Source organism: Streptomyces sp. NPDC037273, assembly GCF_055603625.1.
In genome coordinates this window covers 55,391-112,938 of record NZ_JBVJVO010000013.1, presented here as the reverse complement: position 1 = coordinate 112,938, position 57,548 = coordinate 55,391, and the positions used below count along the sequence as shown (strand labels likewise).

Annotated in this window: 45 protein-coding genes (2 of these 45 running past the window's edge); 30 read left to right on the top strand and 15 right to left on the bottom strand. The window is 72.0% G+C overall.

The features are described from left to right. From ACZ7G1_RS29200 to ACZ7G1_RS29190, 3 genes are all read left to right on the top strand, one after another. A protein-coding gene (locus ACZ7G1_RS29200) for a TetR/AcrR family transcriptional regulator (protein WP_470871876.1) crosses the window boundary here: on the top strand, positions 1–417 show its 3' portion. 162 nt of this gene lie to the left of the window's left edge; 417 of the gene's 579 nt are visible here — the last part of the coding sequence; the start codon falls outside the window, past its left edge; it ends in the stop codon at positions 415–417. 107 nt (positions 418–524) lie between these two features. Beyond that, positions 525–2,756, top strand: a complete 2,232-nt coding sequence (locus ACZ7G1_RS29195; RefSeq protein ID WP_470871874.1) for a hypothetical protein — start codon at positions 525–527, stop codon at positions 2,754–2,756. A gap of 193 nt (positions 2,757–2,949) precedes the next feature. Continuing rightward, the gene (locus ACZ7G1_RS29190; protein WP_470871872.1) at positions 2,950–3,246 is read left to right on the top strand and encodes a hypothetical protein; all 297 of its coding nucleotides are present in this window, start codon (positions 2,950–2,952) and stop codon (positions 3,244–3,246) included. Between the two features lie 65 nt (positions 3,247–3,311). On the opposite strand, the gene ACZ7G1_RS29185 is transcribed toward ACZ7G1_RS29190, so the two are convergent. After that, on the bottom strand, positions 3,312–3,524 hold the full coding sequence (locus ACZ7G1_RS29185; RefSeq protein WP_470871871.1) for a ferredoxin: 213 nt from the start codon (positions 3,522–3,524) through the stop codon (positions 3,312–3,314). Positions 3,525–3,537: 13 nt separating this feature from the next. Continuing rightward, positions 3,538–4,728 carry a cytochrome P450 gene (locus ACZ7G1_RS29180; protein ID WP_470871869.1) on the bottom strand — a complete coding sequence of 397 codons (1,191 nt, stop codon included), beginning with the start codon at positions 4,726–4,728 and terminating at the stop codon, positions 3,538–3,540. 496 nt (positions 4,729–5,224) lie between these two features. Between ACZ7G1_RS29180 and ACZ7G1_RS29175 the strand changes: the two genes are divergently transcribed. From ACZ7G1_RS29175 to ACZ7G1_RS29165, 3 genes are all read left to right on the top strand, one after another. Then, positions 5,225–6,637 (top strand): family 2B encapsulin nanocompartment shell protein, encoded by a 1,413-nt coding sequence (locus ACZ7G1_RS29175; RefSeq protein ID WP_470871867.1) that lies wholly within the window; start codon positions 5,225–5,227, stop codon positions 6,635–6,637. A gap of 72 nt (positions 6,638–6,709) precedes the next feature. Further along, positions 6,710–8,044 carry a family 2 encapsulin nanocompartment cargo protein terpene cyclase gene (locus ACZ7G1_RS29170; RefSeq protein WP_470871865.1) on the top strand — a complete coding sequence of 445 codons (1,335 nt, stop codon included), beginning with the start codon at positions 6,710–6,712 and terminating at the stop codon, positions 8,042–8,044. 14 nt (positions 8,045–8,058) lie between these two features. Then, positions 8,059–8,943, top strand: a complete 885-nt coding sequence (locus ACZ7G1_RS29165; RefSeq protein ID WP_470871863.1) for a geranyl diphosphate 2-C-methyltransferase — start codon at positions 8,059–8,061, stop codon at positions 8,941–8,943. A gap of 60 nt (positions 8,944–9,003) precedes the next feature. On the opposite strand, the gene ACZ7G1_RS29160 is transcribed toward ACZ7G1_RS29165, so the two are convergent. After that, the gene (locus ACZ7G1_RS29160) at positions 9,004–10,503 is read right to left on the bottom strand and encodes an MFS transporter (protein WP_470871861.1); all 1,500 of its coding nucleotides are present in this window, start codon (positions 10,501–10,503) and stop codon (positions 9,004–9,006) included. 136 nt (positions 10,504–10,639) lie between these two features. Here ACZ7G1_RS29160 and ACZ7G1_RS29155 point away from each other — a divergent pair, with 136 nt between their 5' ends. Continuing rightward, on the top strand, positions 10,640–11,080 hold the full coding sequence (locus ACZ7G1_RS29155) for a MarR family winged helix-turn-helix transcriptional regulator (RefSeq protein WP_470871859.1): 441 nt from the start codon (positions 10,640–10,642) through the stop codon (positions 11,078–11,080). Between the two features lie 52 nt (positions 11,081–11,132). On the opposite strand, the gene meaB is transcribed toward ACZ7G1_RS29155, so the two are convergent. From meaB to ACZ7G1_RS29140, 3 genes are read right to left on the bottom strand one after another with little or no spacing between them, the layout of a single operon-like run. Then, positions 11,133–12,116 (bottom strand): methylmalonyl Co-A mutase-associated GTPase MeaB, encoded by a 984-nt coding sequence (gene meaB / locus ACZ7G1_RS29150; protein ID WP_470871857.1) that lies wholly within the window; start codon positions 12,114–12,116, stop codon positions 11,133–11,135. Then, positions 12,113–14,287, bottom strand: a complete 2,175-nt coding sequence (gene scpA, locus ACZ7G1_RS29145) for a methylmalonyl-CoA mutase (RefSeq protein WP_470871855.1) — start codon at positions 14,285–14,287, stop codon at positions 12,113–12,115. Before scpA ends, meaB begins: the two co-directional genes overlap by 4 nt. Then, complete coding sequence (locus tag ACZ7G1_RS29140; protein ID WP_470871853.1) at positions 14,287–16,098, bottom strand: methylmalonyl-CoA mutase family protein; 1,812 nt, start codon at positions 16,096–16,098, stop codon at positions 14,287–14,289. The genes scpA and ACZ7G1_RS29140 overlap by 1 nt, the downstream gene beginning before the upstream one ends. A 139-nt stretch (positions 16,099–16,237) precedes the next feature. On the opposite strand from ACZ7G1_RS29140, the gene ACZ7G1_RS29135 reads away from it, so the two are divergent. Together ACZ7G1_RS29135 and ACZ7G1_RS29130 are read left to right on the top strand one after the other, a co-directional pair. After that, positions 16,238–16,942, top strand: coding sequence for a DUF2470 domain-containing protein (locus tag ACZ7G1_RS29135; protein WP_470871851.1), 705 nt, complete (start codon positions 16,238–16,240; stop codon positions 16,940–16,942). Positions 16,943–17,058: 116 nt separating this feature from the next. Further along, positions 17,059–19,329, top strand: coding sequence for an MMPL family transporter (locus ACZ7G1_RS29130; protein WP_470871849.1), 2,271 nt, complete (start codon positions 17,059–17,061; stop codon positions 19,327–19,329). Between the two features lie 2 nt (positions 19,330–19,331). Here the strand turns inward: ACZ7G1_RS29130 and ACZ7G1_RS29125 are convergent, their stop codons facing one another. Continuing rightward, positions 19,332–20,258 (bottom strand): TIGR03564 family F420-dependent LLM class oxidoreductase, encoded by a 927-nt coding sequence (locus ACZ7G1_RS29125; RefSeq protein ID WP_470871847.1) that lies wholly within the window; start codon positions 20,256–20,258, stop codon positions 19,332–19,334. Positions 20,259–20,339: 81 nt separating this feature from the next. On the opposite strand from ACZ7G1_RS29125, the gene ACZ7G1_RS29120 reads away from it, so the two are divergent. From ACZ7G1_RS29120 to ACZ7G1_RS29110, 3 genes are read left to right on the top strand one after another with little or no spacing between them, the layout of a single operon-like run. Then, positions 20,340–20,840 (top strand): HD domain-containing protein, encoded by a 501-nt coding sequence (locus ACZ7G1_RS29120; protein WP_470871845.1) that lies wholly within the window; start codon positions 20,340–20,342, stop codon positions 20,838–20,840. 50 nt (positions 20,841–20,890) lie between these two features. Beyond that, positions 20,891–21,535 carry an RNA polymerase sigma factor gene (locus ACZ7G1_RS29115; protein ID WP_470871843.1) on the top strand — a complete coding sequence of 215 codons (645 nt, stop codon included), beginning with the start codon at positions 20,891–20,893 and terminating at the stop codon, positions 21,533–21,535. After that, entirely contained in the window at positions 21,532–22,599 is a 1,068-nt protein-coding gene (locus ACZ7G1_RS29110; protein ID WP_470871841.1) for a CU044_5270 family protein, read from the top strand. Before ACZ7G1_RS29115 ends, ACZ7G1_RS29110 begins: the two co-directional genes overlap by 4 nt. Before the next feature lie 4 nt (positions 22,600–22,603). On the opposite strand, the gene ACZ7G1_RS29105 is transcribed toward ACZ7G1_RS29110, so the two are convergent. Beyond that, positions 22,604–23,527, bottom strand: a complete 924-nt coding sequence (locus ACZ7G1_RS29105) for a glycerophosphodiester phosphodiesterase (protein WP_470871839.1) — start codon at positions 23,525–23,527, stop codon at positions 22,604–22,606. A 170-nt stretch (positions 23,528–23,697) separates the two neighbouring features. Here ACZ7G1_RS29105 and ACZ7G1_RS29100 point away from each other — a divergent pair, with 170 nt between their 5' ends. Both ACZ7G1_RS29100 and ACZ7G1_RS29095 read left to right on the top strand, forming a co-directional pair. Further along, on the top strand, positions 23,698–24,453 hold the full coding sequence (locus ACZ7G1_RS29100; RefSeq protein WP_470871837.1) for an IclR family transcriptional regulator: 756 nt from the start codon (positions 23,698–23,700) through the stop codon (positions 24,451–24,453). 164 nt (positions 24,454–24,617) lie between these two features. Next, entirely contained in the window at positions 24,618–25,088 is a 471-nt protein-coding gene (locus ACZ7G1_RS29095; protein WP_470871835.1) for a hypothetical protein, read from the top strand. 77 nt (positions 25,089–25,165) lie between these two features. Here ACZ7G1_RS29095 and ACZ7G1_RS29090 read toward each other — a convergent pair whose 3' ends face one another. From ACZ7G1_RS29090 to ACZ7G1_RS29075, 4 genes are all read right to left on the bottom strand, one after another. Then, complete coding sequence (locus ACZ7G1_RS29090; RefSeq protein ID WP_470871833.1) at positions 25,166–26,608, bottom strand: GH1 family beta-glucosidase; 1,443 nt, start codon at positions 26,606–26,608, stop codon at positions 25,166–25,168. A 67-nt stretch (positions 26,609–26,675) separates the two neighbouring features. Then, entirely contained in the window at positions 26,676–27,593 is a 918-nt protein-coding gene (locus tag ACZ7G1_RS29085; protein ID WP_470871831.1) for a carbohydrate ABC transporter permease, read from the bottom strand. 4 nt (positions 27,594–27,597) lie between these two features. Further along, positions 27,598–28,602 (bottom strand): carbohydrate ABC transporter permease, encoded by a 1,005-nt coding sequence (locus ACZ7G1_RS29080; protein ID WP_470871829.1) that lies wholly within the window; start codon positions 28,600–28,602, stop codon positions 27,598–27,600. Between the two features lie 91 nt (positions 28,603–28,693). Next, positions 28,694–30,043, bottom strand: a complete 1,350-nt coding sequence (locus tag ACZ7G1_RS29075; protein WP_470871827.1) for an ABC transporter substrate-binding protein — start codon at positions 30,041–30,043, stop codon at positions 28,694–28,696. 356 nt (positions 30,044–30,399) lie between these two features. Between ACZ7G1_RS29075 and ACZ7G1_RS29070 the strand changes: the two genes are divergently transcribed. Next, on the top strand, positions 30,400–31,422 hold the full coding sequence (locus ACZ7G1_RS29070) for a LacI family DNA-binding transcriptional regulator (RefSeq protein WP_470871825.1): 1,023 nt from the start codon (positions 30,400–30,402) through the stop codon (positions 31,420–31,422). Positions 31,423–31,502: 80 nt separating this feature from the next. Here ACZ7G1_RS29070 and ACZ7G1_RS29065 read toward each other — a convergent pair whose 3' ends face one another. Next, positions 31,503–33,281, bottom strand: coding sequence for a glycoside hydrolase family 6 protein (locus ACZ7G1_RS29065; protein ID WP_470871823.1), 1,779 nt, complete (start codon positions 33,279–33,281; stop codon positions 31,503–31,505). A gap of 17 nt (positions 33,282–33,298) precedes the next feature. After that, on the bottom strand, positions 33,299–34,873 hold the full coding sequence (locus ACZ7G1_RS29060; protein WP_470871821.1) for a cellulase family glycosylhydrolase: 1,575 nt from the start codon (positions 34,871–34,873) through the stop codon (positions 33,299–33,301). A gap of 277 nt (positions 34,874–35,150) precedes the next feature. Here ACZ7G1_RS29060 and ACZ7G1_RS29055 point away from each other — a divergent pair, with 277 nt between their 5' ends. The 10 genes from ACZ7G1_RS29055 to ACZ7G1_RS29010 all read left to right on the top strand — a co-directional run bounded on the left by ACZ7G1_RS29055 (position 35,151) and on the right by ACZ7G1_RS29010 (position 50,375). Then, positions 35,151–38,060: a glycoside hydrolase family 48 protein gene (locus ACZ7G1_RS29055; protein ID WP_470871819.1), complete on the top strand. Its 2,910-nt coding sequence runs from the start codon at positions 35,151–35,153 to the stop codon at positions 38,058–38,060. A gap of 178 nt (positions 38,061–38,238) precedes the next feature. Continuing rightward, positions 38,239–40,047, top strand: a complete 1,809-nt coding sequence (locus tag ACZ7G1_RS29050; RefSeq protein WP_470871817.1) for an aminotransferase class I/II-fold pyridoxal phosphate-dependent enzyme — start codon at positions 38,239–38,241, stop codon at positions 40,045–40,047. Further along, positions 40,044–40,847, top strand: a complete 804-nt coding sequence (locus tag ACZ7G1_RS29045; RefSeq protein WP_470871815.1) for a phosphatidate cytidylyltransferase — start codon at positions 40,044–40,046, stop codon at positions 40,845–40,847. Before ACZ7G1_RS29050 ends, ACZ7G1_RS29045 begins: the two co-directional genes overlap by 4 nt. A gap of 95 nt (positions 40,848–40,942) precedes the next feature. Continuing rightward, positions 40,943–42,466, top strand: a complete 1,524-nt coding sequence (arfA, locus tag ACZ7G1_RS29040) for an arabinosylfuranosidase ArfA (protein WP_470871813.1) — start codon at positions 40,943–40,945, stop codon at positions 42,464–42,466. 160 nt (positions 42,467–42,626) lie between these two features. Continuing rightward, positions 42,627–43,910, top strand: a complete 1,284-nt coding sequence (locus ACZ7G1_RS29035; protein ID WP_470871811.1) for an ABC transporter substrate-binding protein — start codon at positions 42,627–42,629, stop codon at positions 43,908–43,910. Further along, entirely contained in the window at positions 43,910–44,920 is a 1,011-nt protein-coding gene (locus ACZ7G1_RS29030; protein ID WP_470871809.1) for a carbohydrate ABC transporter permease, read from the top strand. The genes ACZ7G1_RS29035 and ACZ7G1_RS29030 overlap by 1 nt, the downstream gene beginning before the upstream one ends. Next, complete coding sequence (locus ACZ7G1_RS29025) at positions 44,917–45,777, top strand: carbohydrate ABC transporter permease (protein ID WP_470871807.1); 861 nt, start codon at positions 44,917–44,919, stop codon at positions 45,775–45,777. The genes ACZ7G1_RS29030 and ACZ7G1_RS29025 overlap by 4 nt, the downstream gene beginning before the upstream one ends. Further along, entirely contained in the window at positions 45,774–46,379 is a 606-nt protein-coding gene (locus ACZ7G1_RS29020) for a hypothetical protein (protein ID WP_470871805.1), read from the top strand. The genes ACZ7G1_RS29025 and ACZ7G1_RS29020 overlap by 4 nt, the downstream gene beginning before the upstream one ends. Positions 46,380–46,492: 113 nt before the next feature. Next, complete coding sequence (locus ACZ7G1_RS29015) at positions 46,493–49,225, top strand: exo-rhamnogalacturonan lyase family protein (RefSeq protein ID WP_470871803.1); 2,733 nt, start codon at positions 46,493–46,495, stop codon at positions 49,223–49,225. A 100-nt stretch (positions 49,226–49,325) separates the two neighbouring features. Beyond that, complete coding sequence (locus tag ACZ7G1_RS29010) at positions 49,326–50,375, top strand: rhamnogalacturonan acetylesterase (RefSeq protein ID WP_470871801.1); 1,050 nt, start codon at positions 49,326–49,328, stop codon at positions 50,373–50,375. 42 nt (positions 50,376–50,417) lie between these two features. On the opposite strand, the gene ACZ7G1_RS29005 is transcribed toward ACZ7G1_RS29010, so the two are convergent. Next, positions 50,418–53,318: a glycoside hydrolase family 2 TIM barrel-domain containing protein gene (locus tag ACZ7G1_RS29005; protein ID WP_470871800.1), complete on the bottom strand. Its 2,901-nt coding sequence runs from the start codon at positions 53,316–53,318 to the stop codon at positions 50,418–50,420. Positions 53,319–53,549: 231 nt separating this feature from the next. Between ACZ7G1_RS29005 and ACZ7G1_RS29000 the strand changes: the two genes are divergently transcribed. The 5 genes from ACZ7G1_RS29000 to ACZ7G1_RS28980 all read left to right on the top strand — a co-directional run. Beyond that, the gene (locus ACZ7G1_RS29000; protein WP_470871798.1) at positions 53,550–54,608 is read left to right on the top strand and encodes a LacI family DNA-binding transcriptional regulator; all 1,059 of its coding nucleotides are present in this window, start codon (positions 53,550–53,552) and stop codon (positions 54,606–54,608) included. Further along, positions 54,589–55,128, top strand: coding sequence for a SigE family RNA polymerase sigma factor (locus ACZ7G1_RS28995; RefSeq protein ID WP_470871796.1), 540 nt, complete (start codon positions 54,589–54,591; stop codon positions 55,126–55,128). The genes ACZ7G1_RS29000 and ACZ7G1_RS28995 overlap by 20 nt, the downstream gene beginning before the upstream one ends. Then, the gene (locus ACZ7G1_RS28990) at positions 55,128–55,799 is read left to right on the top strand and encodes a hypothetical protein (protein WP_470871794.1); all 672 of its coding nucleotides are present in this window, start codon (positions 55,128–55,130) and stop codon (positions 55,797–55,799) included. The genes ACZ7G1_RS28995 and ACZ7G1_RS28990 overlap by 1 nt, the downstream gene beginning before the upstream one ends. Positions 55,800–56,025: 226 nt before the next feature. Continuing rightward, positions 56,026–56,787 (top strand): MerR family transcriptional regulator, encoded by a 762-nt coding sequence (locus tag ACZ7G1_RS28985; RefSeq protein ID WP_470871792.1) that lies wholly within the window; start codon positions 56,026–56,028, stop codon positions 56,785–56,787. Between the two features lie 97 nt (positions 56,788–56,884). Further along, positions 56,885–57,548: the 5' portion of a rhamnogalacturonan lyase B N-terminal domain-containing protein gene (locus ACZ7G1_RS28980; RefSeq protein ID WP_470871790.1), read on the top strand. The gene runs 1,016 nt beyond the window's last position; only the first 664 of its 1,680 coding nucleotides appear in the window; the start codon lies at positions 56,885–56,887; the stop codon falls past the right edge of the window.

Below are 57,548 nucleotides of genomic sequence, written 5' to 3'. Positions count from 1 at the left end.
ATCGCCGAGGTGCTCCGGCGCAGCACCGTCGAGGACGAGGAGGAGTACCGCGCGACCATGGCCGCCGCGGGCGAGGACCCGCGCGCCCGGCTGCTCGCCGTCGTCGACCGGCTCGGCGTCATCGTCTCCGCCCCCGACTTCCACGGCTGCCGGTACCTCGCCGCCGACCTGGCCCTCACGGACCCCGAGCACCCCGCCCACGAGGTCACCCGCGCCTACCGGCGCACCATCCACGGCCTCATCGGCGCCGAACTCGCCGCCCTGGGCCACGCGCGGCCGGAGCTCGCCGCCGACCAGTTCCTCCTCCTCGTCGACGGCCTCCTCGCCGCCGGTGCGACCCGCCGCGACATCCGGCCCGCCCCCGCCGCCCGTGAACTCGCCGAGCACATCATCGACTCCGGCCTGAACCCGGCCTGAGCCCGGCCTGAGCCCGGCCTGAACCCGGTTCGGCCCCGGTCTGATCCGAGGACGCCCGCCCCGAAATCCGCATGCACGCGCGCGTGCGGGCCTGGCAGCATGCCCGGATGGTCCACGCTCTCGAACGTCTGGTCGTCCGACACGCCCTCCGCCTCCCCCTCCCGCTCCCGACCGAAGGCGCAGGAGCCGCAGGAGCCGCCGGAGCCGCGGCCGGGGAAGGAGCCGTCGCGGCGCGGCAGTTCGACGCCGCGCTCCTGTCCGTCGGCTTCAAGCTGTCGGCAGAGCTGCTCGGAGAGCTCTCGGAGCGGTCGCCCGAGACGGTCGTGGCGATCGCGGCCCGGACGCTCGACACCGTCCGCGAGATGGCCGGCGACCACGTGCGGCACAACGTCTACTTCGTGGACTTCCCGGCCAACGTGCCCGACACCTTCGACTTCTGGCGGCGCTGCGTCGCCGAGGCTCTCGACGACCCGAAGTCCCGCGCCGGAACGCTCGAACAGCTGGAAGCCGGCGTGCTCGACCTCCTGACCCTCCCCACGTACGGCAACTACCGCCACACCTACGCCGAGATGCTCGCCGCGCACGACGAGCTGATCGCGGCGGCGGGCGACCGGATGACGGTCCTGCACCTCGGCCGCGCGCCGGGTGACGAGATCACCGCCCTCTACCTGGCGCTGGCCGGCAGCCCGACCCCGCTGGGTGAGGACGACCTGAAGGACCTCGCCGCGCTGGCCGGGCACTGCGTCGACGGCCCCCAGCCCGAGACGATCCCGGTCCGCGAAAGCCGCGCGGTCGTCAACCGGGCCCGGCTCGCGGCGGGCGCCGACCTGCTCCTCGACACCGTCACCGACGTACTCCGACTGGCGTGCGCGCTCTCCGACGGCGACGTCACGCTGCGGGAGCCGACCCGCTTCCGTGCTCTGTCCCGCCCGGTCCGCCGCGCCCTCATCGCCGGCCTCGACGCCGTGGTGGCCGCCGCGCCCGCCAAGCTCGCCGACGTCGCGGCGCACCGCGAACCGTGGAAGCGCCTCGGCGAGCGCCTGCACCCGCATGAGTACCCGCGCCGGCCGCACGCCGCCGAGGTGTTCGCCGTCGCCCGGGGCGAGCGGCGGGTGCGGTCCTTCGACGGCCTCGTCGAGGAACGGCTCGGGCGGAACGACGTCACCGGGGCGGCGGAGCTGCTGACCGCGGCCCCCGGCCGGCTCTTCCGCGCCCTCGACCGGTTGCTGCGCGCCGCGGACGGACCCGAGGAGCGGGAGGCCGTGGTGGCCGCGGCCGAGCGGGTCGCGCCCCGGGTCGCGGGCCGTGTCGTGCTGTCCCTGCGCGAGCACCTCCAGAACCGGGCCGGGGAAGGCGAGCCGCAGCGGGTGTTCGTCAACCCGGTCGGCGCCGCCTGGGTCACCACCGACACCCGGCCGCCGCTGCCGACGGCGGAACGCGAGCGTCTGATCGCCCTCCTGGACGACGAGACGCGCCGCCGGCTGCCCGCCCCGGGGCACCTCGTCGTCGACCCGGCCGTGCTCGACGTGGCCCTCCCGCTGAGCGGCCGGGCGACCGCCGCGGGCCTCGGCGTCCTGCCGCGCGGCTCCGTCTCGGCGGTGGAGGGCGAACTGCTGCGCTTCTTCACGTACTGGAAGCAGGACCGCCACACCACGGACTACGACCTGTCGGCGCTGGTCCTCGACGCCGATCACGCCCAGGTCACCTGGCTGTCCTACACGAACCTCGCCACCGTCGAGGGCAGCCACTCCGGCGACATCACCGAAGCGCCCGACGGCGCCTCGGAGTTCATCGACCTGCGGCTCGGCGCCGTGCGGGGCACGTACATCGTCCCGCAGGTCAACCTCTTCGAGGGGGAGGGCTTCGAGCAGGTGAAGGAGTCGTTCTTCGGCTTCATGCTGCGGGACGCCGACCAGGGAGGCCGCCCGTTCGAGCCGCGTACCGTCCGCATGAAGTCGGACCTGCGCGGGCCGGGGCGGGTCGCGCTGCCACTCGCCTTCCAGCGCGACGAGGACGGCCGCTGGCACGCGCGCTGGCTGCACCTGTACCTGCGGGGCACCCCGTCCGCGAACCGGGTCGAGGAGAACCGGGTGTCGGTCGCGGCGCTGCTGCGCGGACTGCTCTCCCGCACCCCGCTGACGGTCCGCCACCTCACGGAGCTGATGGCGGACACCGCCACGACGACGCGCCTGTGGGACGGCGGCACGGCGAGCCCGTGGGACGACGGGACCGCGCCCGAGGGCCCGGTCACGTACATCGGCCTGGAGCGCCCCGCCGGGCTTCCCGAAGGCGCGCGCGTGCTCACCCCCGAAAATCTGCGCGACCTGATCCCGTCCTGACTGCTACGGTCGTCCCGGGCGAGGCCATGAAGGGGCTTCCTTCTCAAAACCCTTTGAAATAGCCTCTTCGCCTTCCTCGCCCTCCCACGGAGAACCCCGGCCCGCGCGGCCGGGGTTCTCCGTGCGACCCCCGTTCGGAGGGTGCGGGCGGGGCGGGACCGTGTCCACCGTCGCGCCGGTCCGTTGTGTGGGTGTGATCTCAACCCGACGCATTTCCTCCGTCCTGGCCCTCGCCGCCGCCTTCTCGGCCCTCGGCGGGGCCGCGACCACCGCTGTCGCCGCCACCAGCCCGCTCGGCCCGCCGATCAACCCGGTCACCGAACTCGACGCCCTGACCACGACCGGCATCCCCGAGGAGTCCCGCGACCAGTTCCCGGGCATCTCCGGCCAGCTGGGCGGACTCAACCGGCTCCACGACCTCCAGCAGATCCACCAGCTCACCGACCTCGCCGCACCGGCCATGGGAGTGCTCCCCGAGATCTCCACCTGAGCCCTGCGGGACGACGACCACCCCCGAACCGGCACCGCGCGGCAGCGCACGGTGCCGGTTCGCCGTCATGTACGGGGTCCCCCGGCGGGCTCGTGGACGGTGATGGCCCGGACGGGGCAGGCGCCGGCGGCCATCAGGACCAGAGGCCCGGCGGCCGCGTCCTCGTGGCCCGGGAGCACCGTCCCGAACCCGTCGTCGTCCTGGGTGAAGACGGCGGGGGAGGTCAGGGCGCACTGCCCGGCGCCGATGCAGACGTCGCGGTCGATCGAGACACGCATGCGGTTTTTCCTCTCACCAGGTGACGGGGAGTTCGAGCATCCCCTGGATCGTGTCGCCCGGCTTGAAGGGGATGTCCTCGGCGGGTACGGCGAGCCGCAGGCCGGGCAGCCGCCGCAGCAGGGTCCCGAGGGCGATCTCCAGCTCGGCGCGGGCGAGGTTCTGCCCGAGGCACTGGTGGATGCCGAAGCCGAAGGCGATGTGGTGGCGGGCCGGACGGGCCCAGTCGAGGGTGTCCGGATCGGGGTAGGCGCCGGTGTCCCGGTTGATGACGGAGGTCGGGAAGACGACGCCCTCGCCCGCGCGGATCAGGGTCCCGGCCACCTCGATGTCCTCGCGGGCGACCCGCATGAGCCCGTCGGCGATCGACAGGAACCTGAGCAGCTCCTCCACGGCCGTGGGCACGAGCCCGGGGTCGGCCCGGAGTTCGGCGAGCCGCTCGGGGTGGCGGAGCAGGGTGTAGGTGCCGAGGGAGATCATGTTGGCCGTGGTCTCGTGCCCGGCGACCAGCAGGATCGTGGCGAGTTCCACCAGCTCCTGGCGACCGGGGCCGTCCTGCGCGTTCCCGCGGGCCACGAGGTCGTCGAGGACGCCTTCGCCCGGATTCCGCCGCTTGCGGTCGATGAGGTCCCCGAGGTAGCCCTCCAGGCGGCCGAGCGCCTCCTCGGTGTCGGCGCCGGTCGGGCCGCGCAGCAGCCGCCTGGACTGTTCCTCGAAGAAGTCGTGGTCGGCGTACGGCACTCCCAGCAGGTCGCAGATGACGATGGACGGCACCGGCAGGGCGAACGAGCCGACGAGTTCGGCGGGCGGTCCCTGGGCCTCGACCGCGTCGAGGAGCCGGTCGACGGTCTCCTGGATGCGGGGCCGGAGGCCCTCGGCGCGTTTGAGGGTGAAGCTCGGGATCAGCAGCCTGCGCTGGACGTTGTGCTCGGGGTCGTCCCAGCCGAGGAGCGCGGGGCGGCGGCGCCGGCGGAGGGTGGCGGACCGTTCGGTCGGCAGCGGGAAGTCGTCGCGGGTGGTGTCGGTGGAGAGGCGCTGGTCGGCGAGGAGCGTCCGGGCGGCCGCGTGGCCGGTGACGAACCACACCGCCCGCCCGTCCCAGAGCGTCGCCCGCGAGAGCGGACGCTCCTCGTGCTCGCGGGGGTAGGCGGCGGGCGGGTGGTAGGGGCAGGTCCGGTCCTGAGGGAATGTCACGGCTTTCGGCATGGGGGGCCTCACTGGCGTGCATCGATGGCTCTGACGTGGATTGCCGTCTCTACTACATGCCTCAGGCACCTATCCGGTCTACACGGAGTTCGGCCAATCCACCGGAACGGGCTCGTCCATTCGAAGGGGCCTTCGGAGCACGCGCACGTGTCGCCCACCCGGCGCCGCATCTCACCTCTGCTACTGGGGATTTCGCGCCGGTCGGCCCCTCCCGGCGCGACCTCCGCGAGGGGTTGCGCGGCTCACTCTCGCTTGCGCCGGGGTGCGCTCGGCCAGGTGGCTCGAATGTCGCTGGTCGCCCGGATAAACCACGTACCCGACAAGATCACTGCATCGAGGTAATGCCCTCGGGCTCTTGGCGCGAGCCCGCCTTACCGGCCGTTACTGTTCCCCGGGATCTGGACGAATTCCCAGAGAATGACCCTCTTTCATTCCTCTTCAACTGGTTGGCGTGCATACGCCTGCCCGCACGCATGTGTAAGGAGAGCTCGCCCCCATGACCGTTGAGACCGGCCCGGACGTACAGGTGGAGCCGCCGCGGCAGTCCAGCCTGAGCACCGCGGCCGCCCGCAACCTCGCCACCACCACCAAGTCCGCCCCGCAGATGCAGGAGATCAGCTCCCGCTGGCTGCTGCGGATGCTCCCGTGGGTGGAGACCAAGGGTGGTGCCTACCGCGTCAACCGCCGGCTGAGCTACACCGTCGGCGACGGGCGCATCGAGTTCGTCCAGGACGGCAGCCACGTCCGGGTCATCCCCCGTGAGCTCGGCGAACTCGCCCTGCTGCGCGGCTTCGAGGACGACGCGGTGCTCGGCGCGCTCGCCGACCGGTGCGTCCAGCACGACTTCCGCGCCGGCGAGGTCCTGGTGGCGCGCGGCGCCGCCGCCGACCGGATCCACATGATCGCCCACGGCCGGATCGGCCAGACCTCCGTCGGCAAGTACGGCGACGAGGTCGGCGTCGCCGTCCTCGCCGACGGCGACCGCTTCGGCGAGAACGCCCTCCTGGACGCCGACGCCAGGTGGGACTACACCGCGACCGCCGAGACCAACGGCACCCTGCTCACCCTGTCCCGCGCCGACTTCGCCTCGATCGTCGACCAGGCCCCCGGACTCCGGGCGCACATCGACGAGTTCGGCTCGCTGCCCCAGCAGCGGCAGAACAAGCACGGCGAGGCCGAGATCGCCATGTCGGCCGGCCACACCGGCGAAGTCGCCCTGCCCGGCGCCTTCGTGGACTACGAGCTCAAGCCGCGCGAGTACGAACTCTCCGTCGCCCAGACCGTCCTCAAGGTCCACACCCGGGTCGCCGACCTCTACAACGGGCCGATGAACCAGACGGAGGAGCAGCTCCGGCTGACCATCGAGGCGCTGCGCGAGCGCCAGGAGCACGAGCTCATCAACAACCCGGAGTTCGGCCTCCTCGCCAACGCCGACTTCAAGCAGCGGATCCAGCCCCACTCGGGTCCGCCCACCCCGGACGACCTCGACGAGCTGCTCTGCCGCCGCCGCAGCACCAAGCTCTTCCTGGCCCACCCCCGCACGATCGCCGCGATCGGCCGCGAGTGGAACGCCGCCGGGCTCTACCCGGACACCGTCGAACTCCACGGTCAGCGGGTTCCGGCCTGGCGCGGGGTCCCCATCCTCCCGTGCAACAAGATCCCCATCAGCAAGGAGAACACCAGCTCCATCCTCGCCATGCGTCTCGGCGAGGACAACCAGGGCGTCATCGGCCTGCGCCAGACCGGCCTGCCGGAAGAGGTCGAGCCCGGCCTCTCGGTGCGCTTCATGGGCATCAGCGAGCAGGCGATCATGTCCTACCTCGTCACCACGTACTACTCCGCCGCGATCCTGGTGCCCAACGCCCTGGGCGTGCTGGAGAACGTGCAGATCGCGCGCAGGCGCGACTAGAGCCCGGGGCATCCCCCGGCCGGTGCGCCCGGAACACGGGACGGCCCCACCCACCTCTCCAAGGAGCCACGGATGCCCGACCCCGGGCTTTCCCCGCTGCAGTCAAGCCTGCCCTCGGCCGCCGCACGGTTCGCCGAGCGCGTCCTCGCGGACGCCGCGGCGCACGGCATCGCCGTGCCGCAGGCCGTCCCCGCCCCCGTACCCGCCGAAGCGCCCGCCGACGTCCCCGTCGGCGCTCCGGCGGCCGAACCCGTGACCGCCCGCGCGGCCGCGGAGCCCGCCGCGGTGCCGGGGGGCACGGCCGTGGCCACCCCGGCCCGCCCCGACCTGGGGCGGATCCTGGGCGGTCCGCGCGGTCTCGGCACGGCGGGTCTCTCCCTGATCCCGCGGGCGGAAGCGCCGGCGGAGCCCCTCGGGCCGCCCGCGGGCGCCCTGATCATCCCGGGCCTCTACTACCACCCGGTGCCCGAGCCCGACCCCGTCCGGGTGGACGAGGTCAGCCTGCGCATCAAGTCCTGGGCGGTGGACGAGGTCCAGCTGTTCCCCGACGACTGGGAGGGCCAGTTCGACGGCTTCTCCGTCGGGCGCTACATGGTGGCCTGCCACCCGGACGCGCCGACCATCGACCATCTGATGGTCGCCACCCGGCTGATGGTCGCCGAGAACGCGGTCGACGACTGCTACTGCGAGGACCACGGCGGCTCGCCCGTGGGTCTCGGCGGCCGGCTGCTGCTCGCGCACACGGCGCTCGACCCGGTCCACACGACGGCGGAGTACCAGCCGGTGTGGGCGGAGTCGCTGCTCGCGGACGCGCCACGGCGGGCCTACCGGTCCGCGATGGAGTACTTCGTCCGGCAGGCGACTCCCGCCCAGGCCGACCGGTTCCGGCACGACATGGCCCGGCTGCACCTGGGCTATCTCGCCGAGGCCGCGTGGGCGGAGACGGACTACGTGCCGGAGGTGTGGGAGTACCTCACGATGCGGCAGTTCAACAACTTCCGCCCCTGTCCCACCCTCACCGACTCCGTCGGCGGCTACGAACTGCCCGCGGACCTCCAGGCCCTGCCGGCCATGCAGCGGGTCCTGGCGCTCGCCGGCAACGCCAGCACCATCGTCAACGACCTGTACTCGTACACCAAGGAGCTGGCCAGTCCCGGCCGGCACATGAACCTGCCCGTGGTGCTCGCCGAGCGCGAGTCGCTCTCGGAGAAGGACGCCTATCTGAAGGCGGTCGAGGTCCACAACGACCTCATGCGCGACTTCGAGGCGGCCTCCGCCGAGCTGGCCGCCGCGACCCCTGTCCCGAGCCTCCTCCGCTTCCTGCGGGGCGTGGCCGTGTGGGTCGACGGCAACCACTACTGGCACCAGACCAACACCTTCCGATACAGCCTGCCCGATTTCTGGTAAGAACGGATTCATCTGTGACCAACACCGAGCTCCCCACCGTCAACGGCACCTCCGCGTTCGTTCCCGCCCCGGCGACGCCGTACCAGGGAGACATCGCCCGTTACTGGAACGCCGAGGCCAGGCCCGTGAACCTGCGCCTGGGTGACGTGGACGGGCTGTACCACCACCACTACGGCATCGGTGCCGTGGACCACGCCGCTCTCGGGGACGTCGAGGACAGCGAGTACGAGAAGAAGCTGATCAGCGAGCTGCACCGGCTCGAGTCGGCGCAGGCCGAGGTCCTCCTCGACCACCTGGGCCCGATCGGCGCCGAGGACACCCTGGTGGACGCGGGCTGCGGCCGCGGCGGTTCGAGCGTCATGGCCCACCAGCGCTTCGGCTGCAAGGTCGAGGGCGTCACGCTCTCCTCCACCCAGGCCGAGTTCGGCAACCGGCGCGCGAAGGAGCTGGGCATCGACTCCCACGTCCGCGCCCAGGTGTGCAACATGCTGGACACCCCGTTCGAGAAGGGCACCATCGCCGCCTCGTGGAACAACGAGTCGAGCATGTACGTGGACCTCGACGACCTCATGGCCGAGCACTCCCGGTTCCTCAAGGTCGGCGGCCGCTACGTGACGATCACCGGCTGCTGGAACCCGAAGTACGGCCAGCCCTCCAAGTGGGTCTCGCAGATCAACGCGCACTTCGAGTGCAACATCCACTCGCGCCGTGAGTACCTGAAGGCGATGGCCGACAACCGTCTGGTGCCGCAGGCCGTCATCGACCTGACGCCCGACACCCTCCCGTACTGGGAGCTGCGCGCCACGTCCTCGCTGGTCACCGGCATCGAGGAGGCGTTCATCGAGTCGTACAAGGACGGCTCGTTCCAGTACGTCCTGATCGCGGCCGACCGCGTCTGACCCTCCCGTACGCGAAGGGCCGGGTCCGTCACCGACGGACCCGGCCCTTTCGTCGCCGGCTCAGGCGGCCGGCGCCTCCGCCTTCTCCGGGGCGGGCGCGGGAGCGGGCGCGCTCGCCGGAGCCGTACGGGGAGCGTGACCGCCCCGCAGGCCGACCCGGGCGATGACCGCGACGAGGGCGAAGGCCGCGGCGCCGATCCAGAAGGTCAGGGTGAAACCGGACTCGGCGGGCAGGGCCGGGGCGCCGGCGGGCAGGTGCTCCAGGGTCTGCGAGGCCAGGATCGTGGTGACGACGGCGCTGCCGATCGCGCTGCCGGTGGAGCGGGAGATGGAGTTGATGCCGTTGGCGATGCCGCTCTGGTGGTGCGGGACGCTCGCCATGATGACGGCGGGCATGGCCGCGTAGCCGAAGCTGACGGCCGCGCCGACGACGACACCGGCGCCGATGACCGAGGCGACGTGGCCGTGGTCGAGGGCGAGCCAGGCGAAGCCGAGGGCGCCGAGGCCCGCGGCCAGGCCCAGGGCTGTACGCGGACCGCGGTGGCGGACCAGCTGGCCGCCGATCGGGGAGGCGAGCAGGGAGACGATCGCGCCCGGCAGCAGGAATTCGACGGAGGCGCGCAGGATGGTGGCGTCGAAGCCGTAGCCGGTGAGGGCCTCGGGCATCTGGACGAGGTAGGAGACGCCGAGGAAGTTCGCGAACATCCCGAAGCCGACGAGGACGCCGGCCAGGTTGGCCATCAGGACCGGCCGGTGGACGAACATCCGCATGTCGACGAGGGGCTCGCGGACCTTGAGCTCGGTGAAGACCCAGACGACGGTCATGACGGCGGCGCCGGCGAAGCTGCCGAGGGTGCGGGCGGAGGTCCAGCCCCACTCGTGGCCCTGCGAGATGGGCAGCAGGAGCAGCAGCAGGGTGGCGCCGAGGGTGAGCGCGCCGAGGAAGTCGGTGCGGCCGCCGGTCTTGTGGCGGGTCGCGGGGACCAGCAGGAGGACGGCGAGCAGGGCGAGCACGGCGAAGGCCGTCGCCATCCAGAAGGCGCTGCGGTAGTCGGCGTCGGAGCCGGAGGTCAGCAGGCCGGTGGCGACGAGGGCGAGGCCGCTGCCGAACGCGAGGGTGCCGCTGACCAGGGACATCGCGCCGGGGAGCTTCTGCGGGCGGACCTCCTCGCGCAGCACGGAGAGGGCGAGCGGGAAGATCGCGGTGGCGGCGCCCTGGAGGACGCGGCCGAGGATCAGCAGGGGCAGCGAGGTCGCGAGGGCCGCGACGACCGAGCCGGCCACCATGACGCCGAGGACGGCCACCAGGGTGGGCTTCTTGCCGTGCTGGTCGCCGAAGCGGCCGAGCAGCGGGGTGAAGACGGCGGCGGAGAGCAGGGTGGCGGTGGTCACCCAGCTGACGCCGGCGGTGGTGGTGCCGAGGTCGGTGCGGATGAGGCCGAGGATCGGGACCGGCAGGGTCTGCATCATCGACACGACCATGGCGGCGAGGCTCAGGGCGAAGACGACGAGCGTCTCGCGCCGCTGGACGCCGGCGGGCGGGGGAGTCACGTTGCTCATGTGAGTGGGGGCCTTCTCGGTGCTTCAGGACTTAGATCGTTGATGTCATCAAGTAATAGATCGAAGGTAGACCTCGATAGTTGAGGTGATCAAGTAAACAATTGATAATGTCAAGCATCCTGAGTACGCTCGAACCATGAGCGCGACCACCCCCGAGACGCCCACCAAGCTCCAGCTGCTTGAGCTCCTCGCCGCCATCGGCACGGCCCAGTGGAGGGACTTCGCCACGGCCGCGTCCCACCACGGCCTCACCTCCACGCAGGCCAAGGTCCTCGCCCAGCTGAGCGGCCCCCTGCCGATGCGCGCCCTCGCCACCCTCCTGGTCTGCGACGCCTCCAACGTGACCGGGATCGTCGACCGGCTGGAAGCCCGCGGCCTCGCGCGCCGCGAGCCCGACCCCGCCGACCGCCGCGTCAAGAACGTGGTGGCCACGGACGAGGGCCGGGACGTCATCCGGCGCGTCCGTGAGGAGATGCAGGCCACCCACGGCGCCCTCGACACCCTCGGCGCGGAGGACAGCGCCACCCTGTACGCCCTGCTCGCGCGGCTGCGCCCGGGCATGGAAAAGGACGCCTGAGCGGGAAGATCCCGCTCGGACGTCCTCGTTTCCGCGTCTCCGGTGAGGCCGGTCAGTCGCCGCGCTCGCCGAACGCCGCCAGGATGCTCTCGGCGGCCAGCGTCGCCGTCAGCTCGCCGTCCCTGACCCGGCGCTCGAGCACCGGCGCCAGCTCCTGGACCGACGGATCGGTGTGGAGGCGGCGCAGGAGCTCGTCGCGGACCATGGCCCACGTCCAGTCGACCTGCTGCTCCTGCCGCTTCGCCGCGAGCCGGCCGGTCGAGTCGAGCAGCGCGCGGTGCTGCTTCAGCCGGTCCCAGACCTCGTCGAGGCCGGCGGACTCGCGCGCGCTGCAGCTGAGGACCGGCGGTGCCCAGAACGCGTCGGCGCCGTGCATGAGCCGCAGGGCGCCGGCCAGCTCGCGCGCGGCGGCGCGGGCGTCGCGCTCGTGCGGGCCGTCCGCCTTGTTGACGGCGACCACGTCGGCCAGTTCGAGGACGCCCTTCTTGATGCCCTGGAGCTGGTCGCCGGTGCGGGCCAGGGTGAGCAGCAGGAAGGAGTCGACCATGTTCGCCACGGTCGTCTCCGACTGGCCGACGCCCACCGTCTCCACCAGCACCACGTCGTAGCCCGCGGCCTCCATCACCACCATCGACTCGCGGGTCGCCTTCGCGACCCCGCCGAGCGTGCCGGCGCTGGGGGAGGGGCGTACGAAAGCCGCCGGGTCGACCGCCAGCCGCTCCATCCGGGTCTTGTCGCCCAGGATGGAGCCGCCCGTACGGGTCGACGAGGGGTCGACGGCGAGGACCGCCACCCGGTGACCGAGGCCGGTCAGCATCGTGCCGAACGCGTCGATGAACGTCGACTTGCCGACCCCGGGCACCCCGCTGATCCCGATCCGCACGGCCTTCCCCGCGTGCGGGAGCAGCGCGGTGAGCAGCTCCTGCGCGAGGGCGCGGTGCTGCGGGCGGGTGGACTCGACGAGGGTGATCGCGCGGGCGACGAGCGCCCGCTTCCCGCCGAGTACACCCTCCGCGTAGGTGTCGAGACCGATCACCGAGCGTGCCCGAGGTCGGCCGCGAGCCGGGTGACCAGGTCGTGGGCCGCGTCCGGGATCACCGTCCCCGGCGGGAACACCGCGGCCGCGCCCATCTCCAGGAGCGTGGCCACGTCCTGCGGCGGGATGACCCCGCCGACCACGATCATGATGTCCTCGCGGCCCTCCGCCGCCAGCTCCTCGCGGAGCGCCGGCACGAGGGTGAGGTGTCCCGCCGCGAGCGACGAGACGCCGACGATGTGCACGTCCGCCTCGACGGCCTGGCGGGCCACCTCGGCCGGGGTCTGGAACAGCGGGCCGACGTCCACGTCGAAGCCCAGGTCGGCGAAGGCGGTCGCGATGACCTTCTGGCCGCGGTCGTGGCCGTCCTGGCCCATCTTGGCGACGAGGATGCGCGGGCGGCGGCCCTCGTCCTCGCCGAAGGCGTCCACCAGGGCCCGGGTGCGCTCCACGGACGGGGACTCGCCGGCTTCGTTGCGGTACACACCGGAGATCGTACGGATCTGGCCCGCGTGCCGTCCGTACACCTTCTCCAGGGCGTCGGAGATCTCGCCGACGGTGGCCATCGCGCGGGCGGCGTTCACCGCGAGCTCCAGGAGGTTGCCCTCGCCGGCGGCGGCCCGGGTGAGCGCGTCGAGCGCGTCCTGGCAGGCCCGCTCGTCGCGCTCCTCGCGCAGCCGCCGCAGCTTGGCGATCTGCTGGGCGCGCACCGAGGAGTTGTCGACCTTGAGCACGTCGATCTGCTCGTCGGTCTCCACCCGGTACTTGTTGACGCCGATGACCGGCTGCCGGCCGGAGTCGATGCGGGCCTGGGTGCGGGCCGCGGCCTCCTCCACGCGCAGCTTGGGGATGCCGGCGTCGATGGCCTTGGCCATGCCGCCGGCCTGCTCGACCTCCTGGATGTGCTTCCAGGCGCGGCGCGCGAGGTCGTAGGTGAGCTTCTCGACGTACGCGCTGCCGCCCCACGGGTCGATGGTCCGGCAGGTGCCCGACTCCTGCTGGATGAGCAGCTGGGTGTTGCGGGCGATGCGGGCGGAGAAGTCGGTGGGCAGCGCCAGCGCCTCGTCGAGCGCGTTGGTGTGCAGCGACTGGGTGTGCCCCTGGGTCGCGGCCATCGCCTCGACGCAGGTGCGGGTGACGTTGTTGAACACGTCCTGAGCGGTCAGCGACCAGCCGGACGTCTGCGAATGGGTCCGCAGCGAGAGGGACTTGGTGTTCTTGGGGTCGAACTGGCCGACCAGCTTGGCCCAGAGCAGGCGGGCCGCGCGCAGCTTGGCGATCTCCATGAAGAAGTTCATGCCGATCGCCCAGAAGAACGACAGGCGCGGGGCGAACGCGTCCACGTCGAGCCCGGCCTCGCGGCCCGCGCGGATGTACTCGACGCCGTCCGCGAGCGTGTACGCCAGCTCCAGGTCGGCCGTCGCGCCCGCCTCCTGGATGTGGTACCCGGAGATGGAGATGGAGTTGTAGCGCGGCATCCGCTGCGAGGTGTAGGCGAAGATGTCGGAGATGATCCGCATCGAGGGCCCGGGCGGGTAGATGTACGTGTTGCGGACCATGAACTCCTTGAGGATGTCGTTCTGGATGGTCCCGGCCAGCTTCTCGGGCGGTACGCCCTGCTCCTCGGCGGCCACGATGTACAGCGCGAGGACCGGAAGGACCGCGCCGTTCATCGTCATCGACACGGTCATCTTGTCCAGCGGGATGCCGTCGAACAGCTGCCGCATGTCGTAGATCGAGTCGATGGCGACGCCCGCCATGCCGACGTCGCCGGTGACGCGAGGGTGGTCGCTGTCGTAGCCGCGGTGGGTCGGCAGGTCGAAGGCGACCGACAGGCCCTTCTGGCCGGCGGCGAGGTTGCGCCGGTAGAAGGCGTTCGACTCCTCGGCCGTGGAGAAACCGGCGTACTGACGGATCGTCCAGGGCTGGTTGACGTACATCGTCGGGTACGGGCCGCGCAGGTACGGGGCCATGCCCGGACGGGTGTCGAGGAAGTCGAGGCCCTCCAGGTCCTGCCCGGTGTAGAGCGGCTTGACGGAGATGCCCTCCGGGGTCTCCCAGAGCAGGTCGTCACCGCCCGCGGCCTTCTTGACGGCGGCGCGCCAGGCGTCGGGGCCGCCGTCGGCGGCCGGTGCCCCGAGCTCGATCCCGGAGAAATCGGGGATGGACATCAGGACACTCCCATGCGGTCAAGGGTGGTGGAGAGCAGGGCGACGGCGTCGCAGCCGGCGAAGGCGTACGCGTCGACGCCGGCGTGCGCCGCCGGGCGGCCGGCGAGGAAGACGTGGGTGGCTCCGGCCGCCCGCAGCTCCGCGGCCGTGGCCTCCGCCCGCTCCTCGTACAGCGCGTCGCTGGAGCAGAGGCAGGCCTCGCGGGCGCCGCTCTCCTCGAAGGTGCCGTCGGCGACGGTCTCGATGCCGCCGGTGCGGAACAGGTTGGCGGCGAAGGAGAGGCGGGCCGAGTGGGCGGCGGCCGGGCCGATCGCGGCCAGGTAGACGCGGGGCCGGGTGCCGGTCGCCGCGAGGTGGGCGTCGGAGCGGGCGCGCAGTGCCTCGAACGCCTCGTCGCGGCGGACCCGGGGGAGACCGCCGGACGGCTGCTCGGGGGCGGGCGCGCGGTCCACCGGCTTCTCTTCGAGGTGCGGGAACTCGCTGACGCCGGTGATCGGTTCGCGGCGGGTGGCGAGCTTGGCGCTGCGGGCGGCCCAGGTCCCGGCGAGCCGGTCGCCGATCATTCCGGAGCGCAGGGCGGCCTCGTGACCGCCGGCCCGCTCGATGTCACGGAAGAACTCCCAGGCCGCGTGGGCGAGTTCATCGGTGAGCCGCTCGACGTACCAGGAGCCGCCGGCGGGGTCGATCACCCGGGAGAGGTGGGACTCCTCGATGAGGATGGTGGAGGTGTTGCGGGCGATGCGGCGGGCGAAGGCGTCCGGCAGACCGAGCGCCTCGTCGAAGGGGAGCACCGTCACGGCGGCGGCGCCGCCCACGCCGGCGGCCAGGGTGGCCACCGTGGTGCGGAGCATGTTCACCCACGGGTCGCGGCGGGTCATCATCACCGAGGAGGTGACGGCGTGCTGGAGCTGCGCCCCGGCCCGCGGCGCCCCGGAGGCCTCGGCGACGCGGGCCCAGAGGCGGCGCGCGGCGCGGAGCTTGGCGATGGTGAGGAACTGGTCGGCGGTGGCCGCGTAACGGAACTCCAGTTGCCCGCAGGCCTCGCTGACGCTCAGTCCGGCCTCGGTGAGACCGCGCAGATAGGCGACGCCGGTCGCGAGGGAGGCGCCGAGTTCCTGCGCGGCGGAGCCGCCGGCCTCGTGGTACGGCAGCGCGTCCACGGTCAGGGCGCGCAGGCCCGGGTGGGTGTCGGCGCAGCGGCGGGCGAGTCCGGCGACGGACGCGAGGTCGTAGGCGGGGCGGCCGGTGCGGGCCTCGAAGCCCAGCGGGTCGGCGCCCAGGTTGCCGCGGGCCGCCTCGGGGGCGACGCCCCGCTCCTCGTACAGCGCGAGGAGCCGTTCGGCGGCGGCGGGCGTCTCGTCGCCCGCGTCGAGGACGACGGGGGCGAGGTCGAGGTACACGTCCTTGAGGACGGTGGCGAGGGAGGAGACCGGGATGCCGGTTCCGCCGACGCCCAGCCAGAGGGAGGTGACGCCGTTCTCCAGGTCGGAGAGGACCGCGTCGGCGTCGGCGGTGGTGTGGCGCTGGCGTACGTCCCAGCCGCCGGTGGTGTTCCCCTCGGCGCGGTCGCCGCGCACGAAGGGGGCGAAGCCGGGGAGTCCGGCGTCGGGTGCGGTGTCGTGCGCGGTGTACAGCGGCCGGGTGCCGATCCCGTCCTCGAGGAGGGTGCTCAGGGCGTCCTCGGCTTCGGCGCCGGAGACCTCCTTGCCGGACTTGCGCAGGACACCCGCCACCAGGTGTTGCCACTGCTCGTGTGGCGCGTCAGGGAATTCGGACGCCAAGGAGAGGCCGTCGTCAGGCAGGACCGTCATGCTCGGATGCTAGGGGAGATCGACAAAGGAGCAGGAGGGCGTACGACTGTGACCTTCTTCTCTTCGCGAGCATGCGTTAGGTTAGGCTTACCTAAGTGACGAGCCAAGGTGTCTCCGTCACCCGTCCCGGGAGAAGTGCATGCGTCCCTTCCGTACTCGCGCCGGCCGTCCGAACCCCGCCGAGCGCGTCCGGTCGATCCTCTCCGCCGCCCACTCGATGAACGTCGTGACCGACGGACACCACCAGGAGGTGCACACCCTCGACGGCACGGGGCCGATGGGCCACATCCACCTCCACGACCCGTCCGAGGACTGCCCCGCGGGACGCACCGCCCGCATCCCCGTCCGCCTGGAGTTCACTGACATCGCCCCCACCCCGGTACGTCAACGCCTGCGCGCCCGCGTCACCCTGACGGGAGTGCTCTCCGCGCCCTACACGACCGACGCCACCACCAGCACCTGCATGGAGTTCGGCCAGGCACTCCTGGAGGACGCCGAAGGACGCGCCTACGTCGGCCTCGACGCACTCGAAGCCGCCGAACCCGACCCGCTGGCCGACTGCGAAGCGGCCATGCTCACCCACCTCGTCGACGGCCACGCCGCCCTCGTCCCGCTGCTCCTCCGCCTGGTCCGCCCCCGCCCGGAGAAGGACCTGGTCCGCGTGCTGCCGCTCGCCGTCGACCGGTACGGCCTCACCCTGCGCCTCGAACACCGCACGGGCCACCACGACGCCCGGCTGCCCTTCCCCACCCCCGTCTCCGACGTCGACGAGGCCGGCCCCCGGATGCACGCCCTGTTCGCCGCTGCGCGCCGCGCCGCGCACACCGACCACCTGCTGACCTGAGCCGATCCGGCCGAGATGCCGGAGCCTCGCGGCAGGCGAACAATGGACGGAGAAACGCGCGCACGACGTCGGTACCGGAACGGCTCGGGGATCTCCTCTACGGACACGGCCACGCCATGAACGCAGGAAGTCCGGCCACGGGCCGGCCCGCACCCGCCCAAGGCGTCCTCTATCGGCTCGGACACTGGTGCGCCCGCCGTTTCCTCGTCGTCATCGCCCTCTGGCTGGCGGCCGTCGCGGGACTCCAGATCACCGACCGGGCCGTCGGCGGACAGTTCTCCGACAACTTCACGCTCCCCGGAGTGCAGTCGGCCGACGGACTCGACGTCCTCAAGGCGCACGACCCCGCCGCCGGCGGCTACGGCGCCCAGATCGTCCTGAACCGGCCCTCGGGCCCGCTCACCGACGAGTCCTCGGCCGTCAACTCCGCCGTCGCCGCGCTGGCCGAGCTCCCCGACGTCCTCGGCGCCCAGAACCCGCTGCCGCCGCCCGGCACCGCCCCGCCCGCGCCGCCCGCCGGCACCCCCAACACCGGGCCGCTCTCCACCGACGGCAAGACCGCCTACATCACCATCCGCTTCAGCGTCCCGCCCTCCACCCTCGGCACCGACTACCTCGCCGGCGTCGACACCGCCGTCCAGCCGCTGCGGGACGCCGGAGTCACCGTCGAGTACGGCGGAACGCTCGGCGAACTCGCCCGCCCGCAGGCCGACGACCGCACCAGCGAGGCGATCGGCTTCGCCGTCGCCATCGTCGTCCTCCTCATCGGCTTCGGCACCGTCATCGGCGCCGTCCTCCCCCTGGTCACCGCGCTCCTCGGGGCGATCTGCGGACTCGCCCTGCTCGGCCTGATGGCGGCCGCCTTCACCTTCGGCACCGTCTCACCCACCCTGGCCACGATGATCGGCCTCGGCGTCGGCATCGACTACGCCCTCTTCCTCATCACCCGCCACCGCCAGAACCTCATGAACGGCCACGATCCCGCCGACGCGGCCGGACTCGCCACCACCACCAGCGGCAGGGCCGTCCTCGTCTCCGGCTGCACCGTCATCATCGCCCTGTCCGGACTGTGGGTCTCGGGCGTCACCTTCATCGGCAAACTCGGCCTCGCGGCCGCGTTCACGGTCGTCACCGCCGTCCTCGCCGCCCTCACCCTCGTCCCGGCCATGCTCGGCCTCGTCGGTCACCGGATCGACCGCTACCACGTCCGCAAGCCGGTCGCCGAGACCGACGCCGACCCCGGCACCCCCGCGCACGGCACCTGGCACCGCTACGCCCAGCGGGTGCAGAAGCGCCCCTGGTGGTTCCTGACCGGCGGCGTCGTCGCCCTGCTGATCCTGGCCTTCCCCCTGCTGTTCATCCAGCTCGGCCACATCGGGGACGGCGCCGACCCCAAGTCCTTCACCGACCGGAGGGCGTACGACCTGATCTCCACGGCCTTCGGACCGGGCGCCAACGGCCCGCTCACCGTCGTCGTCGACCAGTCCGCCGTGCCGGCCTCCGACCGGGCCGCCCTCGGCACCAAGCTGAAGGACGCCCTGACCGGCGTACCCGACGCCGCCTCCATCACCCCGCTGAAGGCCACCCCCGACGGCGACGTCCTCATCGGCACCGCCTACTCGGTGGCCTCGCCGCAGGACGAGCGCACCACCGAACTCACCAACCACCTCGTCGACGACGTGCTGCCGCAGGCGGTGGCCGGCACCGACGCGCAGACCTACGTCACCGGCACCACGGCCGCCCAGGTCGACTTCCTCGACATCGTCTCCAGCCGCCTGCCGCTGATCATCGCCGTCGTCGTCGCCCTTGCCTTCCTCGTCATCCTCATCGTCTTCCGCGGCCTCCTGGTCGCGGTCAAGGCCGCCGTCCTCAACGTCCTCTCCATCGCCGCCTCCTACGGCGTCGTCGTCGCCGTCTTCCAATGGGGCTGGGGCGGACCCGCCCTCGGCGTCTCCGGCAATGTGCCCATCGAGAGCTACGTGCCGATGATGATGTTCGCCATCGTCTTCGGACTGAGCATGGACTACGAGATCTTCCTGCTCTCCCGGGTCCGCGAAGCCTGGCTGCGCACCGGCGACCCCGAGGCCTCGGTGGCCCACGCCCTGGAGATCACCGCCCGCGTCATCACCTGCGCCGCACTGATCATGGTCAGCGTCTTCGCCGCCTTCATCGTCTCCGACAACATCGTCGTCAAGATGCTCGGCCTCGGCCTCGCCGCCAGCGTCCTCATCGACGCCACCGTGGTCCGGCTCCTCCTCGTCCCCGCCGTCATGACCCTCCTCGGCAGACACGCCTGGTGGACCCCGCGCTGGCTCGACCGGACCCTGCCGCACCTCGACACCGAGGGCGAGGGCATCCCGGAACCGGCCACGGCGGCGAAGCGCTGAACTCAGCCCCCCGCCAGCTCGCCCAGCAGCTTCCAGGTGCGGCGCCGGTCCTCCTCGCCGTTCAGCTCCGTCGCGGTGAACACCACCTCCGTCGCCCCCGCCTCGCGGTAGCGCCGCACCTCCTCGGCGACGGTCTCCTCGTCACCGATCACGGCGAGTCCGGCGGCCCGCGAGGCACCGGACAGCTCGATCGCCCGCCGGTACGACGGAATCCCCTCGTACAGCGCGAGCGCCTCGTGCGCCTTCTCCCGTACGGCTTCGGCGTCGGCCGTGACCACGCCCGGGACGAGGGCCACGATCCGGGGCGCGGGCCGGCCGGCCGCGGTGGCCGCTGCGGTCACGGCCGGCACGATGTGCTCGGCGAGCGCACGCGGCCCCGCCAGGAACGGCAGGATGCCGTCGGCCAGTTCACCACTGACCCGCAGCGCCTGCGGCCCCATGGCCGCGACGAGTACCGGCACCGGAGGCCGGGCCCCCGGCACCGACGCCGGATAGGGGGTCGTCGCGGTGAGCAGCTCCCCGTGGAAGTCGGCACTGCCCGTCTCCAGGAGCGGCCGCAGGGCGGTGAGGAACTCCCTGAGCAGACCGATGGGCCGCTCGTACGGAATGCCGAAGCCGGTCTCCGTCAGATGCCTGGTGCCGAGGGCGAGCCCGAGGTGGTAGCGGCCGCCGGTCGCGGCCTGGGCCGTCTGCGCCTGACTGGAGACGAGCAGCGGATGGCGGCCGAAGACGGGGATGGCGGAGGTGCCCACCTGGAGCCCCGGCACCTCGCGCCCCACGATCGCGGCCAGCGAGGGAGAGTCGTAGCCGAAGGTCTGGCCGAACCACCCCGAACGCAGTCCGGCGTCGCGCGCCTCCCGTGCGAGCCGCACCGTGTCGTCGATCGTGCGCTGGACGGTGGTCGAACCGAGCGTTACTCCGAGAGGCATGCTCCCGGCAACCCGCGCACCGCCGAACGCCATTCCCGCGCCCGTGTGAAGAGTGTGTTGCACGCCCGCGATGATGGGGGGATGAAGACTCTCGCCGAGGTGGACGCGCTCGCCGACCGGGCGCACGCCGGACAGACCGACAAGATCGGCGTCCCGTACGTCGCGCACGTGAGGGCGGTCGCCGCGGGCCTGGAGGCGTTCGGCCCGCAACTGGTCATGGCCGGGCTGCTGCACGACGTCGTCGAGGACACCGAGTGGTCGACGCGGCAGCTCCTCGCCGCGGGAATCCCCGACCGGGTCGTCGCCATCGTCGACGCCGTCACCAACCGGCCGGGCACGCCCTACGAGGAGAAGATCCGCCGCATCACGCAGGACCCCGACGCCACGCTCGTGAAGATCGCCGACAACGCCCACAACAGCCGTGCGGACCGGGCGGCCTCGCTTCCGCCCGGACAGCGGGAGCGGCTCGCCGCCAAGTACCGTGACGCGCGGCGGGTGTTGTGGGCGGCGGCCGACCCCGAGGACATCGCGACGATCCTCCGCGTCGTCAACCCCGAGCTCCTGGAAGAGCTCGCCCCCTGATGTGACCGGCGTCACGGGAACCCGGTCCCGGGGCCGGACAGACGAGAGACGTGACCATCGACCTGCGCGCACGCATCCGGGACGGAGACCCGTCGGCCTTCGCCGAACTCTTCGACTCCTACTCCCGAAGCGTCTACAACCACGCCTTCCGGCTCACCGGCGACTGGTCGGTCGCCGAGGACGTCATGGCCGCGACCTTCCTGGAAGCCTGGCGGCTCCGCGGGAAGGTCGACGCCGAAGGGGGTTCCGTACGGCCCTGGCTGCTCGGCGTCGCCACCAACGTCGCCCGCAACCACTGCCGGGGCAACCGCCGCTACCGGGCCGCGGCCAACGCCTACGCCGCGGCCGGACCGCCCGAGGCCTCCGTGCCCGACCACGCCTCCGAGGTCGCCGGCCGCCTCGACGACCGCGACCGCATCGCCGCCACCCTGCGGGCCCTCGGCACCCTCCGACGCACCGAACGCGAAGTCCTCGTGCTCTGCCTCTGGGAAGGCCTCGCCTACACCGAGGCCGCCGAGGCCCTCGGCGTACCCGTCGGCACCGTCCGCTCCCGGCTCTCCCGCGCCCGCACCAAGCTCCGTACCGGGGCCGAGAAGGAACTCGCCCGCGAAAAACGGGAACCCGCGTCCCGCCCCCGACAGACAACAGGTGATCGCGTGAACGCGGTCCGGCCCGCGCAGGAAGGAATCCGATGAACCCCGAACCGAACCAGCCCCGAACGGCGAACCGGCAGGAGAGCGGAGACCTCCCGGCGATCGAGGAACGCGAACTTCCTCCGGGCCGCCACCAGTTCCACAAGGAGCGCCTGATGAACCGGATCCACGACGACCGCATCGCCACCGCCGCCCGCCCCGCGCGCAACCCGTTCCTGCGGAAGGCGATCCTCCTCCCGGCCGCGACCGCCCTCGCCGCCGCGCTCGCCGTCGGCGTCCTCGTCCTCACCCCCGGCGCCCCCACCGGCGGCGCCGACGACCGCGCCGGCGGCCCCGTCCTCACCACCTCGATCGGCACCGTGGACGCCGCCGGCGCGCCCGGGCTCCTCGACCGCATCTCGCTCGCCGCCGCCGAGGCCGACGCCCCACAGGGCCGCGCCGGCCAGTACGTCTACATCGAGACGCGGGCCGCGAACACGCACGTGAAGACCGTCGGCGACAAGAGCAGCCTGGTCAGTCAGCCGCTGCACACCCGGCAGACCTGGCGGTCCCCGGACGGCCTCAAGGGCTGGCTGATCGAGCCCGGCAACACCGGACCCGAGGGCATCACCCTCGAAGGCCCCGACGAGCAGGGCAACATCCCGAAGCCGCACCTCGGCGCGCCCTCGCACGACTACCTCGCGGCACTCCCCACCGACCCCGACGCACTGCTGCGGAAGATCTACAAGGAGACCGAGGGGCAGGGCAACGGCAAGGACCAGCAGGCCTTCACCACCATCGGCGACCTGCTCGTCGAGAGTTGGCCCTCCCCGGAGCTGACGGCCGCGCTCTACAAGGCCGCCGCGAAGATCCCCGGCGTCGTGAGCGTCGACAGCGCCACCGACGCGGCCGGCCGCAAGGGCGTCGCGGTCGCACGGCTCGACGAGTTCGGCGGACAGCGCACCGAGTGGATCTTCGACCCCAGGACGTACGCCTTCCTGGGCGAGCGCACGGTCCAGGTGAAGGCCGACGCCGGCAACGGCGGCCTCATCAAGCCCGGCACCGTCGTCCACACCGCCGCCGTCATGGTCCGGGCCTTCGTGGACGACGTGAAGGTCACCCCGTAACGGCTCAGCCCGACCGGCCCGAGATCCAACCGCCCAGCTCGGTCGGGCGGTTGGTGATGATCCCGTCCACGCCGAGCCCGTCGAGCTCCTTCCAGCGGGCCGGCAGGTCGACCGTCCACACGTTCACCGCCACCCCCGCCGCGTGGAGCTCCCCGACCACCTCGGGACGGGCCGAGAGACCGGCGTCCGAGACGTTGTACGCGGAAAGGTCCAGCTGCTCGGCGACCGCGACCGGATCCGCGTCCGGCTTCACCCGCAGCAACCCCAGCGGAAGCTCGGGCGCGAGCTCGTGCGCGTACCGCAGCGACGGGACGTCGAAGCTCTGCACGAAGACCCGGCCGCCCATGTCCTGCTCCCGGACGTCCCGCACGATCCGGGCGACCTGGGCGCGGGTGTGCGCGCCCTTGATCTCCAGGAGCAGGTTCCCGCCGCGCTCCCGGAGGTCCGCGAGCTGCGCGGCGAGCGTCGGGACACGGGCACCGGCGTACGCGGGCGCGAACCAGGAGCCGGCGTCGAGCCGGTCGAGTTCCGCGGAGGTCAGCGAGCGGACCCGGCCCGAGCCGTCGGTCGTCCGGTCCACGGTGGTGTCGTGGATGATGTACGGCACGCCGTCCCTGCTGGGCTGGACGTCGTTCTCGATCCACTTCGCCCCGCCCCGCCGCGCCACCTCGTCGGAGACCAGGGTGTTCTCCGGCGCGGCCGACGGCGCGCCCCGGTGGGCGATCACGATCAGCGGCTCCCCGGCCGCACGGACCCAGGGACCCTCCGCCTTCGCGGCGAGCGGCGCGGCCGGGCGGGGCGCGGAGCGTGAGGGGGGAGCGGCGACCACGAAGGCCGCCCCCACGACGGCCACGCCGACCACCGTGGTGGCCAGCGCGATGTTCCTGCGCCGCCGTGACCTGGGGGCGGACCGCTGAGCGTCTCTCATGAGGGGACACCCTACGCGCGCCGGGTCGCCGTCCAGGCCCGGACCCGGCGACACGACGAGCGGACCGAGCCCTTCGTCGATTCGTCCGGGTCTGCGGCATGGTGGGAGACCGGCCCGGAGCCGTGCCATCGGGGGACCACGGCTGGGGCGTGAGGAGTCGGGGGAGACTCATGAACACCGCTAAGGGACGTGGTGCGGCAGGCGGCGTGGTGACCTCGGAGGCCGGCGGGACGACCGGACGGGTGCCGGCGCAGGAGCGCGGCCGGGGCGTCCTCGAAGGGGCGTTCGCGCTGCTCGACGCCCTGCGCAGGAGCGGCGACGAGGCCGGAGTGACCGAGCTCGCCCTCGCCTGCGGGGTGCCGAAGGGCAGCGTGCACCGGCTGCTCGACCAGCTCGTCGCCGTCGGCGCGGTCGAGCGCAGGGGCAACCGCTACCGGGTCGGCCCGCAGCTCTACCGCCTCGGCCAGGCCTGGGAACCGCACCCCGGCCTGGTGCCCGCCGCCCGGCTGCCGCTCCAGCGGCTCCGGGGCGTCACCGGCGCCAGCGTCGTCCTCACCGTGATGCGCGAGGACATGGCCCTCATCGTCGGCTCGGTGCCCGGGGACCTGGAACCCGTGCTGCCGGTCCGCGACGGCATCGCGTTCCGGCTCGACACCGCCGCCGGGAAGGCCCTGCGAGGCCCCCGCGCGACCGGAGCGGTCCTGGACCGGGAGGACGTCATGGAGGGGGTGTGCTGCGCCTCGCTGCCGGTCCGCGCGCCGGACGGGCGTACCGTGGCCGCGCTCGCCGGCATGGTCCCCGCGGGCCGCAGGCTCGACGTGCTCGCCCAGGCCGTCGCCGAGGCGGGGGCCGCCATCACCCGTGCGCTGGCCCGGGGCGGCCAGCGAAGACCGGCTCCGTATCCGGCGCCCGCCCTCGTCCTCTGAAGACCTTTTCCGGCTCCGTTCCATCCAGCGGAACGCGCGTAGAACCGGGGCGGTCCGGCCGGGCACAGTGAGTGTCGTGCCGGGGGGAAACGGCACACCGGCCCGCCGAGAACGGCGGACCGGGACTCATGTCACACCAGTGACCCGATATGTGGGGGGACCACATGCGCAAGAACCGAATCGTCCGACTGGCCGCCACCGCCCTGCTCGGACTCGGCACCGTCGGCGCCTTCGCCGGCACCGCGCACGCCGAGCCGATCGACTACGTGAAGATCGAGCTCTTCGAGCTGCACTGCCAGCAGAACAGCGAGGGCGACCACGACGAGGCCTACCTCAAGATCACCGACGCCAACGGCAACGCCGTCAAGGTGTGGCCCGGCAACGGCATCAGCTACCAGACCATGGGCACCGGCTACGTCCGCTCCATGGCCGACGGCAACGGCAACGCAGCCCTCATCCTCGGCAAGGAGCAGGCCCGGACCCTGACCCTCTGGGACAAGGACACCTTCGGCGGCGACGACAAGCTGGGCTCCACGCTCGTCACCGGCAGCGAGGTCGGCGCCGAGACCCAGTGGCGCACGGTCGAGGGCTCCGGCGGCGTCTACGTCATCGGCTACCGCGTCATCGACATCTGAGCAGCCGTCACTCCATGAGGAAGGGCCGTACCGGGCGACCGGTACGGCCCTTCCCCCCTTTGCTCCCTCTGCCGGGATCAGCCGGCGTCCGGCGCGAGCAGCTCGCCCGACCGCGCCACCCGCGCGTACCAGCGCGCGCTCGACTTCGGCGTCCGCTCCAGCGTGTCGTAGTCCACCCGGACCGCGCCGAACCGCTTCGCGTACCCGTACGCCCACTCGAAGTTGTCGAGCAGCGACCAGAGGAAGTAGCCGCGCACGTCCACCCCGTCGGTCATCGCCCGGTGCACGGCCTCCAGATGCGCGTGCACGAAGGCGGCCCGCTCCGGATCGTGGACCGTACCGTCCTCGCCGACCACGTCCTCGTACGCCGCCCCGTTCTCGCTGATCACCAGCGGGAGTTCGGGATACGCGGCGGCGACCCGGGTCAGCAGGTCGTACAGCGCGCTCGGGTCGACCGCCCAGCCCATCGCCGTCGGCTCGCCCGGCGCCCGGTGGAAGGCCACCGAGTCCGCGCCGGGCCACGGCGAGAACGCGCTGTTGCCGTGCCCGTCGTCCTGCGGCTTCTCGGCGCCCTCCGGGACCTCGGACACCACCGTCGGCGTGTAGTAGTTGATCGCCAGGAGGTCCAGCGGCTGGTTCGCCGTCGCGGTGTCGCCGTCGCGGACGAAGGACCAGTCCGTCAGGTGGGCCGTGTCGGCCAGCAGGTCCTCGGGGTACGCGCCCTCCAGCATCGGGCCGAGCCACACCCGGTTGCCGACCGCGTCGATCCGGCGGGCCGCTTCGAGGTCCGCGGCGGAGCCGGTCAGCGGCCGCACCTCGTGCAGGTTCAGCGAGACCGCGATCTGCCGGTCCGCGGGCAGCGAGGCCCGCAGCGCCTGGACCGCGAGGCCGTGGCCCAGGTTCAGGTGGTGCGCGGCCCGCAGCGCGGCCACCGGGTCCGTACGGCCGGGGGCGTGGACCCCGGAGCCGTACCCCAGAAAGGCGCTGCACCAGGGCTCGTTGAGCGTCGTCCACCGCTTGACCCGGTCGCCGAGGGCGTCGGCGACGAGCCCCGCGTACTCGGCGAACCGCTCGGCGGTCGCGCGCTCGGGCCAGCCGCCCGCGTCCTCCAGGTCCTGCGGCAGGTCCCAGTGATAGAGCGTCAGGGCCGGCTCGATCCCGGCGGCGAGCAGCTCGTCGACGAGCTCCCGGTAGAAGTCCAGGCCCTTCTGGACCGCCGGACCGCGCCCGGTGGGCTGCACCCGGGACCAGGAGACGGAGAACCGGTAGGCGTTCAGGCCGAGTTCGGACATGATGCCGACGTCCTCGCGGAACCGGTGGTAGTGGTCCACGGCCACGTCGCCGGTGTGGCCCTCGAAGACCTTGCCGGGGGTGTGCGAGAAGGTGTCCCAGATGGACGGAGTACGGCCGTCCTCCGCCGCCGCTCCCTCGATCTGGTACGCGGCGGTGGCCGCGCCCCAGAGGAAGTCGGGCGGGAACGAACGGGTGGCGGTGAGCGGCCGGGTTTCGGACGCGGTCATAGGAGAGCGCTCCCAACGCGGGTACGGGATGATGACGTTCGGACAGGGGGTACGGGCGGTACGGCGGTCAGCTCTTGACGGCGCCGGCCGTGATGCCGCCCACGATGTGCTTGCCCAGGAAGGCGAAGACGAGAAGCAGCGGCACGGTGGATATCAGCGCGCCGGTCAGCACCACGGCGTGGTCCACGGTGTGGTTGCCCGCGCCGAGCCCGGCGAGCGCCACCTGGAGGGTGGGGCTTCCGTCCGGGGTGAGGGCGATGAACGGCCAGAAGAAGTCGTTCCAGGCCTGCACGAAGACCAGCATGCCGAGCACGGCCATGGCCGGCCTGGCGACCGGGAACACCACGTGCCAGATGATCCGCAGGCTGTGCGCCCCGTCCATCCGGGCCGCCTCCACCAGCTCCATCGGCAGCGCCTCCACCAGGAACTGGCGCATGAAGAAGACGCCGAAGGCGGCGACGAGCGAGGGCAGTACGACCGACTGCAGCTGGTCGAACCACCCCAGGTCGGTGATGATCTGGTACAGCGGGATGACGCTGAGCTGCGGCGGGATCGTCATGGTGGCGACCACCAGGGAGAGCAGCATGCCCCGGCCGCGGAACGGCAGCTTGGCGAAGGCGAAGCCGGCGAGCGTGGAGAACAGCACGGTGGACAGGGCCACCAGGCTCGCCACGATCGTGGTGTTGATCAGCGCCTCGCCCATGTCGACCTGGTTCCAGGCGAAGCTCAGGTTGTCCAGGAGACGCTTGCCCGGCAGCAGCGGCGCCGGGGCCTCCACCACCCGCTCGCCGGTGTGCGAGGCGGCGACCACGTTCCAGTACAGCGGGAAGAGCGAGACGAACGCGGCCACCACGAGCAGCACGTAGGTGAGCGGTCCCGCGTGGTGCTGCCGGCCGGCGGACTGGCCGAAGCGGCGCCCGGGGCGGGCCGCCGGTGCCTTCGGGTCCCCGGTCTCGGTCGGTGTCGTGTCGAGTGTGCGGGCCATGAGGTCAGCCCCCCAGCTTCTTGCGGTTCCAGCGGGACACGAGCGCCTGGACGCCCCCGAGCAGGAGCAGGAGCAGCAGCATGACCCAGGCGATGGCCGATGCCTGGCCCAGCGCGCCGGTGACCCAGCCCTTCTCGTACATCAGCAGGCTCAGCGTCTGGAACTGGTTGCCGCTGCCGCCGCTGATGCCGACGCTGCCGCCGAAGAGCATCGGCTCGCCGAAGAGCTGGGTGGCGCCGATGGTCGAGACGATGATCGTGAAGAGGATCGTCGGCCGGATCGAGGGGATCGTGACGCTGATGAACTGGCGCCAGCGCGAGGCGCCGTCGAGGGAGGCCGCCTCGTAGAGGTCCTGCGGCACGGCCTGCATGGCGGCCAGGTAGATCAGCGCGTTGTAGCCCGTCCAGCGCCAGGTGACGATCACCGAGATGGCGATCTGCGCCGGCCACTTGGACGACTCCCAGTTCACCGGGTCGAAGCCGATCCAGCCGAGAAGGCCGTTGATCATGCCGTAGTCGGTGTTGAACAGCTGGGCGAAGACCAGGGTCGCCGCCGCGATCGAGGTGGCGTACGGGGCGAGGATCGCGACCCGGAAGAAGCCGCGGCCCCGGAGCTTGTAGTTGAGCAGGTGCGCCAGGCCCAGGGCCATCAGCAGCTGCGGAACGGTCGAGATCACCCCGATGGTGAAGGTGTTGGCGAGCGCGTTCCAGAAGAACTCGCTGGTCGCGAGGTCGGTGTAGTTCTCGAGGCCCTTCCACGTCGGGTCGCCGCCGAGCTCGACCCGGTTGAGCGAGAGCCAGCCCGTGTAGAGCAGCGGGAAGAGCCCGAAGGCCGCGAAGGTGAGGAAGAAGGGGGCGACGAAGACGTACGGGATCGCCTTCAGGTCCCAGCGGTAGAGGGTGCTGCGCCAGCCGCCCGAGGAGGAGCGGTGGCTCCGGGGGCCGGTGGAGGAGGGCGGTGCGGCGGGCGGCGGGGAGCCGTCAGGCCTCGCCCGAACGGAGGTGGCCACGGGGGCGTCCTTCCAGGTCGATGCGTGCGGTGGTGCGGACGGGTGCCGGCCCGCCGCCCGCAGGCTGCGGCGGGCCGGCACACGGTCCCCGCTACTGGTCGATCTTGTCGTCGACCAGCTTCTTGACGTTCTCCCAGGCCTTGGCCGGGTCGGTGCCGCGCTGCTCGATGTCGAGGATGCCGTTGTCGGTGAGGAAGGTCTTCACCTGGCCGTCGTAGCGGCTGATGACGGCGGGGGTGATGCCGGCCGCCGCGCTGGAGAAGATCTTGCCGACCGGGGTGTCGCCGAAGTACGGCAGCTTGGCGTCCTGGACCGCCGAGGAGGCGAGCGTGTCCTTGGACGAGGGGATGTTGCCGTTGACCGCGAACACCTTGGCGTGCTGGGCGGGGGCGGTCAGCCAGGCGGCCAGCTCGGCGGCCTCCTTGGTGTGCTTGCCGGCCTTGGGCACGGCGAGGAAGGAGCCGCCCCAGTTGCCGGCGACCGGCGGCGCGGCGATGTCCCACTTGCCCTGGTTGCCGGGTCCTGCCTGGTCCTTGATGATGCCGGTCATCCAGCTCGGGCAGGCGACGGTGGCGAACTTCGAGTTCTTGAAGGCCGCGTTCCAGGTGCCCTTCTCGTCGAACTGGCGGAGCTTGGCGGTGAGGCCGCCCTGGGCCGCCTTCACGGCGGTGTCCCAGGCCTTCTTCACGCCGGGGCTGTTCTCCCAGTCGAGCTCGCCGCTCGTGTTGGCGTACTGCACCGGGTCGCTGGAGACGACGGCGTTGAACAGGCCGCTCGCGGAGTCGTGGAAGGCGGTGCCGGCGGGCGCGGCGGCCTTGTACTTCTCGCCGGTCGCGAGGAACTTGGCCCAGTCGCCGGCCCACAGCTTGCCGACCTCGTCGCGGTCGGTGGGCAGCTTGGCCTTGGCGAAGAGGTCCTTGTTGTAGCAGATGGCCATCGGGCCGATGTCGGTGCCGAGGGCGATGACCTTGCCGTCGCCCGTGGTGGCCTGCTTGACCTTCCAGTCCAGGTAGGCCGAGGTGTCCGCGCCGCCCTCCTTGCCCAGGTCGACCCACTTGCCCGCCATCGCCGTGCCGGTCGCCTCGGCGATGTAGCCGACCTCGACGGCCTGGATGTCGGCGACGCCGCTGTTCTGGGCGAGGCGCAGCTTCAGCGTGTCCCAGTACTTCTGACCGTCGGAGACGTTCGACTCCTCGATCTTGATGTTCGGGTGGAGCCGCTCGTACTCGGCGTACAGCTTGGCGCCGGTCTTGTTGTCGTAGCCGAAGGAACCGAAGGTCCCGATCCGCAGCGTGATCTTCTCGGAGCCCGCGGTGCCCTTGCCGCCCTTGCCGCTCTCGTCGTCGCTGCCGCAACCGGTGAGCAGGGTCGTGCCGGTCACGACGACGGCGACCGCCGCGATCGCCGCACGGCGTCCGCGTCTGCTGCTGGAAGTGCGCATTCCACTCTCCTCGTCCAAGGTGGTGCTCGTTGTGCGCCATGAGGCCCGGCCGGCGATCGCGGCTCGGCGGCTGCCCTGCGGGGCCTGATGCAGGTTGTGTGCGTCCCGGATGGGAGCGCTCCCACGTCGTTGCCGGAAGGTTGCTGCCTGGCGGGTGTGGGTGTCAAGACATGAACGCGGATTCGTTACCGGAAGGTTTTCCGGGGTTTTCGCGGCACTCCGCCGTGACATCGACGTCATCTCCTGAACGCGGACGCGTGGCGTCGGGGGGTGACCGTGGACTAGTGTGGGAGCGCTCCCATCCCTTCGTGGCCGTGGTGAGCAGCGCGTTGTCCTACGAGGGGAGTTCGGCGATTGTGAACGGACGGCAGAGCGGCAGACCCACCCTGGAGCAGGTAGCGGCCCGGGCCGGGGTCGGCCGGGGCACGGTCTCCCGGGTCATCAACGGCTCCCCGCGGGTGAGCGAACAGACCAGGGCGGCCGTCGCCAGAGCCGTCGCCGAACTCGGCTACGTGCCCAACCAGGCCGCCCGCGCCCTGGCGGGCAGCCGCACCGACGCGATCGCCCTCGTCATCCCCGAGGCCGAGGCCAGGCTCTTCGCCGAGCCCTACTTCCTCGACCTCATCCGGGGCGTCAGCGCCGAACTCGCCGAGGCCGACAAACAGCTCCTGCTCACCCTGGTGCGCAGCGAGCAGGAACGGCAGCGCTTCGAGCAGTACCTCGCCGCCCAGCGCGTCGACGGGGTCCTCCTCGCCTCCGTGCACGGCGACGACCCGCTCCCCGACCGCATCCGCGAACTGGGCCTCCCGGTCGTCATGAACGGCCGCCGCGCGGAGGCCGAACCCGTGCCGTACGTCGACTCCGACAACATCGGGGCCGGGCGGGCAGCCGTCGCCCACCTCGTGGGCCGCGGCCGGAGCCGCATCGCCACCGTCACCGGACCGCTCGACATGTACGTGGCACGGGCCCGGCTCGGCGGATACCGCGCCGGCCTCGCGGAGGCCGGCCACGCCCCCGACGAGGCCCTGGTCGCCGCCGGCGACTTCACCGAGGAGGGCGGGCGGCGCGCCATGCGGGAGCTCCTCGACCGGAGCCCGGACCTGGACGCCGTCTTCGCCGCATCCGACGTCATGGCGGCGGGCGCGCGCGGGGCGCTGCGGGCCGCGGGGCGGCGGGTGCCCGAGGACGTGGCGCTCGTGGGGGTGGACGACTCGGCGGTCGCGCGGCTGATGGACCCGCCGCTGACGAGCGTGCGGCAGCCGATCGAGGAGATGGGGCGGACGATGGCGCGGATGCTGATCGGGGAGATCGCCCAGACGGCGGTGGAGACGCGCAGCCAGGTGCTCCCCACGGAGCTGATCGTGCGGGCGTCCTGCTGACTCCGGCCCGTCGCGGGCATGCTTCCGCGGCCGGCCGGGACCCGGGGGTCCGGCCGGCCGCAGGCCTCGTCAGAGAGGTGCTACAGCGCCGGGTAGGCGTTCTTCAGGAGCTCCTGGAACTGGGCCGAGAACCACTTGCCGGCCAGGGGGGCGTCCGGCAGGGAGCCCGACATGCTGTTCCCGTTGCGGACGTTGCCCGTGTAGGTGGGGTCGCACATCCGGTCGAAGCCCTTGCCCTCGGTGTTCGGGATCTCCTTGGAGGCGCCGTCGGACTCGCCCGGGGGCTTCATCCAGACGTAGGCGTCGATGCCCGCGGCGGGCGCCGCCTTGGGCCGCTCGCCGAGACCCGCTCCGGCCTGGTTGCACCAGTTGCCGGGGTTGAGCCGGCGGTCGGTGCGGCTGCCCTCGATGTAGGCGTCGATCGAGGTCTTCGCCGCGGGGGCGGTGGGCCGGTTGGCTCCGCCCCAGCCGTTGCGGGAGGTGTCGATGAGCATGCCGATCTTGCTGTCGAAGCCGATCGAGACCAGCTTGTCGCGCATGGCCTGGGCGTACGACTGCTCGTCGACGTACTGGTTCCAGTCGACCCACTTCGACTGGCGCACGGTCGTGCCGTTGACGGTGTCGGTGACGGAGAAGTACGGCTCGACGGTGGCGCTGTAGTTGGCGGTGTTCACGATGAAGCCCTGGACGTTCGCCAGGGTGGAGCCCTCGGCGGTGGCGGCCTGCTTGAACAGGTCGGCGGAGGGGCCGAAGTTGGAGTCCCAGCCGAGCCAGCCGTGGTGGCCCGCGTCGAGGTAGTTGTAGACGTTGGGGATCGCGCCGAGCTTCTTCAGCGCGTACCCGACGCCCTTGATGTAGTTGCCGTTCGCCTTCATGACGTTGCAGTTCGCCGTCTCGGTCGGGCGGCCGGCGACGTTGGTGACGAGGTTGGGCAGGGAGTCGATCTCGACGGTGGTGACGATGCGGAGACCCGCGTACTTCGGGTCGGCGAAGATCGCCGCGATCGGGTCGATGTACTCGGTCTTGTAGCGGTCGATCTCGGTGGCGCCCAGCTCGCCGTTGGAGGCGAGCGCGGCACAGTCGCGGCCGGGCAGGTTGTAGATGACGAACTGGACGGTCAGCTCGCCGGTGCCCTTCTGCTCCAGGGCCTTGTCGAGGTGGGCGCGGATGCCCATGGCGCCGTTCGCCCCGTTGATGGCGGCGATGCGGTCGATCCAGATGCCGGTGGGCTGGTTGGCGACCTTGGCGCCGCCCGGCTCGGCGGCGGCGTTGGCGGACCACTCGGGGTTCACGTACATCTTGGCGCCGACGTACGGGTTGTCGGCCTTGGAGCCGGCCGGCGGGGTGGTCGGCGGGGTCGTGGGCGGAGTGGTGGGGGGTGTCGTCGGGGGAGTGGTCGGCGGTGTGGTGGGCGGGGTGGTCGGTGGGTCGACGACGCCGTTGCAGGTGACGCCGTTGAGCTTGAAGCTCGTCGGGATGGCGTTGGTGCCGCTGTACGAGCCGTTGAAGCCGAAGGACGTGGAACCGCCGGTGGTGAGCGTGCCGTTGTACGACATGTTCTTGGCGGTGACGGCGGCGCCGGACTGGGTGATGGTGGCGTTCCAGCCCTGGGTGACCTGCTGGTTGCCGCCGTAGATCCACTCGACGGTCCAGGCGGCCACCGGGTCACCGGTGTTGGTGAGGGTCACGTTGGCGCCGAAGCCGGTGTTCCACTGGTTGGTGATCTGGTAGTCGACCTTGCAGCCGGGAGTGGCCGCGCCGGCGGTGGTGCCGAGGACGGTGGCGGTGGCGCCGGTGGCGGTGATCAGGCCGAGTGCCGCCAGGAGGGCGGTGCGGCCGGTGCTACTGGTGCGGCTCATGCGGGTGGGGGTTCCTTTCAGGAGGTGAGGGCGCGCAGGTGGTCGCGCAGCCCGATGCCGAACGCGGTGGGTGTGCCGTCGTACGAAGTGATCAGCGCGGGACCGGAGTTGCAGTTCCAGGTGTTCCAGGTCCAGCCCAGGTACGAGAGGCCGCGGTCGTCGAACCACTTCATGACGCGGTCGATGAACGCGTGTCCGCAGGTGTTCTCGCCGATCTCGCCTGCGAGCAGGGGGACTTGGGCGGCGACCGGTGCGAGGGTGTCGTTCCAGCACGTCTCGGTGGAGCAGGTGTTGAAGTTGTAGACGTGCCAGGCGGCGGCCAGATTCGCCGCCGGGTCCGTGGGGCGGTACGTGAGCCACTGGGTGAGGTCGTTGGAGTACGCGATGCCCGGGACGAGGACGAGGTTCTTCGCCCCCGTGGCGCGGACCGCGTCCACCAGGTCCTGCATGCCGGCGACTTCGTATCCGATGCCGGGGCAGGTGCCGCCGTCGCGCCAGCACGTCCATGCCTGGGTCGCGGTGGAGGTCGCCCGGTCGGGATAGGGCTCGTTGAACAGGTCGAAGACGACCCGCTTGTCGTTCTTGAAGGTGTTCGCCACCGAGGTCCAGAACGCCGGGGTGTACTGGGCGTCGGGCATCGGCTTCTGGCAGGTGGCGTACACGTCGGCGCAGCCCGAGGAGTTGCCGGTGTACTGGCCGTGGGTCCAGTGCAGTTCGACCACGGGGGTCATGCCGTGGGCGAGGACCCTGGCCACCAGGTCCTTCACCGCGTTGACGTAGTTCGCGCCGCGGTACTCGGGCTTGACGTTGTCCAGGCCGAGCCAGCACTCCTCGTTGAGGGGAATGCGGACGGTGTTGGCCTTCCAGTCGGCGATGGCCTTGACCGAGGCGTCGTCGACGGGACCGTCGAAGAAGCCGTAGCCCTGGACGCACATGAACTCGCCGCCGGAGCGGTTGACGCCGAGGAGCCGGCGGACCGCGCCGTTCTGGTCGGTGAACTTGTTGCCGGTGACGGTCAGTTGGGGCGCGCCGGCGGCCGGGGTCGGCGGCGGGCTGGTCGGCGGAGGGGTCGTCGGGGGAGGGGTGGTCGGGGGTGTCGTCGGGTCGGTGGGGGTCGGCGTCGGCGTCGTGGTCGACGGCGTCGGCGTCGGGGTCGGGGTCGGGGTCGGTCCTTCGGTGGCGCACGGGGTGCCGTTGAGCGTGAAGGCGGCGGGGGCCGGGTTGGCGCCCGTCCAGGAGGCGAGGAAGCCCCCCGAGACCTTTCCGCCCGTGGGGAGGGCGGCGTTCCAGCTCTCGTTCACCACCGTGACGGCCGCCCCGGACTGGGTCCACTTCCCGCCCCAGCCCTGGCTGACGACCTGGCCGGACGGGAAGGAGAAGCCGAGGCTCCAACCTTGGAGCGCGGCGCCGTTGTTGGTGAGGGTGACGGCGCCCTGGAAGCCGCCGGACCACTGGCCGGTGACCGCGTACTCGACGGTGCAGACGGGTGCGGCCGCTGCTCCTGCGGTCGAACCCATGACGGCGAAGGCGGTACTCGCCATCGTGAGCGCCGCTCCTGCGAGCAGCGCGGACAGACGTGGGGGATGTCGCATGAGCGAGTCCTCACAGCGAGGGCACGCCTCTGATGGCGTGCCGACTGGGTGGAACCGCTCCCACTGGTCGGGGCAGACCGTAGCGTCAACTAGCGCCAAGCAAAAGAGGGGTTGGGTAAATTTCCGCCTCATCCGCCTTCGACTCTTCACACACCTTGACGCCGTTGCGGCTCAACTGCACAGTGGGAGCGCTCCCACTGGTTCAGGGCTTGTTCCCGAGGGCCCATCCCGCTCTTCGCAACCCCCATCCTCCCGAGCCGCGAGGAGAACCACCCGCATGCCACGACCACTCGTACGCCGACCACGCCGGCAGCTGACCGCGCTGGCCGCGGCGCTCTCACTGCCCCTCGGCCTCACGGCCGTCGGCGCCACCACCGCGCAGGCCGCGGCGGTGCAGTGCAGCGTCGACTACAAGACGAACGACTGGGGTTCGGGCTTCACCGCCGAACTCACCCTCACCAACCGGGCCACCACCGCGCTCAACGGCTGGACCCTCACGTACTCCTACGCCGGCGACCAGAAGCTCACCAACGGCTGGAACGGCGTCTGGTCCCAGTCCGGCAAGAACGTCACGGTGACCAACGCGTCCTGGAACGGCACCCTCGCCGCCGGCGCCGCCACCTCCACCGGTGCCCAGTTCACCTACAGCGGGACCAACGCCGCACCGACCGGCTTCGCGGTCAACGGCACCTCCTGCACCGGCGCCCACCAGCCCCCGGTCGCGGTCCTGACCAGCCCGGCCGCCGGGGCCGTGTACACCGAGGGCGACGCGGTGCCGCTCGCCGCCACCGCCGCCGCGGCCGACAGCGCCACCGTGAGCAAGGTGGAGTTCTACAGCGACACCACGCTCCTCGGCACCGACACCACCGCGCCCTTCACCCACAGCGCCGCCGGTCTCGCGACCGGCGCCCACTCCCTCTACGCCAAGGCCTACGACAGCCTCGGCGCCTCCGCCGAGTCCGCGCCCGTCGGCATCACCGTCGCCGCCGGACCCGCGCTCGTCGCGACACCGAGCCAGCTCGGCGTACGCCAGGGCGCCACGGGCACCTTCGACCTGAAGCTCTCCACCGCGCCGACCGCCAACGTCACGGTGACAGTCGCCCGTACCTCGGGCAACACCAACCTCACCGCGACCCCGGCCACCCTCACCTTCACCCCGGCGAACTGGAACACCGCCCAGAAGGTGACCGTCGCCGCCGCGGCCACCGGCACCGGATCGGCCGTCTTCACCGCGACCGCGCCCGGTCACGCCAAGGCCGAGGTCACCGCCACCCAGCTGGCCGCGAACTCCACGTACGACGCCCGCTTCCTCGACCTGCACGGGAAGATCACCAACCCGGCCAACGGCTACTTCTCGCCCGAGGGCATCCCGTACCACTCCGTCGAGACCCTGATCGTCGAGGCCCCCGACCACGGCCACGAGACGACCTCGGAGGCGTACAGCTACCTCATCTGGCTCCAGGCCATGTACGGGAAGATCACCGGCGACTGGACCAAGTTCAACGGCGCCTGGGACACCATGGAGAAATTCATGATCCCCACCCACGCCGACCAGCCCACCACCGGCAGCTACAACGCCTCGAAGCCGGCCACCTACGCCCCCGAGTGGGACCTCCCCTCGCAGTACCCGGCGAAGCTCGACGGCGGCGTCACCTCGGGCACCGACCCGATCGCCGGCGAGCTCAAGAGCGCCTACGGCACCGACGACATCTACGGCATGCACTGGATCCAGGACGTCGACAACGTCTACGGCTTCGGCAACGAGCCCGGCAAGTGCTCCGCCGGACCGACGGCGACCGGCCCCTCCTACATCAACACCTTCCAGCGCGGCCCCCAGGAGTCCGTCTGGGAGACCGTCACCCACCCCACCTGCGACAAGTTCGCCTACGGCGGCAAGAACGGCTACCTCGACCTGTTCACCGGGGACTCCTCCTACGCCAAGCAGTGGAAGTTCACCAACGCCCCCGACGCCGACGCCCGCGCCATCCAGGCCGCCTACTGGGCCGACCTCTGGGCCAAGGAGCAGGGCAAGGGCGGCCAGGTCAGCGCGACCGTCGGCAAGGCCGCCAAGATGGGCGACTACCTGCGGTACGCCATGTTCGACAAGTACTTCAAGAAGATCGGCAACTGCGTCGGCCCGACCGTCTGCCCCGCCGGCACCGGCAAGGACAGCTCCACCTACCTGCTCTCCTGGTACTACGCCTGGGGCGGCGCCACCGACACCTCCGCCGGCTGGTCCTGGCGCATCGGCTCCAGCCACAACCACAGCGGCTACCAGAACCCGCTGGCCGCGTACGCGCTCAGCCAGTACACCCCGCTGAAGCCCAAGTCCGCGACGGGCCAGACCGACTGGGCGACCAGCCTCGGCCGCCAGCTGGAGTTCTACCGCTGGCTCCAGTCCGACGAGGGCGGCATCGCGGGCGGCGCCACCAACAGCTGGCAGGGCCGCTACGCCACCCCGCCGGCTGGCACGCCCACCTTCTACGGCATGTTCTACGACGAGAAGCCCGTCTACCACGACCCGGCGTCGAACCAGTGGTTCGGCTTCCAGGCCTGGTCGATGGAGCGGGTCGCCGAGTACTACCAGCAGACCGGTGACGCCAAGGCGAAGACCGTCCTCGACAAGTGGGTCTCCTGGGCACTCTCCAAGACCACGATCAACCCGGACGGCACCTACCGCATCCCCTCCACCCTCCAGTGGTCCGGCGCCCCCGACACCTGGAACGCGGCGAGCCCCGGCGCCAACGCCGGCCTGCACGTCACCGTCGCCGACTACACCGACGACGTCGGCGTCGCCGCCGCCTACGCCAAGACGCTCACCTACTACGCGGCCAAGTCCGGCCACGCGGAGGCCAAGCGCGTCGCCAAGGCGCTCCTCGACGGCATGTGGGACCACCACCAGGACCCGCTGGGCATCTCCGTCCCCGAGACCCGCGCCGACTACAACCGCTTCGACGACCCGGTCTACGTCCCCAGCGGCTGGACCGGCACCATGCCCAACGGCGACGCGGTGAACTCCTCGTCGACCTTCGCCTCGATCCGCTCCTTCTACAAGAACGACCCGGCCTGGCCCAAGATCGAGGCCTACCTGGCGGGCGGCGCCGCCCCCGTCTTCACCTACCACCGGTTCTGGGCCCAGGCGGACATCGCCCTGGCCATGGGCTCGTACGCGGAGCTGCTCGAATAGCAGCCCGCCCCGCAGGAGGACGGCTCCGCGTACGACGAGACCGGGCGGACCCCGAAAGGGGCCCGCCCGGTCTTCCGTCGTTTCGCGCACTCCCTGGTGAGTACGGCTACTCAGGTAGCGTCACCCCCCGCTCCTCCATGCTGAGGCGCGACCGCCCGCCCGCCCCATGGGGAGACACATGACCCACGCCCTGCACCTGCGCACCGCCACGCCCCAGGACCACGACTGGATCCACGAACTGCGCCACCGCGTCTACGCGGAGGAGCTGGGGCAGCACCCGACCAACCCGGCGGGGCGGCTCGCCGACGGGCTCGACGGCCACAACGTGTACCTCGTCGCCGCGCGCGGGGAGACGCGGATCGGTTTCGTCAGCCTCACCCCGCCCTGGGTCGGCCGCTACTCCCTCGACAAGTACCTGACGCGCGAGGAGCTCCCGCTCCTCGCGGAGGCACCGTTCGAGATACGCGTCCTGACCGTCGAGGAACGCTGGCGCAGCACCGCCGCCGCGCCCCTCCTCATGTACGCGGCGCTGCGCTGGGTCGCCGCCCGGGGCGGCAGCCAGGTGGTGGCGATGGGCCGCACCGAACTGCTCGACATGTACCTCGCGGCCGGACTGCGGCCGCTGGGGCGGACGATCCACTCGGGCGCGGTCTCCTTCGAGGTGCTCAGCGGCTCCGTGGCCGAACTGACGAGAGGGGTGGCGGAGCGCCACGGCCGGACCCTGGAGCGGCTGCGGGCCGGCCTCGACTGGGAGCTGGACGTGCCGTTCGCGCCGCGCGCCGACGGCTGCGAGCACGGCGGCGCCTTCTTCTCCGCGATCGGCACGGACTTCAGGACCCTGAGCCGCCGTCACGAGGTCGTCCCCGCCGACGTCCTCGACGCCTGGTTCCCGCCCGCTCCCCAGGTCCGCGCCGTCCTCGCGGAGGACCCGGGATGGGCGGCCAGGACCTCGCCGCCGACCGGGGCGGAAGGGCTGCTCGCGGAGCTCGCCGAGGTCCGCGGGCTCCCGGTGGAGTCGCTGGTCGTCGGGGCGGGCTCGTCGGACCTGATCTTCCGGGCGTTCGGCCGCCGGCTGACGCCGGAGAGCCGCGTACTCCTGCTCGATCCGAGCTACGGCGAGTACGCCCACGTCACCGAGCGGGTGATCGGCTGCCGGGTCGACCGGATCCGGCTGCGCCGCGAGGACGACTGGGTGCTCGACCCGGCCCGGCTGGCCGCCGCCACCCGCGAGGGCGCCTACGACCTCGTGGTGGTGGTCAACCCCAACAACCCGACCGGCCGCCACGCTCCCGCCGACGCCCTGCGCGCGGTGATCGAGGCGACGCCCGCCCGGACCCGCTGGTGGATCGACGAGGCCTACCTGGGCTACGTCGATCCGGAGGACTCGCTGGCCGGTCTCGCCTCGGTCGACCCCCGGGTCGTGGTCTGCACCTCCCTGTCGAAGCTGTACGCACTCTCCGGCATGCGGGCCGCGTACCTGGTGGCCGACCCGGAGACGGCGGGGGAGCTGCGGCGCTGGACGCCCCCGTGGCCCGTGAGCCTGCCGGCCCAGCTGGCCGCCGTGACGGCGCTGCGCGACCCCGGCTACTACGCGGAACAGCGGGCGCGCACCGCCGTCCTGCGCCGGGAGCTCGCCGCCGGCCTGGCGGAACTCGACGGCTTCGCCTCCGTCGACGAGGGCGTCGCGAACTTCCTCACCGTGTCCCTGCCGCCGGACGGGCCCAGCGCGGCCCGGCTGGTGGGCGAGTGCCGCCGCCACGACGTGTACCTGCGCGACCTGTCGCCGATGTCCCCGGCGTACGAGGGCAGGACCTTCCGCGTCGCCGTCCGTGACACGGCGGAGAACGCGCGGATCGTGGCGGCCTGCCGGAGCGCGCTGGAGACGCTGCGGACGCCGGTTCCGGGCGCGCCGGCGGTGGCGGACGGGGCTGAGGCGGCGGGCGCGCCGGCGGTGTCGGGTGTCGTGAGCGGGGCGGGCTCCCGGTGACGACGGTGGCCGCTCTCGTGCCCTATCTCGGCGGGGCGCTGGCGGGCGGGGGGCTCGTGGTGGCGGCGACCCGGAAGCGTGAGCTGATGGTCCGCTGGTGTGTGTGGGCGGTCGGCGTGCCGCTGGTCACGGCCGCGTTCTGGTGCGGGCCGCCGGGGATCGCCGTGCTGGCGGCCGTGGTCGGGGTGGTCGCCGTGGCCGAGTACGGCGGACTGCTGAAGCTGGGCGCGGTGGACCGCGTCCTGCTCGGCGCGGCCGTCGTCGGGCTCGTCCTGACCGTGTGGCTCGCGCCCGGAGAGGTGCTCCGGGTGGCGGCGGTCGGGGCGCTCGCGATCGCCGGGGCACCGCTGCTCTCGGGGGACGCGGAGCACGGGCTTCGACGCCTGGCGGCGGGGCTGTTGGGGCTCGTGTGGCTGGGTGTCCTGGCCGGTCTGGTGTCGGTGGGCGCCCTCGGGCTCGTGCTCTTCGTGGCCGTGTCGATCGCGGACATCGTCGCGTACGCGGCGGGGAGCCGTTTCGGCGGTCCCCGGCTCTCCCCGCTGTCGCCGGCCAAGCGGTGGAGCGGCACGCTGGCGGGGGCGGTGGCCGGTCTGGGCGCGCTCGCGGTGCTGTCGTCGCTGACCTGGCAGACGGCGGTGGCCGTGGCGGTGGGCGGTCCGCTCGGGGATCTGCTGGAGTCGATGGTCAAGCGGGGTGCCCGGGCGAAGGACGCGGGGAGTTGGCTGGCCGGCGCCGGTGGTCTGCTCGACCGGATCGACTCGCTCCTCGTCGCCCTGGCGGTGGTGCTGGTCCTGGGCTGAGATCCATTGACGCACGCGATCTCCCCTCCTACGTTCTCGTTCGGACATACGACCGTCGGTCGATATTTCGAACGTCTTGAACGAGAGGGAATCGCGTGTCCCACCCCGAACACCCCACCCGCACCGCTCGTTTCACCCTCGACCCCGACTTCACCGTCGGCCCCGTTGACCCGCGCCTGTTCGGCTCCTTCGTCGAACACCTCGGGCGCTGCGTCTACACCGGCATCCACGAGCCCGGCCACCCCGCCGCCGACGAGGACGGTCTGCGCACCGACGTCCTCGCACTCGTCCGCGAGCTGGGCGTCACCGCGATCCGCTACCCCGGCGGCAACTTCGTCTCCGGGTACCGCTGGGAGGACGGCGTCGGGCCCGTCGAGCAGCGCCCGCGCCGGCTCGACGTCGCCTGGCGCACCACCGAGACCAACCGCTTCGGCCTGAGCGAGTTCATGGCCTTCCTGCGGAAGCTCGGCCCGCAGGCCGAGCCGATGATGGCACTCAACCTCGGCACCCGGGGCATCGCCGAGGCCATGGACCTCGTCGAGTACGCCAACCACCCCGGCGGCACCGAACTCTCCGACCGGCGGATCGCGCACGGCGACAAAGACCCCTTCGGCATCCGGCTCTGGTGCCTCGGCAACGAGATGGACGGCACCTGGCAGACCGGCCAGAAGACGGCGGAGGAGTACGGCAGGCTCGCCGCCCAGACCGCCCGCGCCCTGCGCCAGATCGACCCCGGGCTCGAACTCGTCGCCTGCGGCAGCTCGGGCCGCGACCTGCCGACCTTCGCCGCCTGGGAGGCGACGGTCCTGGCGGAGACGTACGAGGTGGTCGACCACGTCTCGCTGCACGCCTACTACGAGGAGACCGACGGAGACCGCGACTCCTTCCTCGCCTCCGGCGTCCACATGGAGGCCTTCATCGAGGAGGTGATCGCCACCTGCGACCACGTGGGCGCCCGGCTGAAGTCCCCGAAGAAGCTCACGCTCTCCTTCGACGAGTGGAACGTCTGGTACCAGCGCCGGCCGAACCCGCACCCGTTCGAGGACTGGCAGGAGGCGCCGAGGCTCCTGGAGGACGTGTACACCGTCACCGACGCGGTCGTCTTCGGCGGCCTGCTGATCGCCCTGCTCCGCCACGCGGACCGGATCGCGGCGGCTTGCCTCGCCCAGCTCGTGAACGTGATCGCCCCGATCATGACCGAACCCGGCGGCCCCGCCTGGCGCCAGACCACCTTCTTCCCCTTCGCACAGGCCTCCCGGTACGGCCGCGGGACCGTGCTGGACGTGCGGGTGGCCTCACCTGCGTACCCGACGGACCGGTACGGGGAGGTGCCGCTGCTGCACGCCACGGCCGTGCGGGACGAGGACGGCGGCGTGACCGTGTTCGCCGTCAACCGTGGCCGGAACGCGCCGCTGCCCCTTGAGGTGACGCTCCGGGGCCTCGGTCTCGACCGGGTCGTCGAGCACAGCGCGCTCGCCGACGAGGACCCCGAGGCGCGCAACACCCTGGACGAGCCCGAGCGGGTCGTGCCGCACCCGGTGGCGGGCACGGAGCTGGTGGACGGGGTGCTGCGGGCGGTCCTGGAGCCGATGTCCTGGAACGTGATCCGGCTGGCCTGACAGGCCCCCTGTTGAATCCTTTCAGCGCGGCGCTCGCGATGCCGCGTTCGAAGCGCTTCGAAAGATCCTGTCCGAAGCGTTGACGCGGCTGGCCCACGACCCTACTTTGTCCCAGCAAGCGCTTTCCTGAAACGTTCTAATCACGCGCGGAGGACGAACTGTGCGTACTCAAGGCACTGTTGACCGTCGGAACCTGCTGAAGGTCGCCGGCGGGTCGGTGGCCGCCCTCGGGCTGACCGCGGCGGGCTGCGGCACCGGCTCCGGCTCCGGAGACGGCACCGTCACCATCCGGTACACCTGGTGGGGCTCCGACGACCGGGCCAAGCGGATCAACCGGTCGATCGCCCTCTTCGAGAAGAAGTTCCCGAAGATCAAGGTCAAGACCGACTTCCAGCCCTACGCCGACTTCTGGAAGAAGTTCAACACCCAGGCGTCGGGGGGCAACGCACCGGACGTCTTCCAGAACGCCATCGGCTTCCTGCGCAAGTACGACGCGAAGAACGTCCTCCTCGACCTGCGCGAGCAGGTCGAGGAGGGCAACCTCCGCCTCGACGGCTTCCGGGCCGGCCTGGAGAAGTTCGGCGAGGTCGACGGCAAGCTGCTCGGCATACCCGTCGGCAGCAACTCGATGGCCCTCGTCATCGACCAGGCCGTCTTCACCAAGGCCGGCGTCACGCCCAGGCCCGGCTGGACCTGGGACGAGTACCACGACGCCCTCGCCCGCATCCGGCAGAGCCAGGGCAGGGCCGGCGACGCCGGCCCGTACGGGATCATGTACCTGTACGACCTCTACCTGCGCCAGCACGGCAAGGCGTTCTTCACCACCTCCGGCCTCGGCTTCACCGAGGCGGACCTCACCGACTGGTGGACCAAGGCCTTCGACCGCGTGAAGTCCGGCGTCTACGCCGACCCCAGGAAGACCATCCAGGCCAAGCCCAAGTCGGCCGTCACCGCCGAACTCGCCGGCTCCGAGTTCACCTGGGACAACTTCGCCGTCCGCTACACCGCCGAGGGCAAGAGCACCTACGGCCTCGCGCCCATCCCCACCACCGACGGCCACAAGACCGGCCAGTACCTCGGCTCCCTCATGCTCAGCGCCTCCAAGCGCACCAAACACCCCAAGGAAGCCGCCCAGTTCATCGACTTCATGGTCCACGACCCCGAAGTCGGCACGATCATGGGCTACGACCGAGGCGTCCCCTCCACCGAGGCCCAGTTCCGGGCGTACGTCCCCGCCGACGAGGTCGGCAAGCAGATCGCCGCCTACGAGAAGCAGCTCGTCGAGTCCCGCGTCCTGGAGCCCATCACCCCGCACCCGGCCGGCGCCGACGTCTGCGAAGCCGCGTTCCTGCGGCTCGCCGAAGAGATGTCCCTGGGCACGCGCCCCGTCGCCGACGCGGTGAAGCAGTACTTCACCGAGGCCAAGACGGCACTCTCCTCCTGATGGACACCGCCGTGACCACCGCACCGACCCCCGCGCCGGTGACCCGCCCCGACGGGGACACCGCTCCCGCGGCCTCCCCGTCCGGCGGCGCCCACCCGCCCGGCCGCACCCGCACCGCCAGGGCCCGCCGCGAGAACCTCGCCGGCTACCTCTTCATGTCCCCCTGGATCGCCGGCTTCCTCCTGCTCACCGCGGGCCCCATGGTCGCCTCCCTCTACTTCGCCTTCACCGACTACAACCTCTTCGACGCCCCGCGCTGGATCGGCCTCGACAACTTCACCGAGATGTTCGCCGACCCCCGCTGGCGCACCTCGGTCGAAGTCACCGGCTGGTACGTGGTCATCGGCACCCCGCTGAAACTGGCCGCCGCCCTCGGCGTCGCCCTCCTCCTCAACCAGAGCAGGCGCGGACAGGGCTTCTACCGGGCCGCGTTCTACGCGCCCTCCCTCATCGGCGCCAGCGTCTCCATCGCCATCGTCTGGCGCGCCCTCTTCTCCGACGGCGCCGCCGTCGACCGCGGCCAACAGCTCCTCGGCCTGGCGCCCGGCGGCTGGATCGGCGACCCCGACCGCATCATCTACGCCCTGGTCGCCCTGACCGTCTGGCAGTTCGGCGCCCCCATGGTCATCTTCCTCGCCGGCCTCAAGCAGGTCCCCCGCGAACTCCACGAGGCCGCGCAGGTCGACGGAGCCGGCCCCTGGCGACGGTTCTGGCACATCACCCTGCCCGTGATCTCCCCGGTCCTCTTCTTCAACGTCCTCCTGGAGACCATCCACTCCTTCCAGATCTTCGGCTCCGCCTACATCATCGGCAGCCAGGGCAACGCCTGCGGCCCCGCCGACGGCACCCTCGTCTACACCTGCTACCTCTACATCCAGGGCTTCGAGAACAGCCGCATGGGCCTCGCCTCCGCGATGGCCTGGATGCTGCTCCTCGCCGTCGGCCTCGTCACCGCCGTCCTTTTCTGGTCCCAGCGCCGCTGGGTGCACTACGAGGAGGGGGCCCGATGAGCCTCGCCCCACGAACCGGCCGGTCCCTCTCCGCGGGCTCCGTCGCCTGGCACCTCGGATCACTGGCCGTGCTCGCGGTCATCCTCTACCCGGTGGTGTGGGTGATCGGCGGCTCCTTCAAACCGAACGACGAGATCGTCGGCAGCCTCACCCTCTTCCCCGGCCACCCGATCACCGACAACTACCGGCGTCTTGCCGACGGCATCGCCGACATCCCCATCTCGACCTTCTTCGGCAACTCCCTCTTCCTGGCCGTCGGTTCGGTCATCGGCGTCCTCGTCTCCAGCTCGCTCGCCGCGTACGCCTTCGCCAAGATCGGTTTCGCCGGGCGGGGCCTGCTCTTCACCCTGATGATCGGCACGCTCCTCCTCCCGTACCACGTCCTGCTCATCCCGCAGTACGTGCTCTTCCAGAAGCTCGAACTCGTCAACACCTACGTGCCGTTGCTGCTCGGCAAGTACCTGGCGACGGACGCCTTCTTCGTCTTCCTCATCCTCCAGTTCATGCGCGGCCTGCCCAAGGAACTGGACGAGGCCGCCCGGCTCGACGGCTGCGGGCACCTCAGGACCTACTGGTCCATCGTCCTGCCCCTCTGCCGGCCCGCCCTCATCACCAGCGCGATCTTCACGTTCATCAACGCGTGGAACGACTTCATGGGTCCGCTCATCTACCTCAACGAACCCGAGAAGTACACCGTCTCCCTCGGCCTCAAGATGTTCGTCGACCAAGACGGCGTCGCCAACTACGGCGGCATGATCGCCATGTCCCTCGTCGCCCTCCTCCCCGTCATCGCCTTCTTCCTCGCCTTCCAGCGCTATCTCATCGACGGCATGGCCACCTCGGGCCTCAAGGGATGATCGCCCCCGGGCCCCGAGGTCCCCACTTCCTCGCCCGCTTCACCGTCTTCGCCGAATGCCTCCTCGTCGGCGTCTGGACCACCGTCGCCGCGATACCGCTGCTCACCCTTCCCGCCGCCCTCGCCGCCGGCGCCACCCACCTCCGGCGCTCGGCCGCCGGCGAACCGGCCGGCCTCCGCCACTTCGCCGCCGACCTGCGCCGCGCACTCCGGGCCGGCGGCAGCCCGCTCGGCCTCGCCTACCTCGCCGTCCTCGTCCTCGTCGGCGCCGACCTCTCCCTCGTACGAGCCCTCCCCGTACCCGGCGGCCGCGCCACCGGCACCCTCGCGCTCCTCACCGCCCTCTGGCTCACCGTGACACTCCTCCGCTCGGCCGTCACCTGGCGCCCCGGCCTCCCCTGGCGGCCCCTCCTCGGCCCCGCGGCCCGGCGGTCCCTCCGCGACCCGGCCGGCTCCCTGCTCATCATCTGCGGCCTGGCCGTCATCGCCGCCTCCGCCTGGCTCTCCCCGCCCCTGGCCTTGCCGGCCGTCGGCATCCTGATCGCCTCCGCCCAGGCGGCCGAGCAGCGACTGGGCCTGCGCGCCGCGGGCGCGGGCGCCTGACCTCCAGGGCCTCGCCCACCCCCGTGGTCCACAACGGGGTGGCGACGGTCCGGCACCCCGCCCCCCAACGCTTCCCGAGGCGCGCCACCCGCGCGCCCCAGAAAGGAGTCCCCGTGTCCCCCCTTCCTCGTCGTTCTCTCCTGAAAGCCGCCGCGGTGGCAGGCGCGGCAGCCCAGTTCAGCTGGGCGCTCGGCAGGGGCGAAGCCCGGGCCGCGGTGCCCGGTGAGGCGCCGGCGGCCGAGCGTCCCGCGACGATCACGTGGCTGGAGCCCGGTGGGCTCGGCGCGGCCGCGGGATCGACGTTCGGGGTCGCGTGGCCCAAGGGCGTACACCCGGGCGACCAGCAGTTCGCGCTCACCACATCCGAGGGAGCCGCCGTTCCCGTCCAGACCTGGACCACCGCCCGCTGGCCCGATGGCTCGCTCAAGTGGACGGCGCACGCCGTGGGCCCGGACGCGGCGGGGAGCGAGCGTTTCAGCCTTGCTCCGGGGACCCCCGTGGCCGCCGCCAGGACCGTGTCCGTCACGGAGACGGATCGGCGGATCACCGTGGACACGGGCACGGTCAAGGCGGTGGTGTGGAAGGACGGGGGAAAGATCATCGAGTCCGTCACCCGGGACGGCGTGAAGATCGCGACCGATGGCCGGCTCGTGCTGCTCAGGCAGAGCGATCTCGATGACGGCGACCAGGGCAACGCCAAGTGGGAGCGGTTCGACGGGGAGATCTCGGGCGCGAGCGTGGAGCAGGACGGGCCGGTGCGTGCCGTCGTGCGGATCGACGGCAAGCACCGGAAGGGCAGCCGGAGTTGGCTGCCGTTCTCGGTGCGGCTGTACTTCTACGCGGGGTCCGAGTCCTTCCGCATGGTGCACACGATCACGTACGACGGTGACCACAACAAGGACTTCGTCCGAGGGCTCGGTGTGCGTTTCACGGTGCCGATGCGGGATGCCGCGTACGACCGGCACGTCCGGATCGCGGGTGAGGGCGCGGGGTTCCTCACCGAGGCGGTCCAAGGGATCACGGGTCTGCGTCGCGACCCCGGCGCGGCCGTCAGGACCGCGCAGGTGAAGGGGGAGAAGCTGCCCGACCCCGCAACCTGGGACCAGCGGGTCACGACGCGCATGCAATACGTCCCGACCTGGGGCGACTACACGCTCGCCCAGCTCTCCGCGGACGGCTTCTCGCTGCGGAAGCGCACGAAGGCCGGGCACGGGTGGATTCCGGCCGGCGGTGGGCGGCGTGCGAGCGGGTTCGGGTATGTGGGCGGGGTGAGTGGTGGGTTCTCGTTCGGGCTGAGGGACTTCTGGCAGAAGCATCCGGCGCAGCTCGACATCAGGAACGCGGCGGGGGACGCCGCCGAGGTGACGCTGTGGCTGTGGTCGCCCGAGGCACAGCCGATGGACCTGCGGTTCTATCACGACGGGATGGGGCAGGACACGTACGCGGAGCAGCTGGAAGGGCTCAACATCACGTACGAGGACCATGAGCCCGGGTTCGGGACGCCGTACGGCATCGCCAGGACCAGTGAGCTGATGTTCTGGGCCAATGCGGCGACGCCGGACGCCGCGACGCTCGTCGCTCAGGCGGAGGCCGTCCGTACGCCGCCGCAGCTCGCCGCGAGTCCCGAAGACCTGGTGCGGGCGCGGGTGTTCGGCGGGCTGTTCTCGCCCGTGGACCGGTCGACGGCGGCGAAGGCGAGGATCGAGGATCACCTGGACTTCCTGTTCACGTACTACAAGGAGCAGGCGGAGCAGCGGCGTTGGTACGGGTTCTGGGATTACGGCGACATCATGCACACCTATGACGAGGACCGGCACCAGTGGCGGTACGACGTCGGCGGGTACGCGTGGGACAACTCGGAGCTGTCACCGGATCTGTGGCTGTGGTACGCGTATCTGCGGTCCGGGCGGGCGGACATCTTCCGGTTCGCGGAGGCGATGACCCGGCACACCGGTGAGGTGGATGTGTATCACCTCGGGCAGTGGGCGGGGCTGGGTACGCGGCACGGTGTGCAGCACTTCGCGGACAGTGCGAAGCAGCAGCGGATCTCGACGGCCGTGTACCGGAGGCCGTACTACTTCCTCACCGCCGACGAGCGGGTGGGCGACCTGATGCACGATCAGGTCGACTCGGACGAGACGTTCCTCGTGCTCGATCCGATTCGGAAGATCCGCACGGCGCCGTACACCCCGGATCGTCATGCCCTGTCCATCGGGTTCGGGACCGACTGGAGCGGGCTCGCCGCCGCGTGGCTCACCGAGTGGGAACGGGGTGGCCCCAAGGCGGCGAAGGCGGAGGCGCGGCTGCGGTCGACCATGGAGACGATCGCGGCGCAGCCGAACGGGTTCGTGCAGGGAAGCGGGTTGTACGACCTCGACACCGGGCGGTTCGCGATCGCGGAGCAGCCCGTGGTCGGCGTCTCGCACCTGTCGGCCATGTTCGGTCTGGTGGAGATGTGCGCGGAGCTCATCGACCTGGTCGACCTGCCGGCGTTCCGGAGCGCGTGGCTGGACTACTGCCGCTACTTCAACGCGAGCAAGGCCGAGCAGGCGGCGCGGTACGGGCAGAACTTCGGAACCCTGCTGCTGTTCCAGGGGCACTCGCGCCAGGACGCCTATGCGGCGGCCCAGTTGAACGACACCAAGCTCGCTCAGCGGGCGTGGGCGAAGTTCGACAAGAGCGACGGGTACACGGCGGCGATGGTGTGGGACAAGACGCCGGTGAAGGGGTCGGCGGCGCTCGAACCCGGATACGAGCATCTGTGGATCAGCACCAACACCACGGCCCTGTTCGGCCTGGCCGCGATCCAGAACCTCGCCCTCGTCGGCGATCACCTTCCCAAGTGACCGCGCGGATTCGTCCGAGGCGACATCTCGTCCGACGACATCTCGTTCGACGACAACCCCTGGTCCGACGACATCCCGTCCGACCGCAGAGAGGCGCACCATGAGGAAGACCGCACTCATCGCCGCGACCGCGACCCTGCTCGGGACGCTCGCCGGCGCGCCGGCCGCTCACGCCGACGGGCCCTTCGGGCAGGGCCTCGATCACTGCGCCGCCGACGAAACGGGGGCGCTCGCCTGCCACTTCGACATGCCGCCTGGTACCTACGACGTCACGGTCACCCTCGGCGGCGACACCGCCGGATCGACCGCCGTCAGCGGCGAGACCAGGCGTGCGCTGCTCGCCGAGACCGCCACCGGGGCGGGGGAGAGCGTCCGCCGCTCGTTCACCGTCGACGTACGGGACCCGGAGGGGGAGCCCACCGGGCCCGCCGGGAGCCCGGGGCTCGACCTGGTGCTCGGTGGTGCGGCGCCCCGGGTGGGCGCGCTGCGGGTCACGCCCGCTCCGGTCGCCCGACGGCTGTTCCTCGTCGGTGACTCGACCGTGTGCGATCAGCCGGGGGACCCGTACACCGGCTGGGGGCAGCGGCTGCCCGTGCATCTGAAGCGGGGGGTCGCGGTCGCCAACCACGCCGACTCCGGGGAGAGCACGGTCACCTTCCTGGCGAACCCGGCGCTGTTCGACAGGGTCGAGGCGGCGATCCGGCCCGGCGATCCGGTCCTGATCCAGCTCGCCCACAACGACAAGCAGACGGACGCCGCCACCTATCGGGCCAACCTCACCGCCCTGGTCGAGCGGGTACGGGCCAGGGGCGGCGAACCGGTACTCGTCACCCCGGTCGTGCGGCGCTGGTTCAACGCCGACGGGACTCTCGACAACGGCATCGCGCTGCTCGTCAACGGTCTCGGGGTGGACCATCCCGCCGAGATCCGGGCCCTGGCGGTCTCCCTCGGCACCCCGCTGATCGATCTCACCGCCCTGAGCAAGGCGCGGGTCGAGGAGCTGGGTCCCGAGGGGTCCAAGGCGCTCTATCTCACCGCCGAGAAGCGGGACAACACCCACACCTCGGTGCGTGGGGCCACGGAGTACGCGGCGCTCGTCGCCGGCGAGCTGCGGGCCCAGGGGGTTCTGCCGGACTCGCTGACGCGTTGACCGTCTCGGGGTCCGTCCGGCGGAATCCGGGTCGGGCGGCCCCTAACTCCGGCCTTCCGTGAGGGAGAAGGCGAATGCGAAGGACGCCGGGGCCGCGTCCAGGCGGTAGGCGGGGAGCACGCCCGGTCCGCAGGACTGGGAGCCGATGCCGTCCTGGGCGTGGTCCAGGTGGAGCCAGAGGGTGTCGCCCGCCGTGAGGTCGGTGTCGTGGTGGGCGGCGTCGAGCTGTTCGGTGGTCCAGCGGCGGGCGGTGAAGGCGAACGCGGGGTCGCCCGTGACGCGTATGCCCTGGGTGGGGGAGGTGAGTTCGAGCCGCCGGGTGTCGATCCGGGCGCCGTTCTCCTGCGGTCGCAGGTACGGGGTGTGGAGGGCGTCCACGGTGGATTCCCAGCGGCCGAGGCGGGCGGCGGTGCGGGTGTCGGGGTAGGCCTCGCCGGGCCCCGCCCCGTACCAGTGGGCCCGGTCGAGGGCCGCCGGGAGGCCGAGGCGCACGCCGAGGCGGGGCAGCGGTACGCGCCACTCGCCTTCGGGCTCGACGTCGACCCGGAGTCGCAGGCCGGCACCGTCCGAGGTCCAGCGGTACGTGGTGCGCAGCCCGAGGTCGCGGGCGGCGGGGGCGACGCGGGTGCGGAGGGTCAAGCCGTCGTCGTCCAGGGTGAGTTCGTCGAGGCGATGGCGCATCCGGTGGAGTCCCAGTTCCCGCCATTGGAGTCCGTGGCGGTCGTCGGGCTGCCAGGGCGCGCCTTCGTCGTTGTCGGTCGGGGCGCGCCAGACGTCGAGGCGCAGTCCTGTGACGGGGAGGGGGCCGATGGCCACCGGCTCTCCGGAGCGGGCGTCGAAGACGCCGGGGCCGAGGGTGATCCGGCCGTCCGCGCGAGCGGGTCGTACGCGGCTCGTCGTGGCGGGTGCGGGGGCGGGGGCGGCGACCGGGAGTTGTCCCCAGGCGACCTCGTGGCCGGCGGGGGCCCACGGGGTGTCGTGCGCGAGGGTGGCCCGTACGGTCCACAGGGTCTCGGCTTCGGCGGGGTGCGCGGGCGGGGCGGGCAGCGGGACGCGGGCGGTCCGGCCGGGGCTCAGCGGCGGGACGGTGAGGGGGCCGGTGGCGAGCGTCTCGCCGTCGGCGAGGAAGGACCAGGTGAAGGTGAGGTGGGCGAGATCGGCGGTGTCGTGGCCATTGGTGACCAGGGCTGTGTGGGGGGCGTCCGGGGTGATCCGTACCGGCTCGATGACCTTCTTGTACTCCAGGAGGCCGGGCGAGGGGGTGCGGTCGGGGAAGAGGAGGCCGTCGCAGACGAAGTTGCCGTCGTGGAGTTCCTCGCCGAAGTCGCCGCCGTAGCCGTACGCGTGGAGGGGGTGGGCGAGGCCGTGGTCGATCCATTCCCAGACGAAGCCGCCCTGGCAGCGCTCGTAGGTGTCGAACAGGCTTTGGTAGTCGGCGAGTCCGCCGGGGCCGTTGCCCATGGCGTGGGCGTACTCGCAGAGGATGAAGGGGAGTTCGCTCCGGGACTCGGGGCCCGGGTCGGCTCGGCGGCCGATCTGCTCGACCTCGGCGTGCGGCACGTACATGCGGGAGTGGACGTCGGTGTAGGAGCAGGAGCGGTCGCCCTCGTAGTGGACGAGCCGGGAGGGGTCGCGGTCGCGGATCAGGTCGGCCATCGCGGTGAGGCCGGCGCCGGTGCCGCATTCGTTGCCGAGGGACCACATGACGACCGAGGGGTGGTTCTTGTCGCGTTCGACGAGGCGGGCGGCGCGGTCGAGGAGGGCCGGGGTCCAGCGGGCGTCGTCCACCGGGTTGCCGCGCCAGGCGAGGTCCTCGAAGCCGTGGGTCTCCAGGTCGCCCTCGTCGATCACCCACAGGCCGTAGGTGTCGCAGAGGTCGAGGAAGGCGGGGTGCGGGGGGTAGTGGGAGGTGCGGACGGCGTTGATGTTGTGGCGCTTCATCAGCTCGACGTCCCGGCGCATGGTCGCGAGGTCCAGGGCGCGGCCGTGCTCCGGGTGGAACTCGTGCCGGTTGACGCCGCGGAAGAGGATCCGGCGCCCGTTCACCTTGAGGACGCCGTCCTCGACGGCGACCGTGCGGAAGCCGAGGCGCAGGGGGACGCGTTCGCCGGCGGTGGCCAGCCGGGCCTCGTACAGGCGGGGTACTTCGGCGCTCCACGGTTCGACGGGGAGCGTGGTCGTCTCGCCGGTGGCCAGGTCGAGGCCGAGCTCGGGCACGGTGACCCGGCCGGGGACGTCGCAGTCGACCCGCAGGGTGCCGGTGCCGGTGGTGTGGTCGTAGGAGGCGTGGACGAAGAAGTCGCCGGGGGCGCCCTCGGGGCGGTGGAGGAGGGTCACGTCACGGAAGACGCCGGGCAGCCACCACTGGTCCTGGTCCTCCAGGTAGGAGCCGGAGGACCACTGGTGGACGCGGAGCGCGAGGACGTTGCCGCGCGGCTTCAGGAGGGGGCCGACGGCGAACTCGTGGGCGAGCCGGGAGCCCTTGAAGTCACCGAGCTCCGTGCCGTTGAGCCAGACGCGGGCACAGGACTCGACGCCGTCGAACCGCAGCACGGCACCGCCGTCCGCCGGCCAGCCGTCGGGGAGGTCGAAGCGGCGCAGGTGGTCGCCGGTCGGGTTCTCGGTGGGGACGCGGGGCGGGTCCACGGGGAAGGGGTACCGCACGTTGGTGTAGGCGGGGCCGCCGTACTCCTTGCCCTGGAGGACCCAGTGGCCCGGGACGGCCACCGTGCCCCAGGCGCTCGCGTCGTAGCCGGGGGCGGCGAAGGAGGTGTCCTCGGCGTCGGCGGTGGGGGAGAGGCGGAAGGCCCAGTCCCCGTTCAGGGAGAGCGCGGCGGCGTCGGACCCGGCGTACCAGGCGCGGGGCGGGAGCGTGCCGCGACCGGGGGAGAAGTCCTCGTACCAGGGCGGCGACGAGGGCGTGCCAAAGGGCAGGGCGGACATGGTCCTCCTGTCGGAGAGCGGGAGGGAAGGAAGGGAGCGAGGGCGCAGAAAGCGCTTGCCGGTCTGTTTCCATCCCACCGCGCACCCGCCCCCCGCACAACCCCGCCGGGCCCCCGGACCCTTGGACTCTTCGCGACCCACCTGGACAGCTCGTCGAATCGCCGCTTAGGGTCGGGAGCCGAATCCTCGGGCGGCCGCCCGGAACACCGGGAACCGTCCAGGAGCAGGCACGTGGTCACCCTCGCCGATGTCGCCCGCCACGCCGGGGTCTCGGCCAGCACCGTCAGCTACGTGCTCAGCGGCAAACGCTCCATCTCCGGGCCCACCCGCGAACGCATCCAGCGCAGCATCGAGACCCTCGGCTACCGGCCGCACGCCGGCGCCCGCGCCCTCGCCAGCAGCCGCACCGGCATCCTCGCCCTCATGATGCCGCTGCGCACCGGCCTCTACGTGCCCGTGATGATGGAGATCGCGATGGCCGTCACCACCACGGCCCGCACCCACGGCTACGACGTCCTGCTGCTCACCGGCGAGGAGGGCCCCGAGGCCGTCCGCCGCGTCGAGGGCAGCGCCGTCGCCGACGCCATGATCGTCATGGACGTCGGCCTCGACGACCCCCGGCTCCCCTGCCTCCAGGAGGCCGAACGGCCCTCCGTCCTCATCGGCCTGCCCGCCGAGACCGCCGAAGCCGCCCACGCCACCGGGCTCGACAGCGTCGACCTCGACTTCGAGGCGGCAGGCGCCCGCTGCGTCGACCACCTCGCCGCCCTCGGCCACACCTCCATCGCCGTCCTCGGCGAACCCCCCGCCGTCTACGAACGGGGTACGGGCTTCGCCACCCGCACCCTCACCGGACTGCGCGCCGCCGCCGCGGCCCACGGCACGGGCTTGCTCCACCGGCCCGTCGACGGCACCTACGCGGCCGTCGCCGCCGCCGTCACCCGCGTCTTCGAGGAACGCCCCGGCACCACCGCCCTCGTCGTCCAGAACGAGGCCGCCGTCGAACCCCTCCTCGCCCTCCTGCGCCACCAGGGCCGCGCCGTACCCGAGGACGTCTCCGTCGTCGCCATCTGCCCCGACCAGGTCGCCGTCCACGCCTCCGTACCCCTCACCGCCGTCTCCGTACCCGCCCAGGAGATGGGCCGCCTCGCCGTCGAACGGCTCGTCGCCCGCCTCGCCGGCGAGGCCCCGCGCGGCGCCGAACTCATCGCGCCGCGCCTCACGGCCCGCGCGAGCACCGGCCCCGCCCTCACCCGCACCGAGGACCGACGTGATCACGGCGGGCGCTGAGGACGACGAGAGCGCGACCGAGTTCCGGGACTTCTTCGAACGCCACTACGCCGAACTCGCCCGCCTCGCCCATCTGCTGACCGGCGAGACCGACGCAGCCGACGACCTCGCCGCCGACGCCATGCTCGCGCTCTGGCACCGCTGGGACCGGGTCCGCGCCGCCGACCACCCCGCCGCCTACGCCCGGGGCGTCGTCACCAACCTCGTCCGCACCCGCATCCGCGGCACCGTCCGCGAACGCCGCCGCATCGCCGCCTTCTGGGACCGGCGCCCCGAGCACACCGAGGACCCGGACGTGCCCGCCGTCGTCGACGTCAGGACGGCGCTGCGCGCCCTCCCCTTCCGCAAGCGTGCCTGCGTCGTGCTCCGGCACGCCTTCGACCTCTCCGAACGCGACACCGCGCTCGCCCTCGGCGTCTCCGTCGGCACCGTCAAGAGCCAGACCGCCAAGGGCATGGCCGAACTCCAGCGGCTGCTCGGCCCCCGTGCCGCCACCGAACTCGCCGCGGGAAGGCGCTGATGGACGAGACCCGGCTCCGCCGCGAACTGAAGGACGCGGCCCTCGCACACCGCCCCGACCGCGCCCGCATCCTCGCCCGGCTGGAACGCGGCCTCGCCGAGCCCGCCCCCGCCCCCCGGCGGCGCCTCACCGCCGCCCGGTGGACCGGACGGCGCTGGACGGTGGCCGTCGCGGTCACCGCGGCCGTCGCCGGCGTCGTCGGCATCGGCGGCCTCGTCGCCACCACCCTGGGCGACCGCCCCGCCGGACCCGCCACCACCCTGCCCGCCCCCGGCCCCACCGCTCGCGCCGCCGGCCGGATCGACCCCGGCAGCAACCGCTGGTGGGCCCAGAGCGACCTCGCCCTCACCACCGAGTCGCCCGTCTCCGGCCTCACCCTCGAACTGCGCGTCGCCCGCACCCCCGGCGTCGTGAACACCGGCCACTGGCAGACCCGCCCCACCGAGGACTTCACCGTCACCGTCACCCCAGAAGCCCGCGCCCTCGTCTACCGCTGGACCCTCAGGCCCGGCCGCTCCCTCCCGCCCGGCCCCCACACCTTCGCGGCCCAGTACAACCACGCCGAAGGCACCCGCGACCCCTCCGCCGACACCTACACCGCCCTCCTCACCGCCCCCGACGGCGGCCGCACCACCCTCAACGGCGACTTCGGCCCCGGCGGCGCGGGCTGACAGGCTTGGCGGCTTCGGCTTCGGCTTCGGCTTCGGCTTCGGCTCCGGCGGCGCGGACCGACCGGCTCAGCGGCTTCGGCTTCGGCTCCGGCGACACGGGCTGACCAGCTCAGCCGCTTCGGGCCCGGCGACACGGACCGGCCGACTTGCGGTTGACGCAGCGGCAACTCCTACGGTCTTCGTACGGGGCCGGAGACACCGGCCCCCGGCGAGGAAGGACACCGTCATGGCCTGGTCGATCGCGGACGTCGCCCGGATGTCCGGGGTGACCTCCCGGACGCTGCGGCACTACGACGACATCGGCCTGCTGGCGCCCGCCTGGACCGCGGGCGACGGACACCGCCACTACGAGGAACCCCAGCTGCTCCGCCTCCAGCAGATCCTGCTGATGCGGGAGCTGGACCTCGGGCTGCGGGAGATCCGGGACGTCCTGGACAGCGGGGCCGACCGGGTGGCCGTCCTGCGCGAGCACCACGCCAGGCTGCTCGCCGAGCGGGACCGGCTCGGCACCCTGGCCCTCACGGTGGCCCGCACCATCGCCGAACTCGAGGAAAGCGAGAACCAGGACATGGTGAGCATCAACCGCCCCGAGAACCTCTTCGAGGGCTTCCAGGCCGACCCGGAGATCGAGGCCGAGGCGCGCGAGCGCTGGCCGGAGCAGTACGAGCAGTCCCGGCGCGCCCTCGAAGGGCTGACTCCCGAGGCGGCCGAGGCGTGGCAGCGCGAGGCCACGGCCCGCATGGTCCGCCTCGCCGAGCACATGGCGGCCGGCACGCCCGCCGACGACCCGGCCGTCCAGGCCGAGGTGGACGCCCACTACCAGGACGTCTGCCGCTTCTGGACGCCGAACGCCGAGGGGTACCGGGGGCTGGCCCGGACCTACGTGGACGACGCGCGGTTCCGGGAGAACTTCGACAGGATCGCCGAGGGCCTCGCCGACTACCACTGCCGGGCGATGACCTTCTACGCGGACACCCGCCTGGGCTGAGGCGGCCTCGCCTCCGCCCTCTGTGCGGCAACCCTTCTCCTCCCGGCGGCGACCTAGGGAGAACCAGCCCGCACGCCGCCGAAGGAGCCGCACTCCGATGAGCCCGTACGACACCCCCATGACCCCGCTCCGCCGCCGCACCCTGCTCGGTGCGGCGGCGGCCGGCACCGCCCTCGCCGCCACCGGTGGACTCGCCCAAGTGCCCGCCGCCGCAGCCGCGTTCGGCTGGGCCGACGACGGCACGCAGTACGTCGTCGACACCGGCGCCGGACTCGTCCTCAAGGTCTCCAAGGCGACCGGGGACATCACCTCGCTCGCGTACAAGGGGAAGGAGTACGAGGGCTACGGAGGCAAGCACTCGCACGTCGAGTCCGGGCTCGGCGCCTCCACCGTCTCCCTGGCGCGGACCGGCTCCACGATCCTGGTCACCGTCGTCCACGGCACGCTCCGCCACTACATCGCGGCCCGCGCCGGCCTGAACAACGTCTACCTGTGGACCGACAAGGCCGACACCTCCGTCACCGCCACCCGCTTCATCGCCCGCCTCAGGCCCGGCATCTTCCCGAACGAGGGCCCCGACTCCTGGGTCGAGGGCGCCGACACCGTCATCGAGGCGGGCGACGTGTGGCGGCGGACCGACGGACAGACCCGCTCCAAGCACTACTCCGGCGTCCGCGTCATGGACTACGACCACATCGGCTACACCACCGGAACGGTCGGCCTCTGGATGGTCCGCTCCAACCACGAGAAGGCCTCCGGCG

Excerpts from the sequence above, each read along its gene's own strand:
- ACZ7G1_RS29195 (WP_470871874.1), top strand. The coding sequence starts at position 525 with ATGGTCCACGCTCTCGAACGTCTGGTCGTCCGACACGCCCTCCGCCTC.
- ACZ7G1_RS29185 (WP_470871871.1), bottom strand. The coding sequence starts at position 3,524 with ATGCGTGTCTCGATCGACCGCGACGTCTGCATCGGCGCCGGGCAGTGC.
- ACZ7G1_RS29180 (WP_470871869.1), bottom strand. The coding sequence starts at position 4,728 with ATGCCGAAAGCCGTGACATTCCCTCAGGACCGGACCTGCCCCTACCAC.
- ACZ7G1_RS29175 (WP_470871867.1), top strand. The coding sequence starts at position 5,225 with ATGACCGTTGAGACCGGCCCGGACGTACAGGTGGAGCCGCCGCGGCAG.
- ACZ7G1_RS29170 (WP_470871865.1), top strand. The coding sequence starts at position 6,710 with ATGCCCGACCCCGGGCTTTCCCCGCTGCAGTCAAGCCTGCCCTCGGCC.
- ACZ7G1_RS29160 (WP_470871861.1), bottom strand. The coding sequence starts at position 10,503 with ATGAGCAACGTGACTCCCCCGCCCGCCGGCGTCCAGCGGCGCGAGACG.
- ACZ7G1_RS29155 (WP_470871859.1), top strand. The coding sequence starts at position 10,640 with ATGAGCGCGACCACCCCCGAGACGCCCACCAAGCTCCAGCTGCTTGAG.
- scpA (WP_470871855.1), bottom strand. The coding sequence starts at position 14,287 with ATGTCCATCCCCGATTTCTCCGGGATCGAGCTCGGGGCACCGGCCGCC.
- ACZ7G1_RS29140 (WP_470871853.1), bottom strand. The coding sequence starts at position 16,098 with ATGACGGTCCTGCCTGACGACGGCCTCTCCTTGGCGTCCGAATTCCCT.
- ACZ7G1_RS29135 (WP_470871851.1), top strand. The coding sequence starts at position 16,238 with ATGCGTCCCTTCCGTACTCGCGCCGGCCGTCCGAACCCCGCCGAGCGC.
- ACZ7G1_RS29130 (WP_470871849.1), top strand. The coding sequence starts at position 17,059 with ATGAACGCAGGAAGTCCGGCCACGGGCCGGCCCGCACCCGCCCAAGGC.
- ACZ7G1_RS29125 (WP_470871847.1), bottom strand. The coding sequence starts at position 20,258 with ATGCCTCTCGGAGTAACGCTCGGTTCGACCACCGTCCAGCGCACGATC.
- ACZ7G1_RS29120 (WP_470871845.1), top strand. The coding sequence starts at position 20,340 with ATGAAGACTCTCGCCGAGGTGGACGCGCTCGCCGACCGGGCGCACGCC.
- ACZ7G1_RS29110 (WP_470871841.1), top strand. The coding sequence starts at position 21,532 with ATGAACCCCGAACCGAACCAGCCCCGAACGGCGAACCGGCAGGAGAGC.
- ACZ7G1_RS29105 (WP_470871839.1), bottom strand. The coding sequence starts at position 23,527 with ATGAGAGACGCTCAGCGGTCCGCCCCCAGGTCACGGCGGCGCAGGAAC.
- ACZ7G1_RS29100 (WP_470871837.1), top strand. The coding sequence starts at position 23,698 with ATGAACACCGCTAAGGGACGTGGTGCGGCAGGCGGCGTGGTGACCTCG.
- ACZ7G1_RS29095 (WP_470871835.1), top strand. The coding sequence starts at position 24,618 with ATGCGCAAGAACCGAATCGTCCGACTGGCCGCCACCGCCCTGCTCGGA.
- ACZ7G1_RS29090 (WP_470871833.1), bottom strand. The coding sequence starts at position 26,608 with ATGACCGCGTCCGAAACCCGGCCGCTCACCGCCACCCGTTCGTTCCCG.
- ACZ7G1_RS29085 (WP_470871831.1), bottom strand. The coding sequence starts at position 27,593 with ATGGCCCGCACACTCGACACGACACCGACCGAGACCGGGGACCCGAAG.
- ACZ7G1_RS29075 (WP_470871827.1), bottom strand. The coding sequence starts at position 30,043 with ATGCGCACTTCCAGCAGCAGACGCGGACGCCGTGCGGCGATCGCGGCG.
- ACZ7G1_RS29065 (WP_470871823.1), bottom strand. The coding sequence starts at position 33,281 with ATGAGCCGCACCAGTAGCACCGGCCGCACCGCCCTCCTGGCGGCACTC.
- ACZ7G1_RS29060 (WP_470871821.1), bottom strand. The coding sequence starts at position 34,873 with ATGCGACATCCCCCACGTCTGTCCGCGCTGCTCGCAGGAGCGGCGCTC.
- ACZ7G1_RS29055 (WP_470871819.1), top strand. The coding sequence starts at position 35,151 with ATGCCACGACCACTCGTACGCCGACCACGCCGGCAGCTGACCGCGCTG.
- ACZ7G1_RS29050 (WP_470871817.1), top strand. The coding sequence starts at position 38,239 with ATGACCCACGCCCTGCACCTGCGCACCGCCACGCCCCAGGACCACGAC.
- ACZ7G1_RS29030 (WP_470871809.1), top strand. The coding sequence starts at position 43,910 with ATGGACACCGCCGTGACCACCGCACCGACCCCCGCGCCGGTGACCCGC.
- ACZ7G1_RS29025 (WP_470871807.1), top strand. The coding sequence starts at position 44,917 with ATGAGCCTCGCCCCACGAACCGGCCGGTCCCTCTCCGCGGGCTCCGTC.
- ACZ7G1_RS29020 (WP_470871805.1), top strand. The coding sequence starts at position 45,774 with ATGATCGCCCCCGGGCCCCGAGGTCCCCACTTCCTCGCCCGCTTCACC.
- ACZ7G1_RS29010 (WP_470871801.1), top strand. The coding sequence starts at position 49,326 with ATGAGGAAGACCGCACTCATCGCCGCGACCGCGACCCTGCTCGGGACG.
- ACZ7G1_RS29005 (WP_470871800.1), bottom strand. The coding sequence starts at position 53,318 with ATGTCCGCCCTGCCCTTTGGCACGCCCTCGTCGCCGCCCTGGTACGAG.
- ACZ7G1_RS28990 (WP_470871794.1), top strand. The coding sequence starts at position 55,128 with ATGGACGAGACCCGGCTCCGCCGCGAACTGAAGGACGCGGCCCTCGCA.
- ACZ7G1_RS28985 (WP_470871792.1), top strand. The coding sequence starts at position 56,026 with ATGGCCTGGTCGATCGCGGACGTCGCCCGGATGTCCGGGGTGACCTCC.